This window comes from Undibacterium sp. Di27W, from assembly GCF_049340345.1.
Taxonomy (GTDB): Bacteria; Pseudomonadota; Gammaproteobacteria; order Burkholderiales; family Burkholderiaceae_D; genus Undibacterium.
Genome location: NZ_JBMPOS010000004.1, coordinates 280067 through 337737, shown reverse-complemented (window position 1 = coordinate 337737; position 57671 = coordinate 280067). Strand labels below are relative to the sequence as shown.

Here is a 57671-nt window from a genome sequence, read left to right as displayed (position 1 = left end):
CGTGAACATAAAAAGCGGAAAAAACAGGCTACTTAGCTTTTGATTAAGTAGCAAAGTTTATTACAGTTTTTTGCATTTACTTAAAAATAGCGTGTTTCTGTGGCTTTTCTGAACGTAGATCTCGCGTATGCTTTTCAGCAATACATTCAGCAATACATCCTGGCTTTTATATATCCTCAGGCTCCAGCCCTGGCAAGAAGCGTATCCCCGTCTTGTTGACCAATTCCTGATAGCTGATAGGTTTGCTGGCACCTGCCTCATTCGTGTTTTCCACCCAGTGTGCCCAGGCACGGCCACTATTGGGGTCGTATACCAGTTTGTACAGGTATTGAGGGACCCACACCTGATTATTCCCCACAGTCGCCGGGTGCTTGCCATACACCGGGCCGGTAATGACGTAGACATCCCCTGCTGCCCGCATGACATATTGCCTTGTGCTCTTTTCTATACTGGCCCAGAGTTTGCGGTTATTCGCAGGTGCCTGCGGCACCATATTGGCCAGCGAAAAACTTTGTGCCATGGCCGTGCTGTCTGCCATGTCGGCAGCAGGTGCCATATGGCCTCGGTCATAGCCTGAGCCTTTGTAATCATCCAGTTCGGCCCGTTCTGCCCGCGGCAAGCGGGCATCTGCATAGAACTGATTACTGCGTTCGTTCTCTCTGGCCTTTTGTATGATCTGGCGATTCAGTCTTTCGGCGACGTAGATGGGAGTATGGCTTTTGCCAGAATGCAGAACGGCAAAGGCTGAAAAACACAGGGCCCGTGGACGCATCTGACTTGCTTGGGCTAATGCTGGAATATGTCCCCTGGCAAAAAACTGCGGACAATCAGCAAATTCCCCCGTACTTGAGACCGAAGGTTTGAAAGAGGGAAGATGAAAGGGTAAATCAAAAGACGATAAATCTGTAAATGAAAGGCTGATGAGCGCGAAAAGTAGAAGAGGGCTGAGTTTGGTGAGTTTTTTAAGCATGAAAGTTAAGTTGATCCTGTTCAGGAGTGTCCTGAGGTGCGTGGGCGTTAGATCAACCCGCCCTGGGCGCATATGAGGCAAAATTCAGAAGGGCTGGATTCTATATGAATTTTGTCGAGGTATCTTGCTGGCAAACGTCTACAATGATTTTCTGATGTAAGCGCTTTGTAACAAATTGAGACTATTTTGACAATAAAATACTTGCTTATTTAGTTTGCGTGGCAGACTATGCGGCAGGTTAAAAAATGAAAAATTATCTTGATGTTGTCTCCTGCCATCCTGACTACTGCCAGAAACAAGCTGCTCAAGCTGGAAAAGCGCTGGGTATTGCCTGGTTTGCTATTGCTGGAAGCTATCCTGTATTGTCTCGATGAATTTACTGGCCCCTATAGTTTTTACGCCCCTTTCTATATCTTCCCTGTTGCCATCAGCGCAGCTTTGCTATCGCAACGCCTGACTATTTTTTTTGTTGTATTGTCCAGTTTGGCGCGGGCACAAGTATTCAGCCAGGTTTTTCAGGGGGGGAACTTGCTCATGCTGACATTTGATATTGCGCAGAGCATGTTGTTATATGGTTCTATTGCCATCCTGGTGATCGCGGTGAATACCATGTATTTACGCTTGCTCAGGTATGCCGAATACCTGCGTGCCAATATCCGGCAAATGCGCCAGCAAAGAAGATATAAGGCCAGCATACGGCGGGCCTTGCCAGATGATGCAGATGACATCGTGCGGCTTGCCGTGAATGGCGCCAGGAATGGCGATTTATCTGAAGATATCTCGAATGCGGTATTGCAACGTACCCTGGCGGTGGCGTTCAGGCAGGGCATAGTTGAGGGGCTGACAACCAGGCATATCTGGGCGGGTGGCCAGCAAAAAGTGCCAGTGGAATTCTGGGTTTCCATCATCAATGATCGCATGGCCGGGTTTTTCATGTTGTATGGTGTTGATGACCAGCAAGGTTCTGAGCGTGAATTACATGCCATGGTGGTGGCAGATGAATACCGTGGCCTGGGTATAGGTGCTGCCATGACAGATTTTTTTTGCATGCATTTTAAAAACCGTCGCCTGTTTGCTGCCTGCAAAAGCAATTCAAAAATGATGAAGATGCTGACGCGCCGTGGTTTCAGCCAGTTTTGTACGACAGAAAATGATTACATCATCATAGAGCGGCATAATTGATGGCAGTATTGTGAAGTCTAAGTTTTATGCACACTATCCCAGCTCAAACCAAACTTGTTGAGATATTTTTTCAACCTGTCCGCATCATTGGGATTGGCTTTATTGCTGCGTGAAACGGCAAACAGCTGGCGACCTGCTTCCGACATGTTTTTAGAGCGCAGGCATACCGCCAGCACAGCCTGTAATTGCACGGCATCGAATAAATCCAGTTGCGCGACTTGTTCCGCCTCCAGATGCTCATGCAAATCGACTTCATGTGCATCACTCCCACTCTCATGCGTATGTGACCATAAGCGCTGCAGGCGCTTGATTTCTTCGCTAGTATTTTGATCATTGATGCGCCCGGCATCCGCTAATGTGGCCATGCGTGTGATGGATGCAGATAAATCACGGAAATTGCCTGCCCACACTGCCTGGGCGGAGGTGGCGAATTCCATATAGCTGTCTTTCGCTTCTTTATTGAAGCGCACCATTTGCCCGTTCTCAGCACTGTATTGCGATAACAGGTAATCCATATTCGGTGCAATGTCTTCTACACGATCACTGAGGCCAGGCAATTCATACGACCATAGATTGATACGCGCATACAAATCTTCGCGAAAGCGGCCTGCCGCCACTTCCTTGCCCAGATCGCGGTTGGTACCCGCAACCAGCTGGAAATCACTTTGCACTTCATGGTCGCCACCCACCGGGAAAAAGCGTTTTTCTTCCACCGCCTTGAGTAGCATCGCTTGTTCATCCAGACCCAGCTCACCGATTTCATCGAGAAACAACAATCCCTTGTGCGCTGTCCTTAATAAGCCAGGGCGGTCAGACATGGCGCCGGTGAACGAACCCTTGATATGACCAAAAAGGGTAGAGCCCGCGCCATCACCGCGCAGAGTAGCGCAGTTGACTTCGACAAACTTGCCTTCCAGCCTGTGCCTGGCTTTTTTCAATTCAAAGATACGCCGCGCCAGGAAGGACTTGCCCGCACCGGTCGGCCCCATCAGCAAGATCGCTGCTTTGGACTTGATGGCAACACGTTCTATCTCATCGATCATGGTATTAAAGCGCGCATTGCGAGTAGCAATGCCAGACTTCAAAAAGGCCACGCCTTCTTCCTGCTCACGGCTAAAGCGCTGGGCGATCTGGTCATAGCGTGACAAATCCAGGTCGATGATGGTCATCTCGCCAAAATTGGCCTTGGTCTGGCGTCGCGGTGGCGAAGTTTGCAGGAGCTTGCCCGGCAGGTAATTGGCTTCCGTCATCAGGAACAGGCAAATTTGTGCGACGTGGGTGCCGGTGGTGATATGCACCCAGTATTCTTCTTTGTCGGTATCGAAGGGATAAGACCTGGCAAAGTCAAATAAACAGCCATACACCTCTTCAAAATCCCAGGGATCTTTTATTTCCAGTTGATGTGAACGTAATTTCGTTTCTGGTGAAGTATCAGCGATATCTCTCTCTAATTGCGAGAGCAAGAGCTCATGCTGGCCGCTGTACAGCAAATCAATTCGGTCTATGACGATATCTTCATGCTGGGTCAGCGCGACCGTAGGCCGCCATTTTTCCCAGCGCCCACTGCCACGGCCACTATCGAGTTGCGTACCTATAAAACCGATGACGACGTTTTTTTTCTTATTCATTTTGGATAAATATTTATCTATTTGGATAATTATATAGGAAATACGATCTATGGGCTGGTCTTGTGATTTTTCGCTCATTTCTTTATTTGTCTATTTAAATCAATAACTTAAGAAAATTTTTGACACCATGGCACAGACCTGGCACGGCCATTGCAATAGGTGGAGTGTAGGGCATGCAGGTAGGAAGGGAGTGCCACCACCGAAAACTATTGAAGACTGGGTGGTCTGGGTAAAACCAGATGTGATTTAAATACTGCCATGAGCAAGGTTACAAATACAGATTGCCGCTCCCCGTAGGGGTGTCAACTGCTACGAGTTTCCAATCAGGGCAGTGGCCGGAAGTAATGCTCTGGTTGTCACATTGTGCGGGTTCGAATCCCGTCGTGTCCACCAGATTAGAGAAGTCTGAAAGAGTTCTAATAAAAAGAAAAAAGGAAATGAAATGGTTAATACGCAATTGTTCCAGAGTTTAAAAAACTCACTGACAAACACATTTTTGCCAGTTACAGATACAAAAAATTTTTCCGGCGCTGCAGCCTATAAGTTCACTGCCGAACACAAGCTGGCGCAATATGCAGCCACTGGTTGTTTGAACGCGACTTACTACGCCAGCGCAGAGGCGCAACTGGCAACAGTGCTGGATTTGACTAAAGAGGTAACGCCACTGTTCGTTGCGCAAACCGCAATTTACTGCCGTGAGCGTGGTTATATGAAAGACATGCCAGCCTTGCTGGTGGCAGCACTGACCATGCGTAATGCAGTCGAGTTGCCGCGTACTTTCAAGCGAGTAATGAATAACGGCAAGATGTTGCGTAATTTTGTGCAGATCCTGCGCTCAGGTGCGATAGGTCGTAAGTCTCTGGGTAGCCGTCCTAAAAAACTGGTACAGGCATGGTTGAATACTGCCAGTGAAAAAGAATTGCTGGCAGCAGCGGTGGGTACCACGCCATCACTGGCAGACGTTGTGAAAATGGTGCATCCAAAACCTGTCGAAGCATGGCGTGAAGCCTTCTTCGCCTGGTTGATAGGCAAGCCATACAAGGCAGAAGCCTTGCCACCTATAGTGGCAGCGTTTGAAGCTTTCAAGAAAGACCGCAGCCTGGCTTTGCCAGATGTGCCTTTCCAGATGCTGACGGCGATGGACTTGACGACAGAAGACTGGGCGCAAATTGCCCGTCAGGCTGGCTGGCAAATGTTGCGTATGAACTTGAACACCTTTGGTCGTCATGGCGTATATGCCTTGCCGGGTATGGTGGACTTGATCGCCGCCAAATTGAGGAATGCAGAGGCAATTGCCAAAGCCAAGGTGTTTCCTTACCAGTTGATGGCGGCTTACAAGGCAGCCAATGAAGAAGTGCCATTGCCAATCAAGAATGCCCTGCAAGATGCGATGGAAATTGCCTTGAGCAATGTGCCAGAAATATTTGGCAAGGTCGTGGTGTGTGCTGACGTGTCTGGCTCCATGTCATCTGCAGTCACAGGTTACCGTGGCTCTGCAACGACAGCAGTACGTTGCATAGACATTGCTGCCCTGGTTGCTGCTGCCATGTTGCGCAAGAATCCATCAACTCTGGTTTTGCCGTTTGAAAACCAGGTCGTGAAATGTGATTTGAACCCACGTGACAGCGTGATGACCAATGCACAGAAGCTGGCAGCAATAGGTGGTGGTGGTACCAATTGCAGTGCCCCACTGGTGCAGTTGAACAAACAGAAAGCGCAAGCTGACCTGGTGATCTTTGTCTCTGACAATGAATCATGGATGGATGCAAGCCGTGGCCGTTCTACTGCCACCATGGCGGAATGGAATGTGTTTAAACAACGCAATCCACAAGCCAAACTGGTGTGCATAGACATTGCACCGTATGGCACGACACAGGCTGCAGAAAGAAATGATATTTTGAATGTAGGTGGTTTTTCTGATGCTGTATTTAAAATCATCGCTGCCTTTGCTGCAGGTCAGCTAAGTGCAGAGCACTGGGTAGGTGAAGTAAAGGCAATTGATATTTAGAGAACCGCTGGCGGGGCAAATGCAGTAGATGTGTAGTAAATGCTTCGCCAGTCCAGGTAGTAAAAGTTTTTGAAGTCTGCATGAATGCAAATGTGATTACACCTCCAAACTGTAAAATCACTTTTAATCCTTGTCATGCTGTGCTTCAAAGACCATGTGATGGTGGTCTTGAGTTTGAGATAATGTACGAATGCGCAGGCGATTACATCCAAAAAAAATCGCAAGCACTCCTTGTCGTACAGTATTTCTCAATGTTGCAATCAGATGTCGCAGTACAGGTTTTGAATATGGCATGAATGCTGACGTGATTACATATGGGATGAATATCACGTTTTGATTCTTGTCATGTCGTATTCAATAAATATCATTGTTACAGTTTTCTTGAATACCTTATGAATGCTCATGTGACTACATTTGCAATGTTCACAGCAATTCTTGTCATGGGGTGGTTCGGAAAATGAATGTGTAAAAGTTTTGAATGAGCTAAGAATGCTGATGTGATTACATTTTGCGAAAATGAGACTGCACTTCAAATTTTTGTCCTGGCTTGTTCAATCAGGTTTTACCCGAATGCCATCAGGATTACATCGGTTAAATTGGTTCGACTCCAGTCTGGTCTACACCGTAAGGATAGATCAGCAAATCCTGGTAAAACTTGTCGGGGTTTTATTTTAAAAGTAGAGACGTGATGAAAAGTGGAAAACAAAGACGGGTAGAAATCATGGAAAAGCGGCGCGCCCGCATACCAGCGAAAGAAAGTTTTGATGTCTATGCCCTGCCAGTTCCAGCTGGAGCAGTTTTAGCTGATCAGGATGCATTAAGCCACAATAAGAATGCTATTTTTCTACCCTTGTTTTATGTGGACTATGCCTTTAACTGTCGTGATTGTGGAGCAGCGCAGATATGGACAGGCAAGCAACAGAAGTGGTGGCATGAAATTATGCAGGGAAACATTAATAGCGTGGCGATCAGGTGTCGTCCTTGCCGCAAGATAGAGCAACAAAGAAAGAAGCAAGCCAGAGAAACTCATTTGAGTGGTCTGGCAGCAAAGCAAAAACAATAGAGTTTCCAGGCGAATGCCAGTGAACATTCAACGGTCCTAAGGTGGTTAACAGATGCATGGAGATACATTCATGGTCTGGTGTAGCCTGGGTACTGACTCTGACAAGAGTCTCCCGGCCGTCCGTTTCACAAACCCTTGTCGCCGCACGTAATAAAAAATAATAGGAAATGAAAGAGTTTGTGCAGTAAGTAAAAGTTTAGGCGAATGCTGGTGAAATTACATCACTTTTAATGAGGCTGTCGCGGGTTCGAAGCCCGTCACGAAATCTCGGTTTCGTGTAGCTCAGTTGGTAGAGCACCTGTGGGTAACCACATATATTTCACCGAATATTGTCGCCACCCTGAATTTGAAAAAAAGAGAAAAATATGAAGCACGAAGATTATGATGTAATGCAGTACAAAGATGGCCGTCCTATCAAAATGTGGACCAAAGGTGTTCCTGTAGAGGAAGAAGCCAAGCAACAATTAGCGAATACCTCCCGTCTGCCTTTCATCTACAAACATATCGCTGTGATGCCAGATGTGCATCTGGGTAAAGGTTCTACCATAGGTAGCGTGATACCTACCCTGGGTGCGGTGATCCCGGCGGCGGTTGGTGTGGATATCGGTTGCGGGATGATGGCTGCCAAGACCACTTTGTTCGCTCATGATCTGCCAGATAACTTGGGCCCTTTGCGTACTGCGATAGAGAAAGCCATACCACATGGTATGTCGCCTAAGACCCGTAGCTTCAAAGGCCGTGATAAGGGTTCATGGGAGACACCACCAAGTGCCGTCGATAATGCCTGGGCGCAATTGAAAGATGGTTTCGATGAAATCTGTTTGAAAACCCCGCGTTTGAAAAACACCAATAACTATCGTCATTTGGGGACTTTGGGTACAGGTAACCACTTCGTTGAAGTATGCCTGGATGAAGCCAATGCCGTATGGTTCATGCTGCATTCCGGTTCACGTGGTGTAGGTAATGCGATAGGTAGCCATTTCATAGAACTGGCCAAGCAGGATATGCGTACGCATTTCATTAATCTGCCAGATCAGGACTTGTCTTACCTGCCAGAAGGAACCGAGCATTACAAAGACTATATCGAGGCGGTAGGTTGGGCGCAGAAATTTGCCCGCTTGAACCGTGAAGTGATGATGCAGAACTTGATTGCAGCTGTGCGTACCGTGATCAGTAAACCGTTCGAGACCCATGTCGAGGCGGTAAACTGCCACCATAATTATGTACAGAAAGAGCATCACTTCGGTAAAGATGTATTGGTAACCCGTAAAGGTGCGGTATCTGCGCGCGCCGGTGAATTGGGGATTATCCCTGGTTCCATGGGAGCGAAAAGCTTCATCGTGCGTGGTAAAGGAAATGAAGAAAGCTTCCATAGCTGCAGCCACGGCGCAGGCCGTACTATGAGCCGTACCGCAGCCAAGAAGCTGTACACCGTCGCCGATCAAATCGCCGCAACCGAAGGTGTGGAATGCCGTAAAGATGCCGATGTGATTGATGAAATCCCTATGGCATATAAAGACATCGACGCTGTGATGCTGGCTCAAAGTGCTTTAGTAGATGTGGTGCACGTATTGAAGCAGGTGGTTTGCGTTAAGGGTTGATTTACGTAAGACCATTAACCACAGAGACACAGAGACACAGAGGAAAAGCAAGAGAAACCTCTTTTTCATAAAATTTGAGTTAGTCAATTTCATAGAGATTTTCTCTTGTCTTTCTCTGTGGTGTAGCAGGGAATTCGTGCAGCATGCTGCACGCCTGCGCAACGAAGACTGCTTGCAAGCAGTCTTTCTTTCCTCTGTGCCTCTGTGTTGAGAGGTCTTGAACTTGCTTTTGATTTAAATTGAAAATAAAAATAATGAATAAGAAAATGATAGAGCTGGATGGTTCTTTGGGTGAGGGTGGTGGGCAGATATTGCGTACGTCTTTGAGCCTGTCCATGATTACTGGTCAGCCGTTTCGCATCATCAATATCCGTGCTGGCCGCGCTAAACCTGGTTTGTTGCGTCAGCATCTGGTTGCAGTGCAATCGGCTGCGGCTGTCAGCGGTGCGCAGGTAACTGGTGCAGAGCTGGGTTCGACTACGCTGGAATTTATTCCATCGGGTATCTATGGTGGCACTTACCAGTTCGCCATAGGTAGCGCCGGTAGTTGCACCCTGGTGTTGCAAACACTGATACCGGCTTTGCTATATGCCGACAAACCATCGACCATCAAGATCACTGGCGGCACGCACAATGACATGGCACCGCCTGCACAATTCTTGCAAAAGGCCTATGGCCGGGTATTGCAGCAGATGGGTGCAGATGTCAGCTTTGAATTAAAGCGCTATGGCTTCGTGCCTGCTGGTGGTGGCGAAATCATCGCCCAGGTACAGCCATGCAAGCAGTTGAAGAAAATCGATTTGCTGGAACGTGGTGAAAGACTCAAAGGCTACGCCGAAAGCTTTGTCGCCGGTGTACCTGTCGATGTCGCCAAACGTGAACTTGAATGCGTAGGCGCGGGCATGGGCTGGACTGCAGATCAATTGCTGGTACGCGGCCTCAGCAATGACCAGGGACCGGGCAATGTGCTACTGATTACGCTGGAGCATGAGCAGGTCACCGAAGTGTTTTGTGGTTTTGGTGAAAAGGCTGTCAAGGCAGAAAATGTCGCCAAACGTACTGTGCAGGAATTGCGTGAATACGTCGCATCTGGTGCAGCATTGGGCGAACATCTCGCAGACCAGGCCATGTTGCCATTTGCCCTGGCGGGTGGTGGCAGCTTTACCTCCAGCGTGGTATCGCAACATGCAAAGACCAATGCAGACGTGATTGCCAGATTCTTGCCTGTCAGTACAGAATTCAAGTCACAGGATAAACGCTTTATCTGCACGATGAAGCACAACTGAAAAGGAGAGCAAGATGAAACTTGCAGAAGCCTTGTTATTGCGAGGCGATTTACAGAAAAAATTGGCATCCACGCGTGAGCGCATAGTGCGCAACGGCCTGGTACAGGAAGGCAATACGCCGCAGGAAGATCCTGAATCTCTATTGCTGGAAGCCTATGCCATGACCACAGAACTGGAAAAACTGGTGCTGGCGATTAATGCGGCGAACATGACAAATAAACTGCCAGATGGCCGCAGCCTGACAGCCGCCATCGCTGAGCGCGATAGTTTGATACAACGCCATGCCTTGCTGCAGGCAGCCATAGGATCGACACATAAAGAACCTGATCGCTATAGCGCACGTGAAATTAAATGGGTGTCTGTATTTGACGTGAAAAAATTGCAGAAGCAGTCTGAAGACCTGGCCAGGCATTTGCGTGAACTGAATGCAAAAATCCAGGAAAGCAACTGGCAAGTAGTGTTGTAAATGAGCTTGTAAAGTTTTTGGAACATAGGGCGAGCGTGGAACCCCGGCCCGATGACAGGGGGTGGAAAATATACTGGGATCGCTCACGGAGCGCGATGGGCAGCGCCAACAAATGACAACTCAGCCCATCACATCGCACTGTTGAAATTGCATACTGCAAACTTGACTACCACACGCTGACTATGTTCCAACCCGTTTAAAAAAATCCACTTAGTAATTCTTTTTGTACCAAGTGGGTGTTGCGAAATTAAGATAAGCAAGTATCGCCATCATAGGGAATACGGAAGCAGAGGAACAATGCGACCTATTTTGAGCGAACGTGCAAGGAACATGTGTAGGGTGCGCCATGCGCACCACCTTTTTTAATTAATCACTCGCAGTAGCGTATACGTAGGTCAAGTGATGGTGCGCATGGCGCACCCTACCAAACGCAAGCCGCATCTCATCTTTCTATCATTTTAAGTGGCAACAGCTTCTAGATGATTTTGTGAGTTTCTTCGATAAAAATAATTTTTGTTGACACAGTAATTTATTCTCGTGCAGAATCTAGTCTCTTCGATATGCAGCAATATAAAATATTCGCCGTAATTCGATTTTTCAGATTTTTCATTAACACCCAATTCAAGAAAGGAACGGCCATGCCACGGAATACGGCTAATAACAATCAGAACAATATTTAGCCCCGTGCACGACGCTCGGGGTTAAGGCAAATCGCCAACCCGAGCCGGTCGTTTTTTTGAAAACCCCGGTGAGGAAACTCGTCGGGGTTTTTTACTTTTCAAACCGCTGATTTTTTGTTGGAACGCTAGAAGCTGCATGGCCTTGCGCCATGCAGGCAGGGACGGTGTTCGCCAAAAAAATGCACAGCGCTATTGAAGAAGAAAGCAGCCAGATATTTCTCATGCAAGCAGCAGGATTTGCTGCAACGGCAGAAATGACTCGCTGAAAAAACACCGGCATGACAAGAAGGAAAATTGTATGCCTATAGCTAAGAGTTTGCACAAGGCCAAAGTGCCTGTGCATATATTTACCGATGATGTTGATCACACTGCGATACAGCAGTTGCTCAATATTGCCAGTTTAAACATCGTCCATCCTCACGTGGCCGCCATGCCTGATGTGCATGCGGGTGTGGGTGCCACGGTAGGCAGTGTGATACCTACCCGCGCAGCCATCATCCCGGGTGCTGTGGGTGTGGACATAGGTTGTGGCATGAATGCCGTGCGCACGACTTTGACGGCCAGCCAGTTGCCGGATAATTTGGCGAAGCTGCGCAGTGCTCTGGAAGCCGAGATACCTGTCGGTTTTCGCCAGCATGCCTGGAACCGTATGCGCGGGTCTGCGCTGGTCAGGGTCGGCAAGCCCTTGAATGACAGGCTGGACAAGATCGTTGCCAAGCATAAAAGCATCATGCGCATGCTGCCAAAGTTTTACCAGACCTGGATATGCCAGTTGGGTACCCTTGGTGGTGGTAATCATTTCATTGAAGTATGTATCGATGAAGAACAACGCGTCTGGATCATGCTGCATTCTGGTTCACGTGGTGTGGGCAGTGTCATAGGCAAGCATTTTATCTGGGCCGCTCGGAAAGAAATGTGGCGACATCAGATACATTTGCCGGACAAGGACTTGTCTTATTTCACAGAAGGCTCGGAATTGTTTGATGACTATGTCGAAGCAGTGCAGTGGGCGCAGGATTATGCCTTGGCTAACCGTAGTGAAATGATGCGCAGGGCACTGGCCGTGCTGGAAAAAGAAGTCACCAGCTTCAGGCTGGATGGCGAAGCCATTAATTGCCATCACAATTATGTGTCGCAAGAAACGCATAATAATGAAAACCTCTTCATTACCCGCAAGGGCGCAATTTCTGCCCGCATGGGTGAGATGGGGATTATTCCTGGCAGCATGGGGGCGCGTAGTTATATCGTCAGGGGCAAGGGTAATCCTGAATCATTCTGTTCCTGTTCACATGGGGCAGGGCGCAGGATGAGCCGGGGTGAGGCTAGGGAGACATACGATGCTGATGATCTGGCAGCCCAGACTCAGGGTATAGAATGTCGCAAGGATAAGGGCGTCGTGGATGAAATTCCGGCTGCGTATAAGGATATCGATGCAGTCATGGCGCATCAGCATGATCTGGTTGAAGTTGTACATACCTTGCGCCAGGTTGTTTGCGTGAAAGGATAAGAGATGAAGCTCACAATCAAATTGCCCAAGCCACGCAATCCACTGGCGGTAGTGGCAAAGCAACGCAATGCCGGTGTCCATGGCGCACTCAATCCCAAGCGCACTGAACGCCGACAAGAGAAGCAGCGCTTGCAACAACTTAAAGGCGGGCGGCTGAAGGATGACGAGTAAGTAAGCAGCTGGTTTTAACCAGGGCGCTCATTTGGCAACAAATGGGCGCTTTTTTATTTGCCAGGCTTGAAATGCTTTGCTGCAAGCCGCGGAGGCTGGATAGAATTGCTGCATTAAAATAAAAGCTGCGCCTGGTCGCAGACGGGGATACACCATGATGCGGCAAAACCGGCTACAAGCCATAGATCTCTTGCGCGGTCTGGTCATCGTGCTGATGGCACTGGATCATACCCGCGATTTTTTTGCGGTGACCCCGTTCGATCCTCTGGATTTGCAGCAAGGTTCGCCAGGCTGGTTCTGGACGCGCTGGATTACCCATTTATGCGCGCCCATCTTCGTGACCCTGGCCGGCATGTCAGCTTTCTTGCGGTCGCAGCAGCGTGATAAAAAAGATATGACGCGCTATCTGCTGAGCCGGGGTGCTTTGCTGGTTTTGCTGGAATGCACCTGGGTCAGCTTCAGCTGGCAATTTGGCTTCAATGTGTTCATCCTGCAGGTGATCTGGGCCATAGGCATGGCGATGATGGCGCTGGGTTTGCTGATCTGGTTGCCGCGCTGGGCCATTGCTCTGATTGCTGCGGCATTGATATTGCCGCATAACCTGCTCGATGGCATGCATGCCAAAGGCAGCCACGTTTTGTTCATGGCTTGGCATCAGGGTGGCTTTTATCCCCTGACTGATAAACTGGGCATCGTCTTTGCCTACCCACTCATGCCCTGGATAGGTTTGATGGCGGCTGGTTATGCGCTGGGACCGGTAATGTTGTGGGACGCTGACAAGCGCCAGCGTTTCCTGTTCTCCGCAGCGGCTATCCTGCTTGTGAGTTTTGTGATTTTGCGCAGTGGCAATTATTATGGTGACCCTGATTTTTGGGCTGCGCAGGGCAAGGGCTGGTTCTATGATTTCATGTCTTTCATGAAGGTACATAAATACCCACCTTCTCTGCTGTACCTGTGCATCACTCTCAGTATAGGCCTGGGCACGCTGGCCTTGATGGATAAGTATGTGCAAAAACCTTTACCGCTGCTGATGCTGTTTGGCAAGACACCCATGTTCTTTTATCTGGTGCACATTGCGCTGATCCATGCGCTGGGCTGGATTTATATGCAACTACGTTATGGGCAGATCGTTGATTTCCGCAAGCCTGAGGCGACGCCGGCGTATGAAGCTTCGCTCCTGGTTTGTTATCTGGCCTGGTTGTTTGCCTTGGCTGTGATGTGGGGATTGACGAAGTTATGGCTGGCGCGTAGGGCTGCAGGCCGCTTGCAGGTGACCGCTTAGCTTCGCCTGATTTCGCCGCTATCCCCACAGGGAATAGCGGCGTTTTCTTAACTGATTGCTTACTTACCCGAATCCTGCGCTGCCTTGCGCAGGGTTTCCAGTGTTGCGCCTGGCGTGATCAGATTGCCGTCATAACGCAGTTCTATCAATGCTGGCAGATTGTGCTGGCGGCTATGCTCCAGCGCACGTTCCAGGGCGGGGGCAAATTCTGCTGTGGTGTTGACGACTTCTCCACTGCCACCAAAGGCGCGGGCCAGGGCGGCAAAGTCAGGATTGTGCAATTCTGTGCCAGAGACCCGTGCCGGGAATTCTTTTTCCTGGTGCATGCGTATGGTGCCATACATGCCGTTATTGAAGACGATGATGACCACGCCAGCCTTGTATTGCACGGCAGTTGCCAGTTCCTGGCCATTCATCAGGTATTCGCCATCGCCAGCAAAGGTGATGACGGTACGTTGCGGGTCTATGATCTTGGCGGCAACGCCAGAGGGTACGCTATAGCCCATGGCACCAGAAGTTGGGGCCAGTTGCGTGCGCATGCCACCGTAAGGGAAGTAGCGGTGCGCCCAGGTGGCGTAATTGCCTGCACCATTGGTGATGATGGTGTCTTTTGGGGCCAGACGTTTAATGTCCTGCACCACTTGCCACAAATTCAATGGAGCGTTTTCCTTGGCGAAAATCGCAGGCTCGGTTTGCCATGCCAGCAAATCAGCGCGTGCTTCGCTGACGCTTGTCTTCCACTTGGTGGCAGCATCCAGGCCTGCCATTTCTGCCAGGGCTTCAGCAATTTCTTTCATGCCGCTGTTGATCATCAGGTCAGCCTGGTAGACACGGCCCAGTTCCAGCGCGTCGCTGTGGATATGTACCAGCTTTTGTTTAGGCACTGGGGCTTCCAGCACGCTATAGCCGCTCGTTGTCATTTCACCCAGGCGCGGGCCTATGGCGATGATGAGGTCGGCATCTTTCAGTCTTTGTGCCAGCTTGGGGTTGATGCCTATGCCTACATCGCCTATATAATTGGGATGGGCATTGTCCATCAAATCCTGGAAGCGGAAGGCGCAAGCCACGGGCAGGTGGTTGCTGGTGGCAAATTCACTGATGTGCTGGCAGGCTGCCTGGTCCCAGCCGCTGCCACCGAGTAAAAGCACAGGGCGCTGTGACACGGTCAGCATATTGCGCAGTTGCGCCAGTTGCTGTGGCGAGGCAGATGCCTGCACTGGCGTGTAATGACGGGTATCGGCTACTTCAGCCACCTGGGCCAGCATGTCTTCTGGCAATGCCAGCACGACAGGGCCGGGGCGGCCACTGGTGGCGACCTGGAAGGCGCGGGCGATATATTCAGGCACGCGGTCAGCGCGGTCTATCTGGGCTACCCATTTCGCCATCTGGCCAAACATGCGGCGGTAATCTATTTCCTGGAAAGCTTCACGCTCGACAAAATCATTGCCGACCTGGCCTATGAACAAAATCATTGGTGTTGAATCTTGGTAAGCCGTATGCACACCGATAGAGGCGTTGGTCGCACCCGGCCCGCGGGTGACAAAACAAATGCCGGGCTTGCCTGTCATCTTGCCATAGGCGTCAGCCATGAAGGCAGCGCCGCCTTCCTGGCGGTTGATGATGAAGCGTATCGGGCTGTCATGCAGGGCATCCAGCACTGGCAAATAACTCTCGCCAGGTACACCAAAGATGGTATCGACACCGTGGACTTGCAGGGCATCCACAATCAACTGGCCGCCAGAACGTGATTTCAGCATGATAGACAATGTAAAAAAAGTAAAAGCAGTACGCTACCAGAAAGCCTGCTTAATTTGCATCGTATTTGAGGCTTGTGCACGGAATTATCATTGAATAGGTTAGATTAACTAACCCTGAATGAGGTAGAATAGCGCCCGAAGCAGGCCAGACAATCGCTGGTTGCCTTGAGTAATCAAGGTGACGGGAGGAAGGTCCGGACTCCATAGAGCAGGGTGACGGCTAACGGCCGTACGTTGAAAGCCAGGGCGCAAGCTTTGGTATAAGACGAGGAATAGGGCCACAGAGACGAGCGTATTAAGTTACGGTGAAACGCGGTAACCTCCACCCGGAGCAATTTCAAATAGGCACGCGTTGATGTTGCTCGCGGAGCGTGCGGGTAGAAAGCTTGAGCGGCGGAGCAATCCGTCGCCTAGAGGAATGATTGTCATAGCAGACGGCAGCAATGTCTTATGCCGTAACAAAATCCGGCCTATCGGCCTGCTTCAATTTATTATTTATCTGGTATTTTCCCTTGGGAAAGTCCCTCATCATTCCCCAACAAGCCGCAGTCTGCCCCAGATTGTCGCCATCAAGCATCATTCCTTGCAAGCAAGCCCTTGTTCTGAAAATACCAGTGGTACACTGGCGCAATAAATCTCATAAGTTCTCATCGACGCTGTATCTACAATATTGCAAACGCATGGAGACTGGCGGTCTGAAAAAAGAGCGGGACGTGCCTCTGATGGCACTCGCATTTTGCATCTGCCTGATTGCTGCCGCGATCATAGGGCAGAGCTGGTGGTCTATAGCCCAAGATAAGACGCTGACCATCAATGCCGCACAAGAGCATAACTTCCTGGCGGTGCGCATACTCGAAGAACATGTCAGCGAAGTCATGCGTGGCACTTTGCAATTGATGAATGTGACTGGCGAAGAAGTGCTTTCCGGCAGCAAACTGACCCCCGCTGAAGAAAAACAATTGCAACAAATCCTCGCCATGCAAAGGCAGGATTCTGAATTTGTGTATGCACTGAGCTTGTTCAATCTTAAAGGGGAGCAACTCGCCAGCAGCCAGTCCAGGGTGCTGGCATCTGAACAAAAACAGGATCAGCAACACCTGAAATTCCTGCTTGATAGGCCTGAAGACAGCAAAGTTGCGCTGGGCCAGGCTTATCAATTGAGTCAGACCGGGCAGTGGATACTCCCCATTACCAGGAATTTCTTTGATAAAGATGGCAAGCGGGCTGGCCTGATACAGGCAGATATACAGCTGCGCTATCTATATGATTTCTATGAGCGTATTGCGCTCGGCAGCGGTGCCAGTATCGCCTTGTACGATGAGACCGGCAAAAAATTGGCTGGTGCTCAGGCAGGCCCTGCCCAGAAAGAGCGTGAATATGCCCGTGCGGTTGTCGATAGCATCATGCGCAATAAGTGGGAAGAAGGTGCCTTGCGTGATGAAGATGCCGACGGCCGGGGCTGGTTGATCAGTTATCGCCGCATCAGTGATTTTCCGCTCACTCTGGTGTATGCCAGGGAAACATCGGTGATATTGTCAGACTGGAATGCCAGGGTTGCCCAAAAAATCATGGTAACGGCAGTGACGGCAGGCTTTATCTTCATCCTGGCATTATTGCTGCTCTGGCAAATTCGCCATTTGCGCGATTCAAAAAATAGGCTGGAAGCCAGTGAAAGCCGTTACCGGCTTTTATATCAGGGCGCGCAAGATGCCATCCTGCTCATTAGTCGTGACTATATCTATGTCGATTGCAACCCGGCAGCTATCGCATTTTTTGGTGTAAAGACGCAGGAAGAAGTCATAGGTCGCAAGGTCGGCAGCTTTTCTCCCAGTATCCAGACGGTGGCAGGTTATACCACCCAGGACAAGGACGTTCTGGTCGCCACGCTGATAGATCAGGCTTTCAAGGGCAAGGCGCAGCGTTTTGAGTGGGTCACCATGCGTAATGACCAGATACAGCATAGTGAAATCTCCCTGAGCCGGGTTGAGGTCGATGGTGAAATGCTCTTGTTTTGCGTAGAAAGAGACATCAATGCCCGTAAATACAGTGAACTGCTGATTGCCGGACAAAATCGCCTGTTGAAGCTGATAGGTGGTGATGATGAATTATCTACAATACTGGAAGCCGTCAGCAAATTTGTAGAAAACCTTTGCCCTCACTGGCGCTGTGGCCTGCAGCTACTGGCGGACGACAAGCGCAGCTTCGCCCAGGCGACCGGCGGCCATTTTCCTGAGGTCTTGCTGGCACAGATACCGGGTATGGCGGTGACGCATGGTAGTGGTATCTGGTCTGAGGCCGTACTTACCATGCAGCAAGTCTGGCTCAATGAATTCTTGCGGGCTCCTACCATGCAATTCGTGAATGGGGTAGAGACACTGACGGAATTTTCTTCTTGTGCTGCCTGGCCCATTGTCGGCAAGAATGGTCAATTACTGGGCAGTTTCAGCCTGTTCTCTTACAGCCGTGAGCCACTCAGTGAAAAAGACCTGGGCTTGATCCGCATCACTGTGGATATTGCCGGTATTGCTATCGAGGGCCGTCGTTCTGAAAAGAAAATCATGCGACTTGCCCATTACGATGAGCTGACGGGTTTGCCTAACCGCTTTTTGTATAATCAGCATCTGGCCCGCTCACTCGCCATTGCCGAGCGCAATCGCAGCCAGCTGGCGGTGCTTTTTCTTGATCTCGATCGCTTCAAGAATATTAATGATACTTTTGGTCATGATGAAGGTGATCATGTCTTGCGCACGGTGGCGGGCAGTTTCCGTCATTGCCTGCGAGAGTCTGACATTATCGCCAGGATAGGCGGGGATGAATTCATACTTTTGATCGATCAATTCAGTGAAACACGCGATCTGGGTGACGTGGCAGACAAGCTCTTGCATGCTGCTGCCCAACCTTTTGAAATAGATGGCCAGGAATGCCAGCTCAGCGCCAGCATAGGCATTGCCACTTTCCCCACAGATGGCCGCGATGCCCAGACGCTGTTAAAAAATGCTGACATTGCCATGTACAAGGCAAAAAACAAGGGCAAGGATAATTACCAGTTCTACGCTTCGGAAATGAATACCCATACCGTGGAAAGACTGGCCTTTGAAGCCAGGCTGCGCCGCGCGCTGGAAAGGCGTGAATTTGTCGTCCACTATCAGCCCAAGCTGGATGTGGTGACTGAACGCATTGTCGGTGCCGAGGCCCTGGTGCGCTGGAACCATCCTGAGCGTGGCTTGCTCTCCCCGGTAGAGTTCATCAGCCTGGCCGAAGAAGCCGGGCTGATCGCCCGGCTGGGCATGCTGGTGCTCGATATTGCCTGTCGTGACATCCTGAGTTTTCGCAATGTCGATAAGAGCTTTGGGCGGGTGGCCATCAACTTGTCTGGTGCTCAGTTCAATGATGCGCATATGCTGGAAGAAGTCAAAAGCGTGGTCGATTTCTGGCGCGTGCCTGCCAATTCCATAGAGTTCGAAATCACCGAGAGCATGGTCATGCACAATCGTGAGCAAGCCATTTTGCTCATGGATGGCTTGAAAGAGGCTGGCTTTACCCTGTCCATTGATGATTTTGGCACTGGTTACTCTTCCCTGGCCTACCTGAAGCGCTTCCCGGTCGACAGCGTCAAGGTGGATCGCTCTTTCATCAAGGACATACCGGAAGACCCAAATGACACCGCCATCGTACTGGCGATAGTTGCCATGGCGCACACCCTGGGAATCAAGGTGATTGCAGAGGGCGTTGATTCGGCCATACAGCTGGAAACCCTGCGCGACTGCAAGTGTGATGAATTCCAGGGGTTTTACTTCAGCAAGGCGGTCGCTGATAAAGAATTTTTGCAATTATTGCAGCGACAAAACCGGGCTTCTTGACATCTTCATATCCAAAAGTGCTGCGGCGCAAAAAATGTGCTGAAAAACTGTCCGTCCAGCCTGAATTTCAGCGATAATCTGCCCCCTTGTTCATCCCCCTCGGCAAATCAAAGTGGTCTAATTGTTACTTCGGCGGCTAAAAAGCGGCGAACTCCTCTTTCCTGCAGGCATTTCTCCTAAGTTTCCCATCCCAAAACGCAACATCATGGATAAACACATGGTTATATGTAAGGCGCTACTTTCACTGTATGGCGTAAGTGCCTAATTTATCAGGATAAATTAGCTGAGGTTGCCTTGTGGCTACCTCAACATATTGCGCTAAGTCATTGACTTCATTAGAAATTTTCCAAATTTACTGAGCAAATACGCTTGACCACACTCAAGTCATCCTCTAAAGTGGGCAATAGTGTGAAAAAGTGTAATTTTGTGGAACAAAATACCTATTTTCGCTTACATTCCATGCTTGGCCAGACATACAGATTTTCAGGAAGAAGGTAGATAGCGTGTTTCAGGGGGCGTCCTCACTCAATCTCGATGCAAAAGGCAGGATGTCCATCCCTGCCCGGCACCGTGACGCGCTCAATGTACAGTGCGAAGGCCGGATTACCCTGACCCGTCACCCCGACGGTTGTCTCTTGCTTTTTCCACGTCCTACCTGGGAATCCCATCGTGAACAAATCGCCGCCTGGCCTATACAGGCGCGTGACTGGAAACGTATTTTTCTTGGTAATGCCTTTGATGTCGACATGGACAGCGCAGGCCGCATCCTGGTCGCGCCTGAATTGCGCAGCGCAGTAGGCATGCAGCGCGATGTCATGCTGCTGGGCATGGGCAGCCATTTTGAGATTTGGGATGCTGCCAAGCTGGCAGAAAACGAAGCGAAGGCCATTGCTGGCGGCGCTCCTGATGTATTAAACAATTTTTCTTTCTGATCGCGGGCAATGAGTATTCAGCAAGCGGCAGATTTTACGCACCAGACTGTGCTGTTGCATGAGGCTGTAGACGCCCTCGGCATCACAGATCAGCGTGCCAGCGGGATTTATGTAGACGGCACTTTTGGCCGTGGTGGGCATAGTCGCCTGATTTTGTCGCAACTGGGCAGCAATGGTCGCCTGATTGCCTTTGACAAAGATACCCAGGCGATTGCCAGCGCAGCAGAAATTCTGGACCCGCGTTTCCATATCGTACATGACAGTTTTGCAGCCATAGCTGATGCCTTGCCTGAACTTGGCGTCAGCAAGGTTGATGGCATCCTGATGGACTTGGGCATCTCATCGCCGCAAGTGGATGATGCCAGCCGTGGCTTCAGTTTCAGGTCAGATGGTCCGCTGGATATGCGTATGGATACCACGCGTGGCATTTCCGCAGCCGAATGGCTGGAGTCTGCCGAAGAGCAACAAATTACGGAGGTTATAAAAAATTATGGGGAAGAACGGTTTGCTTTTCAGATTGCAAAGGCGATTGTTGCTCGCAGGAAGACAGACGCCATTCGTGGAACACGACAGCTCGCAGAAATCGTCGCACACGCCGTCAAAACTCGCGAGAAGGGTAAAGACCCGGCAACTCGCACCTTTCAGGCTATACGGATTTTCATCAATAAGGAGCTTGAAGATCTCGAAATAGGTCTGGCTGCTGCCTACGATGCCCTGGCACCGTATGGTCGCATGTCAGTGATCAGTTTTCATTCGCTGGAAGACCGTATCGTCAAGCAGTTTTTTGCTTCCAAGGTCAAGGTGGAGCAACCTGATCGTCGTTTGCCCATACGTCATATCGATTTGCCAAAACCGCAAATGCGCTTGCTGAACCGCATCAAGCCTTCCGATGCCGAAGTCAGTGCCAATCCGCGTTCGCGGTCAGCAATTTTGCGGGTGGCAGAGCGTTTGCCTGAGGAGGGTGCATGAGTACCCGTCTCAATATTTTCCTGGCAACGGCGCTGATCGCCTGTGCCTTGTCATTGATTAATTCTCAGTACCAGGCCCGTCGCCTGTTTATCGAGCTGGAGCGTGAGCAAAGTTTAAGCAAGCAATATGAGCTGCAATGGACACAACTGAAACTCGATCAATCCACTTTTGGCAAGCATGCGCGCATAGAAGCAAGTGCCGCACGTGACTTGAACATGGTGGTCGTCACACCTGATCGTACCCAGTACCTGAAAGCGGTGGAGACAAAATGAGCAGATCAGCCAGTACATCCCGTACCGCCGCTGCACGCGGCGTCGCCTTTTCTTCCAGCCCCGTGCTGGATGTGAAGCTGCCTGCCTGGCGTTCACGTTTTGTGCTGTTTTTGTTATTTGCCGCCTTTATTGCCCTGATTGCCAAAGCACTTTACTTGCAGGGGTTTAGTACGGGGTTCCTGATAAAGCAAGGCGAGAACCGCTATGCCCGCACTCTAGAATTGCCAGCGACACGCGGCAAGATCACTGACCGTAATGGTCAGGTGCTGGCTTCCTCCGTACCAGTAAAAGCCATCTGGGCTATTCCTGATGACGTGCTGGAAGCGTCAAAAGAAAAAATACAGCAACTGGCAAAATTGCTGGATATGACGGATGCAGAATTGCGCAAGAAGCTCGATTCTGACCGTCAGTTTGTGTATTTGAAGCGCCAGGTTGAGCCTGAAGTATCTGACAAGATACTGGCGCTTAACATCGCTGGTATAGAAACCCGTAAAGAATATAAGCGCTTTTATCCAGAAGGCGAAGTCATGGCCCATGTGGTCGGCTTCACCAATGTAGAAGACATAGGACAAGAAGGCATAGAGCTGGCATCGGAAAAAAACCTGGCGGGTAAGACCGGGAGTCGCCGTGTCATCAAAGACCGGCTGGGCCATATCGTTGAAGATATACAAGCCGTGCGCGAACCGCATGATGGCAAGGATCTGACGCTGTCGATAGATAGCAAGATTCAATACATCGCTTTTACGCACCTGAAAGAAGCACTGGAAAAACACAAGGCCAAGGCCGGTGGCGCGGTAGTGCTGGATGTGCAAACCGGTGAAGTGCTGGCGCTGGTGAATTTGCCTACTTACAACCCAAATGACAGGTCCGTGCTGACCGGTGCGCAATTGCGTAACCGTGTCATGACCGATACTTTTGAGCCAGGCTCCACCATGAAACCAGTGACCGTTGCCCTGGCACTGGAAACTGGCCGCGTCACGCCGGATACTGTCTTCCAGACTGCCCCTGGCGTCATGGCCATAGGCCCGGCCTTGATCCATGATGCGCATAAACAAGGTTCTCTGACGGTCGCGCAAGTCATACAAAAATCATCGAACATAGGTACGGTGAAAATGGCCTTGCAGATGCGTCCGCAAGAGATGTGGGAAATGTTTACTACCCTGGGTTTTGGTCAGCAACCTAAATTTGGTTTCCCTGGCGCGGTGGCCGGGCGTCTACGTAATTACAAGAACTGGCGTCCTATCGAACAGGCCACCATGAGCTATGGCCATGGTATCTCGGTATCGCTGATACAGATGGCTCGCGCCTATATGATTTTTGCCCGGAACGGCGACATGATACCGCTGACTTTCCAAAAATCAGCGGAAATGCCACAAGGTTCACGTGTGATTTCTGAAAAGACTTCGAAACAAGTGCGCATGATGCTGGAAACCGTGACAGAACCAGGTGGCACTGCGCCTCAGGCGCGTATCGCTGGTTACCGTGTCGCCGGCAAAACCGGTACTGCCCACAAGCTTGAGGGCGGTCGTTACGTGAACAAATACTTGCTGGACTTTGTTGGTTTCGCCCCTGCTTCAAATCCGCGTGTGATAGTCGCGGTGATGGTGGATGAACCAACGGTCGGGGGGCACTTTGCAGGTCCCGTAGCAGCACCAGTGTTTGCAGCAATTATGGCGAATGTCCTGCGCTCACTCAATGTGCAGCCGGACTCATCCGTCACCAGCATTATTCCTGACGAAGGTGTACAGGAAAGCATGTAATGACACAGAAAAATACAATGATAATAGCAATACTGGACTGGCTGAAGCAGCATGCGCCGAATGCGCAATTGCGTTCAGATTCCCGCTCCATACAAACAGGCGATGTCTTCTTTGCCTTGCGCACCCATATTACTGATGGTCGTACCCACATCGCCCATGCAATTGCCAATGGTGCAGTTGCGGTCGTGTATGAAGCTGATAATTTTGTCTGGGATGACGCACTCAATATCCTGCATCTGCCGGTCGATAATCTGCAAGACATAGTTGGTCATGTTGCCCATGCGTGGTATGGCGAGCCAGATAAAGGCTGGTTCAATGTGGCCGTTACTGGCACCAATGGCAAGACTTCCTGCTCGCAATGGATAGCCAGGGCCTTGTCACTGAGCGGTACACCTGCTGCCGTCATCGGCACGCTGGGCATAGGTCAATATCGCAATGGCATACTCGGACAACTGGCAGAGACTGGTTACACCACGCCTGACGCCATAGGCTTGCAGCAAAAGCTGGCAGACTTGCAGCGCGATGGCGCACAGGCGCTGGCGATAGAAGCTTCTTCCATAGGCCTGCATCAGGGGCGCTTGAACGGCCTGCATTTTGATGTGGCAGTGCTGACCAATCTGACGCGTGATCATCTTGATTATCATGGCGACATGCAGAGCTATGCCGCCGCAAAAACGAAGCTGTTTGACTGGCAGGGTCTGGGAACGGCTGTTATCAATCTGGATGATGCCTATGGCCTGGACTTGATTAAGCATTTGCAAGCCAGTCAGCCAGCTACAAAATTACTGGGCTATAGCCTGGAAAAAGAACTGGTGGCAGGCATAGATGCACTGATTGCCAGCAATCTGAAAACCAGCTATGCAGGCACCAGCTTCCACCTTGAGTCTCCATTTGGCGCGGCACAGGTCAAGACCCAGCTCATAGGCAAATTCAATGTCAGCAATATCCTGGCGGTACTCGCCGTGTTGCTGAGCAAGGGCATCGCCCTGAATAAAGCAGTGGGCATCTTAGAAAAACTGACACCGGTCCCTGGTCGCATGCAATTACTGGGCACTGCCGGTCATGTCATGGTCGTCATTGATTATGCGCACACGCCAGATGCACTGGAAAAAACCTTGGAAGCCTTGCAACAAGTTGCACAGGAAAGAGCCGGGGCTTTGTGGTGCGTATTCGGTTGCGGCGGTGACCGCGATCCGGGCAAACGTCCGCAAATGGGCAAGATAGCCGAGCTGGCGCAACATGTGGTCGTCACAAGTGATAATCCGCGCAGTGAAAATCCTTCGCAAATCATAGAAGACATCCTCAAAGGCATGACGACAGCGCCGCAAGTCATCGAAGACCGCGCCAATGCCATCCTGTATGCGATCAAGCATGCTGATCATCATGATGTGGTTTTGCTGGCGGGTAAAGGTCACGAAACTTATCAGGATATCCATGGCAAAAAATGGCCATTTTCTGATGAAGAACATGCCGCACTCTCGCTCGCTACCGTGGCAACCAGCGGTAATATGAAGAGGAGTAGCTGATGGAATTTACTCTTCAGGAATTGCAGGCCGCCTTGCCTGCGGCGAAGCTGACTGGCGATGCTGGTGTCATCACACGCATCACTGGCCTGACTACTGATAGCCGCAAAGTTGGCGCTGGCGATTTGTTCGTCGCCTTGCGCGGTGAAAATTTTGATGCCCATGATTTTCTGCCGCAAGTAGCAGTTGCCGGTGCAGCAGCGGTCATCGCTGAACGCCTGCCAACAGAGTTCAGCCTGCCAGCCTTGCAGGTAGCAGACAGCAAACTGGCACTGGCACAGGTTGGCCGTTTCTGGCGTCAACAATTTGATCTGCCTGTAATTGGTGTCACCGGCAGCAATGGCAAGACCACCGTCAAGGAAATGATTTCTTCGATATTGGCAGCAGCCTTTGGTGCAGATGGCCGACTGGCGACAGCAGGCAATTTGAATAATGAAATTGGCGTACCCCTGACCATCATGCAATTGCATGCAGGGCATAAGGCCGCTGTCATAGAAATGGGCATGAACCATCCTGGCGAAATCGCCTTGCTGGCATCTGCCGCCATGCCTACCGTGGCATTGGTCAACAATGCCCAGCGCGAACACCAGGAATTCATGCAAAGCGTGGAAGCCGTGGCGCGCGAAAATGGTGTGGCGATACAGTGCCTGCCAGATAATGGCGTGGCTGTATTTCCTGCCAATGATACTTACACGAGCTTATGGCAATCCTTTGCGTCTGAACGCGGCCAGCGTAAAACTCTGACTTTTGGCCTGACTTTTGGTCTAACTACGGATGCCGATGTGCATGCGACTTACCTGCCCAGCGTGTTTGGCAGTGACCTGCAAATCAACCTGGCTGGCCAGGTCTTATCAGTACGCCTGAATGCCGCAGGCCAGCACAATGTCTTGAATGCGCTTGCCGCTGCAGCCTGCTGCCATGCGACCGGCGTCAGCAAAGAGGCCATCGTAGCTGGTCTGGAAAATTTTGCGCCCGTCAATGGTCGTCTGCAACGCAAGCAAGCACATAGTGGCGCGACGGTGATTGATGATAGCTATAACGCCAACCCTGATTCAGTACGTGCTGCGATAGATGTGCTGGCACAAATCGGTGGTGATACTGCGCTGGTACTCGGCGATATGGGTGAGGTTGGTGAAAACGGTGCGCAATTCCATCATGAAATTGGTGAGTATGCGCAGCAGCGTGGCATCAAAAAACTGTTCTTGCTGGGTGGACTTGTGGCCCATGCAGCACAGGGCTATGGCGCGGGCGCGCAGCATTTCGCCAGCGTGGAAAACCTGTGCCAGAACCTCGACGCGCAAACCGCGGCTGACACGATAGTACTGGTCAAAGGCTCACGCTTCATGAAAATGGAAAGAGTCGTTGCCCACCTGCTGGCAACGGACGATACAAATATAAATGCATCACAACAAAAAATAATAGGGAATCATTAGTATGTTGCTCTGGTTGGCTGAATTGTTAAAGCAGGATATAGGCTGGCTGCGCGTCTTTGGGTTTATTACCTTCCGCGCAGTGTTTGCCACGATGACGGCCATCTCCATCGGTATTTTTGCTGGCCCAGCGGTGATCCGCATGTTGACACGCCTGAAAGTTGGACAGGCTGTGCGCAGCTATGGTATGGAAACACATCTGGTTAAATCCGGCACACCGACCATGGGTGGCGTGCTGGTCTTGATATCTATAGGCATTTCCACTTTGTTGTGGGGTGATCTGAGTAATCGTTTCATCTGGGTCGTGATGATAGTCACCCTGGGCTTTGGTGCAGTGGGCTGGGTCGATGATTATCGCAAGGTGGTTTATAAAGATCCTGAAGGCATGCGTTCCAGGGAGAAATATTTCTGGCAATCCCTGATCGGTCTGATCGCTGCTTTTTACCTGGCATTTTCAGTCTCTGCGCCCAGCAATTCAAAAGTGCTGGAATTATTTATTGCCTGGGTACAGTCTGGTTTCAATCTGGATTTGCCACCCAAGGCAGATTTAATCGTGCCTTTCTTTAAAACCGTCAGCTATCCCCTCGGTGTCTGGGGTTTTATTGCGTTAACCTACTGCGTCATCGTTGGTACCAGCAATGCGGTGAATTTTACTGATGGTCTGGATGGCCTGGCCATCATGCCTACCATCATGGTCGGTTCTGCTCTTGGCCTGTTCGCTTACCTGACGGGTAACGTCGGTTATGCCAAATATCTGTTGATACCGCATATACCTGGCGCTGGTGAGTTGTTGATTTTCTGTGGTGCGATGGCGGGTGCTGGCCTGGCTTTTCTCTGGTTCAATGCTCATCCTGCGCAAGTCTTTATGGGCGACGTCGGTGCGCTGGCACTGGGTGGTGCGCTGGGTACGGTGGCTGTCATCGTCAGGCAAGAGATTGTGCTGTTCATCATGGGTGGGATTTTTGTGGCAGAGACTGTGTCTGTCATGCTGCAAGTCAGTTACTTCAAGTACACCAAGAGAAAATATGGCGAAGGTCGTCGCCTGTTATTGATGGCACCTTTGCATCATCACTTCGAGAAAAAAGGCTGGAAAGAAACCCAGGTTGTCGTGCGTTTCTGGATCATTACCATGTTGCTGGTGCTGATAGGTTTGTCTTCACTGAAGTTGCGTTAAATAAGTTACGTTAAAAAGATAGATATAAAGTTTATGGATTTTTCAGGTAAACATGTACTGGTTTTCGGCCTGGGTGAAACCGGGCTGGCGATGGCGCAATGGCTGCTGCGCGCCGGTGCACGCCTGCGTGTTGCCGATACTCGTGAAGCACCGGACAGATTGCCGCAATTGCAGGCTTTGTCAGATCAGGTGGAATTTATTGGCGGTGCTTTCACCCCAGCTTTGCTGGACGATGTCGAGTTGATGGCAGTCAGCCCAGGTTTGTCACCTCTGCGTGAATTGCAGGAACTGTTACCAGTAGCTGCTGAAAAAAATATCCCGGTCTGGGGCGAGATAGAGTTGTTTGCACAGGCACTGCAGGCATTGAAAACCGAGCGCGAATACCAGCCCAAAGTCATCGCCATCACTGGCACGAACGGCAAAACCACCGTCACCAGCCTGGTTGGTTTGCTGATAGAGCGTGCAGGTTTGACGGTCAAGGTTGCAGGCAATATCAGTCCGGCTGTGCTTGATGTTTTGCGTGAGTGCCTGGAGCAAGATAGCCTGCCGCAAGTCTGGGTACTGGAGTTATCGAGCTTTCAGTTGCATACCACGCATAGCCTTCAGGCCGATGTGGCAACGGTATTGAATATCACCCAGGATCATCTCGACTGGCATGGTAGCCTGCAAGCTTACTGCGCTGACAAGGCAAAGATTTTTGGCGAACAGACCTTGCAAGTCCTGAACCGTGATGATGCGCTCGTCATGTCCATGGCAAAGCCGCTTGGCAATGCTGTCAGCTTTGGTGTCGATGCACCCAAACATCTGGCTGATCTGGGTTTGCTGAACGAACATGGCATGGGTTGGCTGGTCGTGGCAAATCCGGCAGAAGATGCACCAGTTGTCACCAATAGCCGCCGCAAGAAAAAAGAAGTAGAGGAAATGCCGGTCATCATCAGCCGTCTGATGCCTACCGATGCCCTGCAGATCCGTGGCCAGCATAATGCCGCAAATGCCCTGGCTGCCCTGGCTTTGTGCCGTGGCATAGGTTTGTCATTCGCACCTTTGCTGCATGGCTTGCGTGATTACAAAGGCGAACCGCACAGGGTAGAGCAGGTAGCTAATATCGCTGGTGTTGATTATATCGACGACAGCAAGGGCACCAATGTCGGTGCCACAGTCGCTGCTTTGAAGGGATTGGGTCAACAGTCTGATGCCCTGCACAAACGGATTATTTTGATTGCTGGCGGTGAAGGCAAAGGTCAGGATTTTTCTCCCCTGGCTGATCCTGTAGAGCGTTATACCAAGGCAGTCATCCTGATAGGCAAAGCCAGAGAAGAATTGCAACAGGCGTTGGCAATAGCCAGTGTGCCCTTGCACGATGTCGCAACGCTGGAAATGGCCGTACAGGCTGCTGCTGAAATGGCGGCAGATGGCGATATTGTTTTGCTCTCACCAGCTTGCGCCAGCCTCGACATGTTCCGCAATTATGCCCATCGCGCTGAAGTGTTTGTCGATGCCGTGCGTGAAATCGCACTGACACGCGGGGAGGTTTGCTGATGCGTCAAATCCTGCTTCCACTGCAAAGGTGGTCACCGTTTGGTGCCCCCCCGGTGGATACCAATCTGGTCAGCCGGTCCAAGATGATGGACTATGACCAGCCTTTGGTGTGGGTGACGATTATTCTGATGTTGTTTGGCATGGTCATGGTGTATTCGGCTTCCATCTCTTTGCCGGATTCACCCAAGTATGCCAATTACAAGAATTCGCATTTCCTGGTGCGTCAGGCCATGTTTGTGGTGATCTCCCTGATTGCTGGTGCGCTGGTGTTTCGCATACCTCTTGCCGTTTGGCAGAAATATGCGCCGTATCTATTTGTTGCGACCCTGGTCTTGCTGGCAGCCGTGTTGATCCCTGGTCTGGGCAAAGGCGTCAATGGCGCCAAACGCTGGTTGTCTTTCAAGGTCTTGAATTTGCAGCCATCAGAATTGATGAAATTGTTCATGGTCTTGTATGCCGCTGACTATACCGTGCGCAAACAGGAATACATGCACAAACTGACCAAGGGTTTCGTGCCCATGCTGGCGGCAGTGGCTGTGGTGGGTTTGCTGCTCTTGCTGGAACCTGACCTGGGCGCTTTCGGTGTCATCGTTTGTATCGCCATGGGTATTTTGTTTTTGGGTGGCATTAACGGCGTCTGGTTTGGCGGTATCGCGGCCACCCTGGTGGGAATTTTTACTTCGGTGATTTTGCTGTCACCGTGGAGGCGTGAGCGCATTTTTGCCTACCTCAGCCCGTTTGAAGAAGACCATGCTTTAGGCAAGGCTTACCAGCTCACTCACTCCTTGATTGCTTTTGGCAGGGGTGAATTATTTGGTGTGGGCCTGGGTGCCAGCGTACAAAAACTGCATTATTTGCCAGAAGCACACACAGATTTTTTGCTGGCTGTCATCGGAGAAGAGCTGGGCTTCGTTGGTGTCATGGCGGTGGTGCTTTTATTTTACTGGTTGCTGAAACGCGCTTTTGAAATTGGCAGGCAAGCAATAGCCCTGGATCAAACCTTTGCCGGTTTACTGGCCAAGGGTATAGGTATCTGGATAGGTGTGCAGGCGTTTATTAATATGGGGGTTAACCTGGGCTTATTGCCTACCAAGGGTTTGACCCTGCCTTTGATGAGTTATGGTGGTTCTGGCGTCATGATTAATTGTGTGGGTTTGGCGATTTTGTTGCGTGTCGATTATGAAAACCGCGTATTGATGCGTGGAGGCCGCGCATGAGCCAAACGATAAAAAAAATGCCCAAGAAATTGCTGATCATGGCAGCGGGTACGGGCGGACATATCTTCCCTGGCCTGGCGATAGCCGACATCATGCGCGAACGCGGCTGGCAAGTCAGCTGGCTGGGTACGCAGACAGGCATGGAAGGGCAGATCGTTCCCAAGCACAATATCGCCATGGACAATATTGATTTCTCTGGCTTGCGTGGCAAGGGTTTGTCGCATACGGTCAGTGGTGCTTTCAAACTGGTCAAGAGTTTTTTTAGTTGCTTCAGCATTATTGGTCGCCGTCAGCCAGACGTGGTACTGGGCATGGGCGGTTATGTGACCGTGCCTGGCGGCATCATGGCTGCCTTGCGCGGCAAGCCAGTCGTGCTGATGAATGCTGATGCTGCCTTGTTGTTGTCGAACAAGGCTTTGCGCCCTTTCGCCAGTAAATTATTGTTTGGCCTGCCATCGGCGACGGTGACTGCCGATAAAAAAACAGAAGTAATCGGCAACCCCATACGCAAAGAAATTTGCGAATTACCCGCGCCAGCGACACGCTATGCAGCGCGCACCGGCCCTTTGCGCATACTGGTGGTCGGCGGCAGCCTGGGAGCTAAAGTATTGAATGAGGTAGTACCGCAAGCGGTGGCATTGTTGCCAGAAGCCCAGCGTCCTGTCATTACGCATCAGTCTGGCAAGCAACATATAGAAGCCCTGCGCCAGAGTTATGTGCAGGCAGGTGTACAGGCCGAGGTGCTGGATTTTATTGACGACATGCCGCGCCGCTATGCCGAAGCTGATCTGGTGATTTGTCGTGCTGGTGCGATTACAGTGTCTGAACTGACTGCGGCTGGTGTGGCCAGCATACTCGTACCTTTCATGGCATCGAGTACTTCACACCAAAAAGAAAACGCCATCTGGATGGCAGGGCAAAAAGCTGCCGTCCATATGCCACAAATTGAATTAAGTCCAGCATCGCTGGCAGAGAAATTAAAAGCACTGGACAGAGCACAATGTCTGGCGATGGCTGAAACAGCCTACGCCCTGGGGCAGCGCGAAGCCAGTGCCAACATCGCCCATATTCTGGAAGCATTAGCATGAAACACAAAGTCAAACACATCCATTTTGTAGGCATAGGCGGCTCGGGCATGAGTGGTATCGCCGAAGTCTTGTTGAACCTTGGTTACACCATTTCAGGTTCTGATCTCGGCAGCAATGCCGCTTCAAAACGTCTGGCGCAACTGGGTGCCAATGTCATGCAGGGCCATGCGGCTGATAATATCGCTGGTGCGGATGCCGTCGTGACGTCGACCGCAGTCAAGGGTGATAACCCGGAAGTCATCGCCGCCCGTGCCAAACACATCCCCATCGTGCCACGTGCCATGATGCTGGCAGAACTCATGCGCCTGAAAAGCGGTATCGCGATTGCCGGTACCCATGGTAAAACGACGACCACCAGTCTGGTTGCCAGTGTATTGGCGCAAGGCGGCCTGGACCCGACTTTCGTCATCGGTGGTTTGCTCAATAGTGCCGGTGCCAATGCCAAACTGGGTAGTGGCGATTTCATCGTGGCAGAAGCGGATGAATCAGATGCTTCCTTCCTCAATCTCTTGCCAGTGATTGAAGTCATTACCAATATCGATGCCGACCATATGGAAACCTATGGCCATGACTTCGCCCGCCTGAAACAGGCTTTCATAGAATTTACCCAGCGCCTGCCATTCTATGGTGTGGCAGTCTTGTGCCTGGATGATGCGAATGTGCGTGAAATCATGCCTTTCGTCTCCAAGCCCATCGTCACCTATGGTTTCCATGCAGATGCTGATGTACGGGCAGTCGATGCCACAGCCGCCAATGGCAAGATGCATTTCACAGTCGTGCAAGATGGCTATGAGAATATGCAGGTTAGCCTGAACCAGCCTGGCATGCACAATGTACAAAACGCCTGCGCCGCGATTGCGATTGCGCGTGAAGTCGGTGTCAGCGATGAGGCAACCCAAAAAGCGCTGAGTGAATTCAATGGCGTAGGCCGTCGCTTTACCCGTTATGGCGAAATTGCCCTGGCAAATGGCGGCACGTTTGCCCTGGTGGATGACTATGGTCATCACCCTGTGGAAATGGCGGCGACTCTGGCAGCAGCACGTGGTGCTTATCCAGGTCGCAGGCTGGTGCTGGCTTTCCAGCCGCACCGCTATACCCGCACCCGCGACCTGTTTGAAGATTTCGTGCGCGTGATTTCGGATGCGGATGCGGTAGTACTGGCAGAAGTCTATGCTGCAGGTGAGGCGCCGATACTGGCGGCAGATGGCCGTTCTCTGTCCCGCGCCTTGCGCGTCATGGGCAAGGTAGAACCGGTATTTGTAGAAGATATTTTGGAAATGCCGGACAGCATAGTGCGGATATTGAAAGACGGCGATGTCGTCATCGTCATGGGCGCAGGTTCCATCAATGCTGTGCCAGCAAAACTGGCACAGTCAGTGTAAATGTAGAAAACAAGTGATCAGATCATCATGAGCGAATTGAATTTGAAATCTCTGGGCAAAGTAGGCGTGCTGTTTGGCGGGCGTTCGGCTGAACGTGAAGTTTCCCTGATGTCCGGTACTGGCGTACTGCAAGCCTTGAAAAGCAAAGGCATCGATGCCCATGGCTTTGACACGGCAGAACGCAGCATCGCCGAACTGGCAGCAGAAAAATTTGATCGCGTCTTCATCGCTCTGCATGGTCGTTATGGTGAAGACGGCAGCCTGCAAGGCGTGCTGGAGCAATTGAATATTCCTTACACAGGCAGCGGCGTGATGGCATCGGCGATTGCCATGGACAAGATTTTTACCAAACGCATCTGGCAAACCTATGGCCTGAGCACACCAGCTTATGCGGTACTGACAGGGCAGACTGAATTGCGCCGAGTACCGGATACGCTGGGTTTACCGCTTATCATCAAGCCGCCACATGAGGGTTCTACAATAGGCATTACCAAGGTCGTCGGTTATTCAGACATGCAGGAAGCCTATGCCCTGGCGGCCCAGTTTGATGAGGTCGTGCTGGCAGAAGAATTTGTTGAAGGCCGTGAACTGACAGTGGCGATTCTGGGCAAAGGTGAGCAGGCCTATGCCTTGCCGATTATCGAAATCGTCGCACCCGATGGTAATTATGATTACCAGAACAAGTATTTTACTGACGACACGCAATACATTTGCCCGGCAGTACTGGAACAGGATTTGACTGACAGCATACGCAAAATGGCCGTTGATGCCTATCGTGCACTCGATTGCGAAGGCTGGGCCAGGGTCGATGTCTTGTTGCGCAAGTCGGATAACAAACCGTTTTTAATTGAAATTAATACTTCGCCAGGCATGACCGGACATTCTCTGGTGCCTATGGCAGCCAAGGCAGTCGGTATTAGTTATGAAGATTTATGTGTAGAAATTTTGAAGACGGCAAGTTTGAAAATTAAATCTGAACAAAAAAAGTAAACGAGTAAGAGTAAAAAATGTGGCATGACAGCAAGCTGATGAACAATACCGCGAATGCCCTGTTTGGGCTGGTGTTGTTCATTCTGGTGTTGTCCGGGGTGTGGTGGGTAATACAAAGGCCGTTGTTTACCCTGAAAGTAATACGGGTCGAAGCCAGCAATGCAACAAATGCTGCAGGCTTGCAGCATGTCAACCCGTTGACAATCAGGAACACGGCATTACCCAAGATCAGGGGTAATTTTTTTACCGCAAATCTGGATAGTGTACGGGCCGCGTTTGAGACTGTACCCTGGGTGCGCAAGGCCAGTGTGCAAAGAGAATGGCCCAATAAGCTCATCGTCACCCTGGAAGAACATGTGGCCCTGGGAACCTGGGGTGAAGACGGACAATTAATTTCTGCCAAGGGCGATGTGTTTACCGCCAACCTGGCAGAGGCTGAAGATGATGCAGACCTGGTAGCCCTGAGCGGACCAGAAGGTAGTGAAAAAGAAGTATTGGCGCAGTATCTGGAATTTAAAAACTGGTTTGCCAGGATTAACCTGGCACCGGATTCGGTGAATTATTCCAGCCGCTATGCATGGAGTCTGAAGTTGAATAATGGCATGGAAGTGCAATTGGGCAGGGTGCAGGATGCAACAACGCTCAAGGGCAGGGTGGAAAAACTGATGACGGTTTACCCGCAACTGCTGGCCAGTTTGCAAGACAGTATTGAAAGTGTGGACATGCGTTATCCGAATGGCCTGGCGCTCAAATCGAGTCACAGTAACATCGGATCAAAAAAGCAAACAAAAGCAAGTGGAAAGACATGACAAAAGACGCTAAAAATCTGATCGTTGGTCTCGATATCGGCACCTCAAAAATTGTGGCGGTCGTGGCAGAAGTCATGCCTGATGGCAGACATGAAGTCATCGGCCTGGGGCAGCATGAATCCAAGGGCCTGAAAAAAGGTGTCGTCGTGAATATCGAGGCGACCGTCGAATCCATACAACGCGCTTTGGAAGAAGCCGAGTTGATGGCTGACTGCAAGATACGCAATGTGTATACCGGTATCGCTGGCAGCCATATCCGCAGCTTTAATTCCAGCGGCATGGTGGCGATCAAGGATAAAGAAGTCACCGCAGCTGACGTTTCGCGCGTGATAGAAACTGCCAAGGCCGTCAATATCCCGACTGACCAGCAATTGCTGCATACCTTGCCGCAAGAATTTATCGTCGATAGCCAGGACGACGTGCGCGAGCCTATAGGCATGAGCGGCATACGCCTGGAAGTCAAAGTACATATCGTCACCGGTGCAGTGTCTGCTGTGCAGAACATCGTCAAGTGTGTGCGCCGTTGTGGCCTGGAAGTATCTGACCTCATTTTGCAACCGATGGCCTCGGCAGAAGCAGTGCTGACCAAGGATGAAAAAGAGCTGGGCGTGGTGCTCATTGATATCGGTGGCGGCACGACAGACGTGGCGGTATTTAGCGAAGGTGCAATACGCCATACTGCCGTGATACCGATAGCCGGTGACCAGATCACCAATGACATCGCCATGGCCTTGCGCACGCCGACCTCGGAAGCAGAAGAAATCAAGGTACGTTTTGGTGTCGCCAAGCAGGTATTGGCTGACCCTTCCGACACGCTGGAAGTGCCTGGCCTGGGTGACCGTGGCCCGCGTTCTTTATCGCGCCAGGCTTTGGCGGCAGTGATAGAGCCGCGTGTAGAAGAATTGTTTGCCCTTGTGCACCAGGTGGTGCGCGAATCCGGTTATGAAGATGTGCTCTCATCTGGCATCGTTTTGACAGGCGGTTCTGCTGCCATGCCGGGCATGGTCGAGATGGCAGAAGACATCTTTTTAAAGCCGACCAGATTAGGCATGCCGGCTTACAGCGGGCAGCTGGCAGATGTTGTGCGCAGCCTGCGTTATGCCACAGTTTTGGGGTTGTTGTTGGAAGCGAAGAAGCAGTATTTGCGCGGTCATCTGGTCACTCGGCAAGAAGGTTCAGCCAAAGCGGTCTGGCAACGCATGAAAGAGTGGTTTTTAGGGAATTTTTAGCTTGTATTTTGTATCTAATTTAGTGTAGTCATTTTATAATAGTTCGATATACAGTTATTAGTCGCTAGTCGTCACATCCCGGTGATGCCTAGCGACTGATAACTGCCTACCTGGAGGAGTCATGATGGAGTTCGATATGGTTGATAACGCCACACAAGGCACCGTAATCAAGGTTGTCGGCGTAGGTGGCGCAGGCGGCAATGCGGTTCAGCACATGATCAACAAAGGCGTGTCCGGCGTTGAGTTCATAGCAGCAAACACAGATGCGCAAGCACTGTTGCAGTCTAAAGCAAATAATGTGATACAGATCGGCGAGACTGGTCTGGGCGCTGGCATGAAACCGGAAGTCGGCCGCAAGCTGGCTGAGGATTCCCGTGCCCGCATAGAAGATGCATTGCGCGGCGCGCACATGGTATTTATCGCTGCCGGTATGGGTGGTGGTACAGGTACTGGTGCTGCTCCGGTAGTTGCGCAAGTCGCCAAAGAATTGGGTGCACTGACCGTGGCGGTGGTTTCCAAACCATTTTCCTACGAAGGTCAGAAATGCATGGACATCGCCGACGAAGGTCTGGAAGCCTTGTCTCAGCATGTCGATTCACTCATCATCATTCTCAACGAAAAACTCGAAGAGATTTATGAAGACGACAGCATGATCGAATGGCTGCAGCATGCAGATGATGTCTTGAACAATGCCGTTGCCGGTATTGCCGAGATCATCAATGTGCCTGGCCATATCAACGTCGACTTCAATGACGTGAAAACCATCATGGGCGAACAAGGCAAGGCCATGATGGGTACGGCAACTGCTTCCGGCGTTGACCGCGCACGCATCGCTGCTGAACAGGCAGTTGCATCACCTCTGCTGGACGGCATCGATTTGTCCGGCGCCCGTGGTGTGTTGGTGAATGTCACAGCCAGCCGTGGTCTCAAAGGTAAAGAGATCAAGGAAGTCATGTCTACCGTACGCGCTTTCGCTGCACCGGATGCATCGATCGCACAAGGTATCGCTTACGACGACAACATGGGTGACGATATCCGTGTGACGGTAGTCGCAACTGGCCTTGGTCGTGGCAAGAAAAATATACAGCTGGTGCAAACACCGATGCTGCGTACCGGTACGCACAATGAAACCGTGATGGCCAGCCCTGTCATGACATCTGCCACCATCAGCACCGGTTCTGTAACAGGTTCCGCAGGCTTTGATGGCTTGAGCAAACCTGCAGTATGGCGCCGTGAATCTGCGTCAGAAACAGTACGTGCCCTGGAAAAAAATGGCATGGAAACTTACGATATCCCAGCTTTCCTGCGCAAACAGGCTGACTGATTTATCTGGTTTTCTGCAAAACGCCAGCCTCGAAAGAGGCTGGCGTTTTTTATTTGGCGATCGAAATGGTGGACCAAAAAACTCACCACAGAGACACAGAGGCACAGAGAAAGGCAAGAGAAATGCGGTGTTTGGTTAGGTATCAGACGTATAGCAAAGATTCTATTTTGGGTGAAAACAATACTTTGAAAAACCATTGGTTCAGCGTGGCGGGACATCAAACACTTATTCCGATTGTTTTTCCTCTTGCTCTTCTCTGTGTCTCTGTGCCTCTGTGTTGAGAGGTCTTCCTTTTAACTTCTGCAAGAAAATTCTAGCTCAGGCATACTTGCGTCCTTCACTGTCGGTGTTGATATGGCTCAAACTTCCTGCGTTTTATGCAGGCGGTAGCATGCAGCAAGGCAATGAATATCCGAATACTTATCTAGGGAGCATAAAATGACAATCAAGATTGGCGATACCCTGCCTGAAGGCAGCCTGGCAGAATTTATTGAAGTGGAATCAGAAGGATGTTCACTCGGACCAAATACTTTCAAAGTCGCAGACCTGACCAAAGGTAAAACCATTGCGATTTTTGGCTTGCCTGGCGCGTACACGCCAACTTGCTCAGCCAAGCATGTGCCTGGCTATGTTGCACTGGCAGCAGATTTGAAAGCCAAGGGCGTTGATGAAATCTGGTGTATCTCCGTCAATGACGCATTCGTCATGGGCGCATGGGGCCGCGATCAAAAATCTACAGGCATCATCCGCATGATGGCTGATGGTAATGCTGATTTCAGCAAGGCTTTGGGCCTCAGTGATGACTTTAGTAAATATGGCATGGGCACACGTTCCCAGCGTTATTCCTTGTTGGCTGTTGACGGTGTCGTCAAGCAATTGAATATCGAAGAAGGTGGCAAGTTTGAAGTGTCGAACGCAGAAACACTGTTGGCCCAATTGGGTTAATCAGGTTTTCTGATCCGCAAAACGGCGCGCAGTTTGTGTACTGAGCGCCGTTTTTTTGTCGGAAATATGTTTAATCCAATGATTTGCTCATGATGTGTGACTGCACGCCATAACCCTGAGCCGCATAAAAATCCCTGGCATTGTGGTTGAAGTCAAATACTTCCAGCCTGATTTCTACTGCATCATGTTCGCGCGCCCAGCTCGTCGCGCCTTCCATCAATAATTTTCCTATTCCTCGTTTCTGATGCGTAGCAGAAACCACGATCGTGCCTATGCGGCAGACGCGACGCCGGTATAAAAACGGGATAGTGGTATTTTCATGCCAGCTCATGGTGATGAAACCCAGGACTTGCTCGCCATTGCAGGCCAGCAAGGCGCATCCGGCAGGGTTTTCAAAAGTGCTGTGCCAGAATTGGCGGTCCAGTTCGCGCTTCGGTTGTTGTACAAAAATATTGGGAGCAGCTGCATGATGCTGGGCATTGATTTGCTCACTGAGATCGCACATCGCGTCCAGATCAGTTGGCTTTGCATGGCGAATTTGAATTGTTGTTTTTGTATGCATTTTAAAATGTGAAACTGCTAATTTTCCTTGTCTATGCATGGGAAATTGACTGAAACGCTATAATAGCGCGATGTTAAAGCAAAGAACTATCAAACAAGTCGTGAAAACCGTTGGCGTCGGCCTGCATTCGGGCACCAAGGTTGAACTCGTCATGCGCCCGGCACCGGTCGACACCGGTATTATCTTCACACGTACTGACCTGACACCGCCGGTGGTTTTGCCTGCCCAGGCCCTGGGCGTGGGTGATACGCGCATGGCGTCGACCTTGTCGAATGAACATGGCAAGGTATCAACTGTAGAGCATTTACTGTCTGCCTGCGCAGGTCTGGGTATCGATAATCTGTATATCGATGTCAGCGCAGAAGAAATCCCCATCATGGACGGCTCTGCTTCTTCTTTTGTGTATTTGTTGCAACAGGCAGGCATGCAGGAGCAAAACGCTGCCAAGAAATTTATCCGCGTATTAAAACCAGTAGAAATTCGCGAAGGTACAGGCAAGTCCGAGAAATGGGCCAGGCTGGAACCTTACAATGGTTTCAAGCTGCATTTCTTTATTGAATTCAATCACCCGGCAGTCGATGGTACGGTGCAAACAGCAGAGGTTGATTTTGCCAGCGCCACCTTTGTGCAGGATGTCGCCAGGGCGCGCACTTTTGGTTTCATGCAGGATGTGGAAATGCTCAGGGGCATAGGTCTGGCACGTGGCGGTTCCATGGAAAACGCGATCGTCATGGATGAATACCGTATCCTGAATTCAGATGGCCTGCGCTTTGATGATGAATTTGTCCGTCACAAAATCCTGGATGCAATTGGTGATTTGTATTTGATCGGCCATCCCTTCCTCGCCAGTTATACTGCACACAAGTCTGGTCATGGCTTGAATAATCAGTTGCTGCGCGCTTTGTTGGCCCAGCCAGATTCTTATGAGATCGTCAGTTTCGATGATCTGGAGATGGCACCACCGACTTATGCCACGCAAGTGGATAGAGAGTGGGCACTCGCTTAAGCTGCAGGTTGAAGTCTTGAGAGATTAGCTGCCAGAGCGGTGGCGCTGTATCAAACGGCTCAGTGCTGCGCGCAGATCAGCATTTTGTGGTGTGTCTTCCAGCGCATGTTCCAATTGCCCAAAAGCCTGCAGGGCCTTGCCTGAAAATGCTATTTGCTTAACGGCAACAGGTTTCTCTACGACACGCCTGACTTGTACTTTGATGCGGATTGCGTTAATCTGCCATCCCCGTTCTTGCAAAAATGCTTGCAGTTTCGGACATTGCTGTTTCAATTTGGTCGCCAGTGCGGCGTTCGGCGCAGAGAGCGTCAACTGCCCCTCCGTTACTTGCATGACCTCACAAGAGGCAAATATAGGCGGCAGTATCAGTCCACAGTCTTTTTGCAGCTTCAGATTGCGCTGCACTGTGGGTAGCAGCTGCGAGATTCTCTCGTTACTGCGTAAAAAGTCACCGGCTTCGCTGGCACCAGGCACTTTGCGACCGCGTTTAATGTTAATCGGATAGGTAGGGCGTGAGAATGTTGACATGCGCAATACCTTACCACAAACAGGACAGGCCAGCTCTCACAAGGAGCTATAGGTCATCCATCGATTTCAGAGGAGCATATTGATGCAAATCATTTTGATGCACTCCCGCTTTACCCAGGCCAAGTCAGTGACTTTGTCTTCCCGTCATGTCATTCTTGCTTCATTTGCATTTCTGCTTGTCATCACTTTTTGTGCCGCCCTGATGGCTGCCCTGACTCTCAAGCTGGCCAGTGCCGACTTGCCGGTCTTGCGTGACCTGGTGCCAGTGGCTGCTGCTAGTGCTGGTGATACTGGTAATAAAGACAAGTTTATGAAAGAAAACCTGGCTGCCATGGCTGCCAAGCTGGGTGAAATGCAGGCACAACTGATACGCCTGGATGCACTTGGCGAACGAGTGCAGGGCCTGGCAGGCGTCAAGCCGGAAGAATTCAATTTCAAGGAAATGCCTGGTCGCGGTGGCCCTGAGGTCTCTACCCAACCCGCCAAGGAATTAAACCTGGCCGAGTTCCAAGCTGCACTGGCTGCCATGTCTGAGGATATAGAGCACAGATCAGATTATATGAACGTGGTGGAAACCAAGCTTATGGGCTTCAAGGTGCAATCCAAGCTTTTGCCTACCATACAGCCGGTGAATGTTGCCTATAATGCATCTGGTTTTGGCTGGAGGCTGGACCCTTTTTCTGGCCGCAGTGCTTTTCATGAAGGCATCGATTTTTCCAGTCCCAGCGGTACGCCCATCGTCGCGGCTGCTGGTGGGGTGGTGGTGGCGGCAGAATATCATCCGCAATTTGGCAATATGGTGGAAATTGATCATGGTGGCGAAATCATGACCCGTTATGCCCACTCATCCAAAATCTACGTCAAGCTGGGCGATATCGTGAAGCGCGGCCAGCATATTGCCGACATAGGTTCTACAGGCCGTTCCACAGGTGCGCATTTGCACTTTGAAGTGCATGTCAAAGGCGTGCCACAAAATCCCCATAAATTCTTATCGGCAGGTGCTAATCAAGCCAATCTTGCTGCTTTGAACCAGAAATAAAGCTGCATGCAAAACGGCCACGGCCGTTTTATCACATGAATGATACGCCCGAGGCCCGGCCATATTTGTGTCCGGGCTATTGAGTTTGGTGATACTGCCACCAACTGCAAGCCCATGTCTGGGAATTGTTTATCATTTGCATCCCTTCTTGTGACCAAAAAACCGCCAGATTTTATCTGTTATTGCTTTATTGACAGGCAAAATTGTGCAAGTACTGGTTAATTGGGTGTCACATGGTAAAATCACAGGTTATCCTAATGTTGCCGTCAAATTAAGCATTATTTGTGGCAATTTTTTTAAGAATTTAACTTTCCGTTCATAGCATGTCATTCCTGACCAAGATATTCGGCAGCCGTAATCAGCGGCTTTTGAAGCAATACCAAAAGACTGTGCGTGAGATCAACGCATTGGAACCCAAGCTGGAAGCTTTGTCGGACGAGGCTTTGCAAGCCAAGACTGCTGAGTTCAAAGCACGTGTTGCGAACGGAGAGACACTTGATGCCATCCTCCCGGAAGCCTTCGCTGTTTGCCGTGAGGCCAGCAAACGTGTCCTGAAAATGCGTCACTTTGACGTACAGATGATAGGCGGCATGGTTTTGCATTACGGCAAAATCGCTGAAATGGGTACGGGCGAGGGTAAAACCCTGATGGCGACCCTGCCAATTTACCTGAATGCCTTGTCAGGCAAGGGCGTGCACGTTGTTACCGTCAATGATTATCTGGCGCAACGCGATGCTGAATGGATGGGTCAATTGTATGGCTGGCTGGGTCTGAGCACGGGTATCAACCTGTCGCAACTCGATCACGATGCCAAGCAGGCTGCCTATGGCTCGGACATCACTTACGGCACAAATAACGAATATGGTTTCGATTATCTGCGCGATAACATGGTCTATGAAGCCAAAGACCGTGTACAGCGCAGCCTGAATTTCGCTGTCGTCGATGAAGTTGACTCTATTCTTATCGATGAAGCCCGTACGCCGCTGATCATTTCTGGCCAGGCTGAAAATCATACTGAGCTGTATTACAAAATCAATGAAGTACCCAAACTGCTGACGCTGCAGATTGGTGAAGAAACACCGGATGGCAAAGGCAAGATAGAAGTGCCTGGTGATTACACCAAGGATGAAAAAGCCCATCAGGTCTTGTTGACAGAAGCCGGTCATGACAAGGCAGAGAGTATCCTCACGCAAATGGGTTTGCTACCAGAAGGTGCTTCCCTGTATGACGCAGCCAATATCACCCTGATCCATCATTTGTATGCGGCCCTGCGCGCGCATGCCCTGTATTTCAAGGATCAGCACTATGTAGTGCAAAATGATGAAATCGTCATCGTTGATGAATTCACTGGCCGTATGATGACAGGCCGTCGCTGGTCTGACGGTCTGCACCAGGCTGTTGAAGCCAAAGAAGGTGTGCGCATCCAGAATGAAAACCAGACTCTGGCATCGATCACGTTCCAGAATTATTTCCGTATGTATGCCAAGCTCTCAGGCATGACAGGTACGGCAGATACTGAAGCTTATGAATTCCAGGAAATCTACGGCCTCGAAACCGTGGTCATTCCACCCAACCGTCCTTCCCAACGTAAGGACAAGCAAGATCAGGTCTATAAGTCTGCGCAAGAAAAATACAATGCCATGCTCATCGACATCAAGGATTGCTATGAGCGTGGCCAGCCTGTGCTGGTGGGTACGACCTCGATTGAAAATTCTGAGCTCCTGTCCGACATTCTGACCAAGGCAGATTTACCGCACAATGTTTTGAATGCCAAACAGCATGCCCGTGAAGCGGAAATCATTGCCCAGGCTGGTCGTCCAAAAGCCATCACCATTGCTACCAATATGGCAGGTCGTGGTACGGATATCGTGCTGGGTGGTAATGTCGCCAAACAAGTGCAATTGATAGAAGCCAATGCTGCCTTGTCTGATGCAGACAAGCAGACGCAATCACAAAAACTGCGTGATGAATGGCAGTCCTTGCATGAAATCGTCGTGAATGCCGGTGGTTTGCATATCGTCGGTACTGAGCGTCATGAATCCCGCCGCGTGGATAATCAATTGCGTGGTCGCTCTGGTCGTCAGGGTGATCCGGGTTCTTCCCGTTTCTATTTGTCACTCGACGATACCCTGTTGCGCATTTTTGCCGGTGACCGCGTCCGTGCCATCATGGACAGGCTAAAAATGCCGGAAGGCGAACCTATCGAAGCAGGTATCGTTTCCCGTTCCATAGAATCGGCACAACGCAAGGTTGAGGCACGTAACTTTGATATCCGCAAGCAATTGCTGGAATACGATGACGTTGCCAATGACCAGCGTAAAGTCATCTACCAGCAACGTAATGAATTGCTGGAAGCACAGGACATGGCAGAACTGATTTCTTCCCTGCGTCATGGCATGTTTGAAGACATCGTGCGTGAATATGTACCGGCAGAATCAGTCGAAGAGCAGTGGAATATTCCGGCTCTGGAAGCTGCCTTGCGTGATGAATGGGCACTGGATTTGCCACTGGCGCAAATGCTCAAAGACGATAGCAATATCACGGACGAAGACATTCTTGAACGCGTGCAAAAAGCCGCCAATGAAGTGTATGACGCCAAGATTGCTATCGTTGGTAAAGAATCTTTTGCCGGTTTCGAACGCAATGTCATGCTGCAAAGCATAGATACGCACTGGCGTGAACATCTGGCTGCGCTGGATCATCTGCGTCAGGGTATACATCTACGCGGTTATGCACAGAAAAATCCTAAGCAGGAATACAAGCGCGAAGCTTTTGAATTGTTTGGCCAGATGCTGGAAGCCATCAAGAATGAAGTGGTCAGGACCGTGGTTACTGTGCGCATACAATCCCGTGAAGAGATTGATGCGGCAGAAGAAAGACTGGCACAGTCACAGATCGAGAACGTGCATTACCAGCACGCTGATTTTGATGCCGATGCAACGCCGGAAGAAATGCTGGCACCTGATCCAGGCTTTGCTACCGATCAGCCAGAAATCAGTTATGCCCTGAAGGTAGGTCGTAATGACCCTTGCCCTTGCGGCAGCGGCAAGAAGTTCAAGCAATGCCACGGCAAACTGGCTTGATCATCTGAAGTAGCAAAAATGAAAGGCGACCATTTGGTCGCCTTTTTTATTTCTTCGCCCGCTATCCATTTTGGGATTCCCGATCTCCTGGCTTGACGCAAGTATGGCGCGAGGTTAAAGTGAACGGGCGTGCTTTATTTGGGCATTCATTCTATATTCTGGAATCTCACACTGTGCTGACCAGACCTGAGGGGACTTATGGACTTGAACTTTAACGATGCAGAGCTTGGTTTTCGTCAACTGGTCCGTCATTTCCTGCAAACTTCCTTACCCCAGGCCATCAGCCATAAAGTGCATCATGGCATAGCACTGGAAAAAAACGATTACCAGCAGTGGCAAAAGTTATTGCATGACCAGGGCTGGGGCGCATCTTCCTGGCCTGCAGCGCATGGTGGCACTGGCTGGACTGCTGTCCAGCGTTATATATTTGAAGAAGAATGCGCCGCTGCCGGTGCGCCGCGCCTGCCCCCTTTCGGCATCAAGATGGTGGCACCTGTCATCATGGAATTCGGTTCACCCGAGCAACAGCGGAGATTTCTGCCAAAGATACTAATGGCCGATGAATGGTGGTGTCAGGGATATTCGGAGCCGGGTTCTGGTTCTGACCTCGCTTCCGTCAAGACCACGGCTGAACGCAAGAGTGACAGCGAAGGTGAATACTATCTGGTGAACGGCCAAAAAACCTGGACTACGCTGGCGCAGTATGCCGACTGGATATTTTGCCTGGTACGTACAGACCGCGAAGCCAAGGCACAGCGTGGTATTTCATTCCTGCTCATCGACATGCAATCACCCGGTGTCACTGTCCGGCCCATCATCACCATGGATGGTGCGCATGAAGTCAATGAAGTCTGGTTTGATGATGTCAAAGTACCAGCCGCTAACCTGGTGGGCGAAGAAAACCGGGGCTGGACTTATGCCAAGTTCTTGCTGGGACATGAGCGTACCAATATCGCGGGCATAGGCATCGCCAAGCGTGAGCTGGCCAGGTTGAAGAGAGTGGCAGCGCGTGAATTCAAGAATGGCAAGCCACTCATGGAAGATGCCGCCTTTGCCATGCGCCTGGCACAGGTAGAAATAGACTTGATGGCGCTGGAAATAACCAATCTGCGCGTCTTGTCTGCAGAAGAGCAAAGCCACGCGCCGGGGCCGGAAGCATCGATACTGAAGATCAAGGGTACGGAAATACAACAGGCTATCACTGAATTGCTGATGCAGGCAGTAGGGGAACAGGCTTTGCCCCTGCGTGATCGTCAGGATACCAGCGAGCTGGCCAGTCCGCTCGCCATCAACTATCTGAACATGCGCAAGCTCTCCATCTATGGTGGTTCAAATGAAATACAAAAAAATATCATTGCCCAAATGATCATGGGTTTGTAAGGGCTAGGCCCGGCCTGCGTGAAATTTCCTCAGCGCAAACATGCTTCGCAGTGCAACAAAATGCCCTACAATGTCGGCTTGATTTCAACGCAAGGAAAAACCATGGCCGTTAATTCCCCCATCCCTGTGGCTGCAGATTTGAAACCGGTAGCCGGCATACGCCTCGGTTATGCCGAGGCTGGCATACGCAAGCCCAATCGCAAAGACGTACTGGTCATGGAACTGGCCCCTACGGCAACCGTCTCAGGGGTATTTACGACCAACCGCTTTTGCGCAGCACCCGTGCAAGTCTGCAAGGCCCACCTGGAAGGCTTGCACATGGCATCCAGCCCTATTCGGGCGCTGGTGGTGAATACTGGTAATGCCAATGCTGGTACTGGCGATGCTGGTCTGGCTGCTGCGAATGCAACTTGCGCTGCCCTGGCAGAATTGCTGGGTTGCGAAGCCTCTCAAATCCTGCCATTTTCTACTGGCGTGATCCTCGAACAATTACCAGTCGACAGGCTGGTAGCCGGTTTGCCAGCAGCCATAGCTAACCTGACGGACGATAACTGGTTCAATGCCGCTACCGCCATCATGACTACCGATACCCAGCCCAAGGCGGCCTCGGCGACGGTGGAAATCAACGGCAAAACCGTGACCATGACAGGCATCAGCAAAGGTGCTGGCATGATCAAGCCAAATATGGCGACCATGCTGGGCTATCTGGCGATAGATGCCAAGGTTGCGCAAAATGTGCTTGATCATATGGTCAAGCAGGCGGCTGACAAATCCTTTAACTGCATCACCATTGATGGTGATACTTCCACCAATGATTCCTTCATGCTCATCGCCACAGGCGCGGGTGAAGTTGAAGTCAATGATGTCGAGACACCTGAATATGTAGCACTGGCAGAAGCCGTGACTGCGCTGTCGCAAAAACTCGCCCACATGATTATCCGTGATGGCGAAGGCGCAACCAAGTTCATGACGATTGCAGTCGAAGAAGGCCGTGATGTAGAAGAGTGCCGCAAGATCGCTTATTCGATCGCCCATTCTCCATTGGTCAAAACCGCTTTCTTTGCTTCTGACCCTAACCTGGGCCGCATCCTGGCAGCCATAGGCTATGCCGGTGTGAATGACCTGGATGTGGGCAAGCTGAACTTGTACCTCGATGATGTCTGGGTCGCCAAGAATGGTGGCCGTAATCCTGAGTACCGTGAAGAAGATGGCCAGCGCATCATGAAGCAGAGTGAAATCACCATACGCGTCAAACTGGCGCGTGGCGATGCGGCAGCGACGGTCTGGACTTGCGACCTGTCGCATGACTATGTCTCCATCAACGCCGACTACCGCTCCTGATCTGGACAGACAATGACGCAGCTTGATCAATTTCTCTTGCGTGCCGAGCATTTGCTGAGCAGGCTGGAAAATATATTGCCAGCCAGCACACCAGCACCTGACTGGAACCTGGGCTTTGCCTATCGTTGGCGAGTGCGTGGTGGGCGTGGTGGTCAGGGTTATTTGCAAGTTGTGCGTCATGCCTCGACCATAGCGCTGGATGATTTGCGCAATGTCGCCGCACAAAAAGCCCAGATAGAACAAAATACCAGGCAATTCGTCCATGGCAAACCAGCCAATAATGTCTTGCTGACTGGTGCCCGTGGCACGGGTAAATCTTCCTTGATCAAGGCTTGTCTGAACCAGTTTTCTGACCAGGGCTTGCGCCTCATCGAAGTCGATAAAGCTGACCTGGCTGACTTGCCCGATATCGTCGACTTGATCGCAGAGCGCCCCGAGCGTTTCATTGTTTTTTGTGATGACCTGTCCTTTGAAGAAGGCGAGGCCGGTTACAAGGCCTTGAAGGTGGCGCTGGATGGCAGTATTTCTGCCCAGTCCGACAATGTGCTGATCTACGCTACATCTAACCGCCGCCATCTCTTGCCTGAGAAAATGTCAGACAATGCCAGCTATAAATATAGTGATGATGGCGACCTGCATCCCGGTGAAACGGTAGAAGAAAAAATCTCTTTGTCTGAGCGCTTTGGCCTCTGGGTTTCTTTCTATCCTTTCAAACAGGATGATTACCTCGACATCGTCGCCTACTGGCTGGGCAGCATGGCTTGTACTACTGCACAAATAGAAGAAGCACGTGGCGATGCCCTGCGCTGGGCTTTGCAGCGCGGTTCGCGTTCTGGCCGTGTGGCCTGGCAATTTGCCCGCGACTATGCTGGCAAGCTGGCGGAGTCCTGAGATGAGCGCAAAACCTGTGGATGTTGCCGTCGGCATCCTGATGAAAGCCAATGGCGATGTCTTGCTGGGGCAGCGTCCCGCTGGCAAACCGTATGAGGGTTATTGGGAATTCCCCGGTGGCAAGGTTGAGCCGGATGAATCCATACTCGATGCACTCAAGCGCGAATTTGTCGAAGAACTGGGTATTGAGGTGCTGACTGCTGAACCCTGGTGCGGCGTTGAGCATATCTATCCACATGCCCATGTCAGGCTGCATTTCTATATCAGTCGTGAATGGCAGGGCGAACCACAAAGTCTGGAAGGGCAAGCCTTTGCCTGGCAGGGCAGCGTGGAATTGACGCCGCTGCTGCCTGCCACCATACCCTTGCTGGAATGGCTGGACTTGCTGCGCAAGGACGAGGCTAGTCTGACGCTAGCTTGATATTTGCTGGTTATTTGCTGGCCATTTATCTGCATCCTCTCAGCCTCAAAATAGATCAGGGCCGACATTCGATGTCGGCGCTGACTCTTTTGGACTTACACTTTATTTCCCCACGTCTATACTTCATTTCATGCTGTTTTTGAATGATGTCATCAAACTGTCTTTTTATGACAAACAATCCGTAGTATCACTTATTGTCGGCGGCTATTTGGGCTGAGATTATCTGTGCTTTATTTTATTGTTGATGTGTATTGAAAACAATACAGTGTATTGAAATTCATACAGTGTGCAGTTTTTAGTACGCAATAGAGAGCAGGCTCTAGTTTGTAATGCGGAAGAAAATGCAAACTGTATTGAATTCAATACAGTAAATTTAAGAATTCCGACATAAATTCTATAAGTCCTTGAATTTCTTCAATAAAATTTTGTGGCACGACGATTGCATAACTAATCGCATTTCTTAAATGCGATGGAGTGGTGAGATATGAAGCAAGTTGCTGGAAGAGCAGGTGCAGTACTTCGTATTGACTTACAGGCAATACGTTATAACTATCGTCTGCTGCGCAGCTTACTGGGTGCTGCGAAATGTGGTGCTGCGGTCAAAGCGGATGCCTATGGGCTCGGAGCTGTGCCGGTGGTGCAAGCCTTATATGCCGAAGCTTGCCGGGATTTTTTTGTCGCGCATTTGCAAGAGGCAATCATCATCCGTGAACATTTGCCTGCAGATGCTGCCATCTATGTCATGCATGGCTCACCAGTTGGGCATGAGGCGGAATTATTGGAATATAACTGCACCCCAGTATTGAACAGCCTGCCACAAATGCTGGCCTGGCGTGCACTGGCGCAAAAAGAACAGCGCAGCCTGCCAGCCATCGTGCAAGTTGATACCGGCATGGCCAGAATGGGCTTGTCCGCAGCCGAGGTACAGCAATGGCAGGCCGATGCCAGCCTCAGCGATGGGATAGACCTGCAATACATCATGAGCCATCTGGTCAGTGCAGAAGACCAGGCCAACCCGGTCAATCAGCAACAGTTACTAGCCTTTAATGCCTTGCGCGCGCAAATCCCGGCTTGCCAGGGTTTGCCAGCCAGCCTGGCGAATTCTTCCGGCATCTTCCTGGGTAAAGACTTTCATTTCGACCTGGCTCGTCCTGGCGCTGCCTTGTATGGCGTGGCTCCTGTCGCCGGGCAGGCCAATCCCCTGCATGCGGTAGCTCATCTGCAAGGCCGCATCATACAAACCCGTGAAATCCCGGCGGACACGGGTGTCGGCTATGGATCAACCTGGCGCAGCAGCCAGACCACCCGTATAGCCACCGTTGGTGTTGGTTATGCTGATGGCTGGATGCGCAGCCTCAGTAATCGTGGCGTCGCCCATATTGCTGGCCAGGCTGTGCCCATGGTCGGTAATGTATCGATGGATACCATCACCCTGGATGTGACTGCGGTCGCCGCTGAACATCTGCAACCCGGCTCCATGGTGGATCTGATCTCCGCTAACAATACAGTAGATCAGGTGGCAGCACGTGCCAACACCATAGGCTATGAAATCCTGACCAGTCTGGGAGGCCGCTATGAGCGTACTTATAGCAATTAAACCTCATGCGTTCCTGACGCACAGTTAAAGATAACTGTAGTGCAGCAAAACAGCAGAACAACAGACAAGCAGATCAATCCAGCAATAAGCCAGCAATGAGCCGGGAGAAATAAAATGAAAATAGTTATATTGGGTGCAGGTGTTATCGGTACAGCGTCAGCCTATTATCTGGCCAAAGCAGGCCATGAAGTGACGGTCATAGAACGTCAGCCAGCCGCAGGACTGGAAACCAGTTTTGCCAATGCGGGTGAAGTTTCCCCTGGTTATTCTGCACCATGGGCTGGGCCAGGCGTACCTTTAAAGGCCATCAAATGGCTGATGATGCAGCATAGTCCCTTGGCGATACGCCCCAGCCTGGACCCAACCATGTGGCGCTGGGTCACGCAAATGCTGATGAACTGCACCAGCAAGCGCTATGAAATCAATAAAGGCCGTATGTTGCGCATGGCTGAATACAGCCGCGATGTCTTGCAACAACTGCGCAGCGATACCGGTATCAGCTATGACGAACGGACCCAGGGTACGTTGCAACTGTTCCGCAACCAGCAACAACTCGATGGTGCGGAGGCCGATATCGCCATCCTCAAGCGCTACGATGTGCCTTATGAAAAGCTGGACAAGGCGGCTTGCCTGAAAGTCGAACCGGCACTGGTCAATGTGCAGGATAAATTTGTCGGTGCCCTGCGTTTGCCAGGTGATGAAACTGGCGACTGCTTCAAGTTCACCCAGAGCCTGTCCAAATTCGCGCAAGAACTGGGTGTCCAGTTCAAATACGGCGTCACTATACAAAGACTGGTCAAGAGCGGCGATACCATCACTTCTGTCATCACCTCCGAAGGTGAGATCAAGGCAGACTGTTTCGTATTGGCACTTGGCAGTTACTCCCCGATTCTCTTGAAAGAATTGGGCATCAAAATTCCTGTTTACCCTATCAAGGGCTATTCAATCACCGTCCCCATCACCGACGCACAAAAAGCGCCGGAATCGACGGTCATGGATGAGACCTATAAAGTCGCCATTACTCGCCTGGGCGACCGCATACGTGTCGGCGGTACTGCCGAAATCACCGGCTATAACCTCGACCTGCGGGCAGACCGCCGCGCCACTCTGGAGCATTCAGTGACTGATTTGTTCCCTGGTGGTGGTGATGTCAGCAAAGCCGAATTCTGGACTGGCCTGCGTCCCATGACGCCGGACGGCACCCCTGTCATTGGCCCTACGCCTTACCGCAACCTGTACCTGAACACCGGTCATGGCACGCTGGGCTGGACCATGGCTTGCGGTTCTGGCCAGTTCATCGCTGACGTGGTTTCTGGCAAGCGCCCGGCTATTTCTACTGAAGGTTTATTCATGGACCGTTACGGCAGCGTCAACAGTCCAATTTTTATACACAAGGAGTTGGCATGAATGCAATTGAAGAGTTATTGTCATCAACCCAGGTTTTTTCAGATGCCAATCTGAATGCGCGGTTTTATACCGCCATAGAATTACTGGCGCAAATCATGATGGTGATGCCGCGTACAGCAAGCATCACTACACTGGCGCAGGCGACGGGCAAAACCCCGCGCCTGATACGTTCTATACTGGCGGTACTGAGCAAGGATGCCCTGGTCAGTCGTGACAGCAAAGAGAAAGATGCATGGCATTGCCGCGATTGTAATGGCATCATCACTCTGGCAGATGTCTACCGCAGTTTCGTCAATGCAGAAGAACGTGCTGCCGCCAAGGCCATCGAAAAAGCAGCAGAGGATGAAGAGGCAGAAGTACCACAGGAGAGACGTGCTGCTCGTACCTCCAGCCAGCAAAGCGTAGACCTGCTGATGATGCAAGTCAAAATGACGCTCAATCGTGCAGTCTTGCAGCAACTGGAACAATTTGATCTGGGCCGCTTGCGTGGGCTGGCATCGAATAGCGCTTTCCGTCGTCAGCATGCGCGTCCACGTGGCTATATCCCTGAGCCATATTAATCATCATCGTTTCATTACATTAGCAACGCATGCGCATCAATATCCAGTTCAAGGACAGAGTAGGTATTGCCCACGAAATACTGGCGGTATTGGCGCGTCGCGGGCTCAATGTGGTGGCGGTTGAAGTTGACCCACCCAATATCTATATCGACAGCCCTGAACTGCTGGAATTCATGCTGCCTTCCTTGCAGGCTGATTGCCAGTCTGTGCGTGGGGTAGGTGAAATAAAGGTGCTGGATGTCTTGCCCGGCATACGCAGACGCCTCAATCTCGACACCATGATGGCCGTCATGGAAGACCCGGTACTGGCGATTGATGCCAGCGGGCATATCGTGATTGCCAATGTGGCGGCTGCCACAGCAACTCGCATGAGCGAATCCAGCCTCTGCCAGCGCAGCCTGAACCAGGTGCTCGATGATGCTGGCATCCAGGAAGAATTGATCAACTGCGGGTTCCGCCTGCCCAGCCGTGAAGTCAGCCTGAATGGTGAGCCGTATTTCATGGATGTGACGCCAGTATCCGAGCCGCAGGGCATTGCTCACGGTGTTTCCATTGCGCATGGCCGCTCGGTTGGTGCGGTACTGACCTTTCATGCGCCGACGCGCATAGGCGGGCGCCTGCATGCTTTGCAGCACTCGGAAGGCAGTGGCTTTCATTTCATCATTGGTGAATCAGAGCAGATACGCAGCCTGAAAACCAAGGCCGCGCGCGTGGCTGTGGTCGATGCGCCTTTGCTCATCACTGGCGAGACTGGCACCGGTAAAGAATTGCTGGCCCAGGCTTGCCACGGTGTCAGTGGCCGCAGCAGCGCCGCTTTCCTGGAACTGAATTGTGCAGCCTTGCCAGAAAGTCTGGCCGAGAGCGAGTTATTTGGCTATATGTCAGGCGCCTTCACTGGTGCTCAGCGTGGCGGCAAACCTGGCCTGTTTGAAATGGCGGATGGGGGCACGGTCTTTCTTGATGAGATAGGCGAGATGTCGCTCTACCTGCAAGCCAAGCTACTGCGTTTCCTGAATGATGGCAAGTTCCGCCGCATAGGCAGTGATAAAGAGGTCAAGGTGAATGTGCGCATCATCAGCGCCACCCACAGGAACTTGCGCAAGATGGTGCAGGAAGGCAGTTTCCGTGAAGACTTGTTTTATCGCCTGAATGTCTTGCATCTGGAAATGCCAGCCCTGCGCGAGCGCCCTGACGATATCCTGCCGCTGGCCAGGCATTTCATAGAACGTGCCTGCACCCAGGCGCAAAAACCGGTATGCCGTTTGAATTCATCGGCCTGTGCGGCTCTGGTGTCCAACCATTGGCCGGGCAATGTCAGGCAATTGCAGAATGTGGTGTTCCGCGCGATTACCATGTCAGACCAGCGCGTACTGGATGCTGCCGACCTGGACTGGGCCGAGGGCAGTATCACGGCAGAAGTGGTGAAGAGCGATACGACGGAGAGCTGGGAGTTGTCGGTGAATGCCTTTGAGCGCAGTTTACTGGAAAACCTGTATCCACAATATCCATCCAGCCGCAAGCTGGCGACACGACTGGCGACTTCGCATTCAATGATTGCCACCAAGCTGCGTAAATACGGGATCCCGCAAAAGCGTTAGATTTTTGCGTAAGTGGCTTAATAAGCGGCTTTTTAGTGGTTTATCAGCGGCACATTAGCGGCTCATTCAGCCAGTTCTTCCGGATCTTCAGGTAGATTGACTGCAGGTATCGTGTATTTTTCTTCAGCCCAGGCACCCAGGTCGATTTGCTTGCAGCGCTCAGAGCAAAAAGGGCGCCAGCGGTTTTCTTCTTTCCATTCCACCTTGGTTTTGCAGGTGGGACAATCAACAAAAGTAGCCATGTTCAGAAATTACAGAGAGTCAGGTCAAACGGGATATCGTTTTCATAGGCCTTGGGCTTCATGTCGCCATCCTGGGACATAAAACGTATCCACAACATATATTTATTCGCAGAGATTTCAGGGATGGCACCAAGTTCTTGCAGGACATTGACGCGCAACAGCTGATAAACTTTGCCTTGTAGCATCTGCTGGTAGCTGCCAGCCTGAGCGATAACTTTGGAAGTGGAGCCAGATTCGCGCAACAGACGCAAGACCACATTGATGGCATCAAACAGCGGGGCGATAGGGGCAAACCAGGCACTGATGTCGGCAAAGCGTTTTTCCGGGCTATTTTTTTGCCAGGCATGGTAGCTGGGCAAATCAAATTCGCAGGCACCGCCAGGGATGATGGTGCGACCACGTATGCTCATCAGCCATTCATTGTCGCGTACGTTCTGGCCTGTTTTGCCTGTGCTGGCTACCAGGGCGCTGCTGGCGCGGTCAACATCATCCAACACTTTGTCCAGCATTTCTGCCTGTACATTGGGATTGGATTTGAAACTGATGAGTGTGTGTCTTTGTCTTTCGAGTTCCTGCAAGAGATCGGATTTGAGGTCGGCGCGACCAGCGACTTCCAACATTTCAAAAATGGTGGCAAGGGCAACGTGATGCTGCATGGGGTCAGACTGATGCAAGAAAAACGTGAATTTTTCGTATAAGTCTTCCAGCCGCAATAACGTGCGAATACGCTCGTTAAAAGGGTATTCGTAAACAATCAAAATAGTTTCCCTGTCAAAATTTGGTGCTCATCAAAGCTGCACATGATTCTGAACCATACTGTGTGAAATTACAAACACCACGTGCAGATTTCCCTTATTTTTTTTGTAGGAAATTGTTGCTTTCGGCACGCAAATACCTACTGACTGGTATCCGCAAGCTGCACATACTGTTGATGCAGGCGTAAAACTTCTGCGCGTATATTTTTTAAATCACCATCATTGACGATGACATCGTCCGCTGCATTGAGCCTGTCCTGCCGCCTGGCCTGATTACGCATGATGGCTTGCACCTGCTCTCTGTTTAACTGATTGCGCGACATAACGCGGCTGATCTGGGTTTCCTCATCGCAATCGACTACCAGGATGCGATCTACACGGTTTCTCCAATTGCCGGATTCTACCAGCAGAGGCACAATAAAGATGCGGTAGTCACCACTGGTTATGGACGCCTGGCGCTCAGTTTCTGCGCGTATCAAGGGGTGCAGTATGGCTTCCAGTTTGTGCTTTTGCTCTGGGTTGGCAAACACCAACTGACGTATTGCAGCCCGGTCCATGGCACCATCTGCAGTAATAAATTCAGCGCCAAACTGATTGCGTATGGCAGGAATGGCCAAACCATCCGGTGTGGTCAGTTGATGGGCGATCAGATCGGTATCGATGAGTGCAGCACCCAGTTCACCAAACATATTGGCGATCGTGGTCTTGCCACTACCTATGCCGCCTGTCAGCCCTAATGAGAAATTGCCAGCCATTGATTGGTACTCAAATAGAAGTCAACAATATCCTTACCCCAAATCAGCGCGATCAAGCCAGCACCTGTCAAATAAGGGCCAAAAGACATTTCTGTACCCCAACCCGTTTCTTTGCCCCGGCCCATTCTCGAAAACACGATTTGTGTAATGCCTATGGCCGCTCCAGCACAGCAAGACAGCATAATAATGACAGGCAGCACCGTCCAGCCCATCCATGCCCCCAAAGCTGCCAGCAGCTTGAAGTCACCATAACCAAAGCCTTCTTTACCTGTCAATAGTTTGTAGGCCCAATAAATCGACCATAACGACAGATAACCGGCACAAGCTCCCAAAACAGCATCCTTGAGCGGGACAAAGCTGCCATTGAGGTTGACCAGTAAACCTATCCACAGCAAGCTCAGGGTGAGATCGTCGAGCAGTAATTTGTGATCAAAATCAATAAAGGTCATGGAGATCAGAAACCAGACGAATACCACGGCACCCATGCCAGCCACGCCACTGCCAAAATGCCAGATCATGGCGGCAGAGAGCAGGGCAGTCAGCGCTTCTATGAGAGGATAGCGTATGGAAATTTTTGCCTTGCAACCCGTACATTTCCCACCAATCACCAGATAGCTGATGATGGGGATGTTTTCCATGGCTGTAATCTGATGACCGCAATGCGGGCAGGCAGACCTGGGTAGCGTGAGGTTGAATTTATCCTGGTGAGGCAGTTTTTCCTGACGTTGTTCAGCAACAAAATTATCGACCTCACGTAAATAGATTTTGGGCAGACGATAAATCACGACATTCAGAAAGCTACCTATCAGCAGTCCCAATAGCCCGAAGGCTATTGTGGACCATCCATTATGAGGTGGTGCGAAAAGTAATACTTCCATTATCCCGCAACCGCACCCATTTTGAAGATAGGCAGGTACATGGCGACCACCAGGCCACCAATGATGACACCCAGAATCACCATGATGATAGGTTCCATCAAACTGGACATGGAGGCGACAGCTTCATCGACTTCTTCTTCATAAAAATCGGCAACCTTGCCCAGCATCTGGTCCAGTGCACCTGATTCTTCACCAATGGCCACCATTTGCGTGACCATGGGAGGGAATACATTGGCATTTTGCATGGCGACCGTCAAACTGGTACCCGTGCTGACTTCAGTTTGAATTTTGATCGTGGCATCCAGATAAACGGCATTACCAGCAGCGCCGCCGACCGAATCGAGAGACTCAACCAGGGGTACACCCGCAGAGAACATGGTGGCAAGTGTGCGTGTCCAGCGCGCGATAGTCGCTTTTCTGATGACTGGGCCAAAGATAGGTGCTTGCAGTAACAATCTATCCATGGTCTGCTGCATTTTAAGCGAGCGCTTCCAGGTCTGGAAAAAGAAATACAGGCTGCCAAATAAAATACCAAAGATCAAATACCAATACTGAACAAAAAAGTCAGAAATGCCCATGATGAACAAGGTAGGCGCAGGCAATTCTGCACCAAAACTGGCAAATGTCTGTTTGAAAGCGGGTACCACCCAGATCATGATAACGGCAGTTACCAGGAAGGCAATCGACAGAATGGCGATAGGGTAAGTCAATGCTGACTTGATCTTGGCCTTGATGGCCAGGGTTTTCTCTTTGTAGATAGCCAAACGGGTCAGCAAATCTTCCAAAATACCTGCCTGCTCACCCGCACCGACCAGATTGCAGAACAGCGGGTCAAAATACAGGGGGAATTTGCGGAAAGCGGCGTTCAAGCTTGTTCCAGTTTCCACATCACCGCGAATATCCTGCAAAAGTTTGGAAACCGATGGATTGCTATGTCCCTTGGAAACAATATCAAAGGATTGCAATAAAGGCACGCCGGCCTTCATCATGGTAGCCAGCTGGCGGGTAAACAGCGTGATGTCCTTGTCGGTAATTTTCTTACCGGAGGTATAATTTTTCTTTTTTAATTTGGTGACCAGGATACCTTGCCTGCGCAAGGTGGCGTTCACTATCGCTTCACCACCAGCGCGTGTTTCGCCCCTGACTTGCTTGCCATATTTGTCTTTGCCTTCCCAGGCATACAAATGCTCTTTGATTTGTGATGATTTTGCCGATTTTGCCGCGCTGGTTGCCATATCATTATTCTCTTATTATTCGTTGGTACATCCGAGGACTTCCTCGAGGCTGGTCAGTCCCTGTCTGACTTTCATTAATCCAGATTGTCGTAAATTTCTGATACCTTCTCTTTGTGCCTGCTCTTCCAGGTCCAGTGCACTGGCACTGGCCAGGATCAGACGTTCCAGGGCTTCAGATATGGGCATCAGTTGATAGATACCTACACGCCCTTTGTAGCCACCACCGTTGCAACGGTCACAGCCAACCGGGCCATAAGGCTTCCAGCTGCCATCCAGATCTTCATCCTTGAAGCCAGCTGCCAGCAAGACTTCATCCAGAACTTCCACAGGTTTTTTGCAGGTACACAAA

Annotated in this window: 48 protein-coding genes and 1 other RNA gene (1 of these 49 cut by a window edge); 38 read left to right on the top strand and 11 right to left on the bottom strand. The window is 50.8% G+C overall.

Going from position 1 to position 57671, the window contains the following annotated elements; genetic code table 11:
- Nucleotides 1-166: 166 nt before the first annotated feature.
- Nucleotides 167-970: a DNA/RNA non-specific endonuclease gene (locus ACO0LF_RS11125; RefSeq protein ID WP_423014150.1), complete on the bottom strand. Its 804-nt coding sequence runs from the start codon at nt 968-970 to the stop codon at nt 167-169.
- Nucleotides 971-1231: 261 nt separating this feature from the next.
- Between ACO0LF_RS11125 and ACO0LF_RS11120 the strand changes: the two genes are divergently transcribed.
- Nucleotides 1232-2152 (top strand): GNAT family N-acetyltransferase, encoded by a 921-nt coding sequence (locus tag ACO0LF_RS11120; protein WP_423014226.1) that lies wholly within the window; start codon nt 1232-1234, stop codon nt 2150-2152.
- A 17-nt stretch (nt 2153-2169) separates the two neighbouring features.
- Here ACO0LF_RS11120 and rtcR read toward each other — a convergent pair whose 3' ends face one another.
- Entirely contained in the window at nt 2170-3780 is a 1611-nt protein-coding gene (gene rtcR / locus ACO0LF_RS11115) for an RNA repair transcriptional activator RtcR (protein ID WP_423014149.1), read from the bottom strand.
- A gap of 442 nt (nt 3781-4222) precedes the next feature.
- On the opposite strand from rtcR, the gene ACO0LF_RS11110 reads away from it, so the two are divergent.
- The 8 genes from ACO0LF_RS11110 to ACO0LF_RS11075 all read left to right on the top strand — a co-directional run bounded on the left by ACO0LF_RS11110 (nt 4223) and on the right by ACO0LF_RS11075 (nt 13844).
- Nucleotides 4223-5788, top strand: a complete 1566-nt coding sequence (locus ACO0LF_RS11110; RefSeq protein ID WP_423014148.1) for a vWA domain-containing protein — start codon at nt 4223-4225, stop codon at nt 5786-5788.
- Nucleotides 5789-6443: 655 nt separating this feature from the next.
- The gene (locus ACO0LF_RS11105; RefSeq protein ID WP_423014147.1) at nt 6444-6851 is read left to right on the top strand and encodes a zinc-ribbon domain containing protein; all 408 of its coding nucleotides are present in this window, start codon (nt 6444-6446) and stop codon (nt 6849-6851) included.
- A 365-nt stretch (nt 6852-7216) separates the two neighbouring features.
- Entirely contained in the window at nt 7217-8452 is a 1236-nt protein-coding gene (locus tag ACO0LF_RS11100) for an RtcB family protein (protein WP_423014146.1), read from the top strand.
- A gap of 254 nt (nt 8453-8706) precedes the next feature.
- On the top strand, nt 8707-9738 hold the full coding sequence (gene rtcA, locus ACO0LF_RS11095) for an RNA 3'-terminal phosphate cyclase (protein WP_423014145.1): 1032 nt from the start codon (nt 8707-8709) through the stop codon (nt 9736-9738).
- A 13-nt stretch (nt 9739-9751) separates the two neighbouring features.
- Nucleotides 9752-10204, top strand: coding sequence for a DIP1984 family protein (locus tag ACO0LF_RS11090; RefSeq protein ID WP_423014144.1), 453 nt, complete (start codon nt 9752-9754; stop codon nt 10202-10204).
- A gap of 978 nt (nt 10205-11182) precedes the next feature.
- Nucleotides 11183-12391 carry an RtcB family protein gene (locus tag ACO0LF_RS11085; protein ID WP_423014143.1) on the top strand — a complete coding sequence of 403 codons (1209 nt, stop codon included), beginning with the start codon at nt 11183-11185 and terminating at the stop codon, nt 12389-12391.
- 3 nt (nt 12392-12394) lie between these two features.
- The gene (locus ACO0LF_RS11080) at nt 12395-12562 is read left to right on the top strand and encodes a hypothetical protein (RefSeq protein WP_423001879.1); all 168 of its coding nucleotides are present in this window, start codon (nt 12395-12397) and stop codon (nt 12560-12562) included.
- Nucleotides 12563-12716: 154 nt separating this feature from the next.
- The gene (locus ACO0LF_RS11075) at nt 12717-13844 is read left to right on the top strand and encodes a DUF1624 domain-containing protein (RefSeq protein ID WP_423014142.1); all 1128 of its coding nucleotides are present in this window, start codon (nt 12717-12719) and stop codon (nt 13842-13844) included.
- 59 nt (nt 13845-13903) lie between these two features.
- Here the strand turns inward: ACO0LF_RS11075 and ACO0LF_RS11070 are convergent, their stop codons facing one another.
- Nucleotides 13904-15601, bottom strand: coding sequence for a thiamine pyrophosphate-binding protein (locus tag ACO0LF_RS11070; RefSeq protein WP_423014141.1), 1698 nt, complete (start codon nt 15599-15601; stop codon nt 13904-13906).
- Between the two features lie 137 nt (nt 15602-15738).
- Here ACO0LF_RS11070 and rnpB point away from each other — a divergent pair.
- The 18 genes from rnpB (at nt 15739) to ACO0LF_RS10980 (ending at nt 38044) form a co-directional block, all read left to right on the top strand.
- Nucleotides 15739-16090, top strand: an RNA gene (rnpB, locus tag ACO0LF_RS11065) — RNase P RNA component class A.
- 191 nt (nt 16091-16281) lie between these two features.
- A complete protein-coding gene (locus ACO0LF_RS11060) occupies nt 16282-19461 on the top strand; it encodes an EAL domain-containing protein (RefSeq protein WP_423014140.1) in 3180 nt (1059 codons plus the stop codon).
- A gap of 503 nt (nt 19462-19964) precedes the next feature.
- Nucleotides 19965-20393, top strand: a complete 429-nt coding sequence (gene mraZ, locus ACO0LF_RS11055; protein WP_110255274.1) for a division/cell wall cluster transcriptional repressor MraZ — start codon at nt 19965-19967, stop codon at nt 20391-20393.
- A gap of 9 nt (nt 20394-20402) precedes the next feature.
- Nucleotides 20403-21362 carry a 16S rRNA (cytosine(1402)-N(4))-methyltransferase RsmH gene (gene rsmH / locus ACO0LF_RS11050; protein WP_423014139.1) on the top strand — a complete coding sequence of 320 codons (960 nt, stop codon included), beginning with the start codon at nt 20403-20405 and terminating at the stop codon, nt 21360-21362.
- Complete coding sequence (gene ftsL, locus ACO0LF_RS11045; RefSeq protein WP_423014138.1) at nt 21359-21634, top strand: cell division protein FtsL; 276 nt, start codon at nt 21359-21361, stop codon at nt 21632-21634. The genes rsmH and ftsL overlap by 4 nt, the downstream gene beginning before the upstream one ends.
- A complete protein-coding gene (locus ACO0LF_RS11040; protein ID WP_423014137.1) occupies nt 21631-23394 on the top strand; it encodes a peptidoglycan D,D-transpeptidase FtsI family protein in 1764 nt (587 codons plus the stop codon). The genes ftsL and ACO0LF_RS11040 overlap by 4 nt, the downstream gene beginning before the upstream one ends.
- A 17-nt stretch (nt 23395-23411) precedes the next feature.
- Nucleotides 23412-24920 carry a UDP-N-acetylmuramoyl-L-alanyl-D-glutamate--2,6-diaminopimelate ligase gene (locus tag ACO0LF_RS11035; protein ID WP_423014136.1) on the top strand — a complete coding sequence of 503 codons (1509 nt, stop codon included), beginning with the start codon at nt 23412-23414 and terminating at the stop codon, nt 24918-24920.
- On the top strand, nt 24920-26350 hold the full coding sequence (locus ACO0LF_RS11030; protein ID WP_423014135.1) for a UDP-N-acetylmuramoyl-tripeptide--D-alanyl-D-alanine ligase: 1431 nt from the start codon (nt 24920-24922) through the stop codon (nt 26348-26350). Before ACO0LF_RS11035 ends, ACO0LF_RS11030 begins: the two co-directional genes overlap by 1 nt.
- Nucleotide 26351: 1 nt before the next feature.
- Nucleotides 26352-27521: a phospho-N-acetylmuramoyl-pentapeptide-transferase gene (mraY, locus tag ACO0LF_RS11025; protein ID WP_423014134.1), complete on the top strand. Its 1170-nt coding sequence runs from the start codon at nt 26352-26354 to the stop codon at nt 27519-27521.
- 33 nt (nt 27522-27554) lie between these two features.
- Entirely contained in the window at nt 27555-29060 is a 1506-nt protein-coding gene (gene murD / locus ACO0LF_RS11020) for a UDP-N-acetylmuramoyl-L-alanine--D-glutamate ligase (RefSeq protein ID WP_423014133.1), read from the top strand.
- Complete coding sequence (gene ftsW / locus ACO0LF_RS11015) at nt 29060-30277, top strand: putative lipid II flippase FtsW (protein ID WP_423014132.1); 1218 nt, start codon at nt 29060-29062, stop codon at nt 30275-30277. The genes murD and ftsW overlap by 1 nt, the downstream gene beginning before the upstream one ends.
- A complete protein-coding gene (murG, locus tag ACO0LF_RS11010; RefSeq protein ID WP_423014131.1) occupies nt 30274-31365 on the top strand; it encodes an undecaprenyldiphospho-muramoylpentapeptide beta-N-acetylglucosaminyltransferase in 1092 nt (363 codons plus the stop codon). Before ftsW ends, murG begins: the two co-directional genes overlap by 4 nt.
- A complete protein-coding gene (gene murC, locus ACO0LF_RS11005; protein WP_423014130.1) occupies nt 31362-32747 on the top strand; it encodes a UDP-N-acetylmuramate--L-alanine ligase in 1386 nt (461 codons plus the stop codon). Before murG ends, murC begins: the two co-directional genes overlap by 4 nt.
- A gap of 27 nt (nt 32748-32774) precedes the next feature.
- Nucleotides 32775-33737: a D-alanine--D-alanine ligase gene (locus tag ACO0LF_RS11000; protein ID WP_423014129.1), complete on the top strand. Its 963-nt coding sequence runs from the start codon at nt 32775-32777 to the stop codon at nt 33735-33737.
- Between the two features lie 17 nt (nt 33738-33754).
- Nucleotides 33755-34546: a cell division protein FtsQ/DivIB gene (locus ACO0LF_RS10995; RefSeq protein ID WP_423014128.1), complete on the top strand. Its 792-nt coding sequence runs from the start codon at nt 33755-33757 to the stop codon at nt 34544-34546.
- Complete coding sequence (gene ftsA, locus ACO0LF_RS10990; RefSeq protein WP_110255262.1) at nt 34543-35775, top strand: cell division protein FtsA; 1233 nt, start codon at nt 34543-34545, stop codon at nt 35773-35775. The genes ACO0LF_RS10995 and ftsA overlap by 4 nt, the downstream gene beginning before the upstream one ends.
- A gap of 124 nt (nt 35776-35899) precedes the next feature.
- Nucleotides 35900-37099, top strand: a complete 1200-nt coding sequence (ftsZ, locus tag ACO0LF_RS10985; protein WP_422949570.1) for a cell division protein FtsZ — start codon at nt 35900-35902, stop codon at nt 37097-37099.
- A gap of 438 nt (nt 37100-37537) precedes the next feature.
- Entirely contained in the window at nt 37538-38044 is a 507-nt protein-coding gene (locus tag ACO0LF_RS10980; RefSeq protein WP_423014127.1) for a peroxiredoxin, read from the top strand.
- A gap of 70 nt (nt 38045-38114) precedes the next feature.
- Here the strand turns inward: ACO0LF_RS10980 and ACO0LF_RS10975 are convergent, their stop codons facing one another.
- On the bottom strand, nt 38115-38549 hold the full coding sequence (locus tag ACO0LF_RS10975) for a GNAT family N-acetyltransferase (RefSeq protein ID WP_423014126.1): 435 nt from the start codon (nt 38547-38549) through the stop codon (nt 38115-38117).
- A gap of 127 nt (nt 38550-38676) precedes the next feature.
- On the opposite strand from ACO0LF_RS10975, the gene lpxC reads away from it, so the two are divergent.
- Nucleotides 38677-39612 carry a UDP-3-O-acyl-N-acetylglucosamine deacetylase gene (lpxC, locus tag ACO0LF_RS10970; RefSeq protein ID WP_423014125.1) on the top strand — a complete coding sequence of 312 codons (936 nt, stop codon included), beginning with the start codon at nt 38677-38679 and terminating at the stop codon, nt 39610-39612.
- Nucleotides 39613-39636: 24 nt separating this feature from the next.
- On the opposite strand, the gene ACO0LF_RS10965 is transcribed toward lpxC, so the two are convergent.
- Nucleotides 39637-40140, bottom strand: a complete 504-nt coding sequence (locus ACO0LF_RS10965) for a DciA family protein (protein WP_423014124.1) — start codon at nt 40138-40140, stop codon at nt 39637-39639.
- Between the two features lie 82 nt (nt 40141-40222).
- Here ACO0LF_RS10965 and ACO0LF_RS10960 point away from each other — a divergent pair, with 82 nt between their 5' ends.
- From ACO0LF_RS10960 to ACO0LF_RS10915, 10 genes are all read left to right on the top strand, one after another.
- The gene (locus ACO0LF_RS10960; RefSeq protein ID WP_423014123.1) at nt 40223-41179 is read left to right on the top strand and encodes a M23 family metallopeptidase; all 957 of its coding nucleotides are present in this window, start codon (nt 40223-40225) and stop codon (nt 41177-41179) included.
- Nucleotides 41180-41502: 323 nt separating this feature from the next.
- On the top strand, nt 41503-44262 hold the full coding sequence (secA, locus tag ACO0LF_RS10955; RefSeq protein ID WP_423014122.1) for a preprotein translocase subunit SecA: 2760 nt from the start codon (nt 41503-41505) through the stop codon (nt 44260-44262).
- Between the two features lie 198 nt (nt 44263-44460).
- Nucleotides 44461-45642 carry an acyl-CoA dehydrogenase family protein gene (locus ACO0LF_RS10950; RefSeq protein WP_423014121.1) on the top strand — a complete coding sequence of 394 codons (1182 nt, stop codon included), beginning with the start codon at nt 44461-44463 and terminating at the stop codon, nt 45640-45642.
- Nucleotides 45643-45744: 102 nt separating this feature from the next.
- Nucleotides 45745-46983: a bifunctional glutamate N-acetyltransferase/amino-acid acetyltransferase ArgJ gene (gene argJ / locus ACO0LF_RS10945; protein WP_423014120.1), complete on the top strand. Its 1239-nt coding sequence runs from the start codon at nt 45745-45747 to the stop codon at nt 46981-46983.
- A gap of 12 nt (nt 46984-46995) precedes the next feature.
- Nucleotides 46996-47874 (top strand): ATP-binding protein, encoded by an 879-nt coding sequence (locus ACO0LF_RS10940; protein ID WP_423014119.1) that lies wholly within the window; start codon nt 46996-46998, stop codon nt 47872-47874.
- A gap of 1 nt (nt 47875) precedes the next feature.
- The gene (locus ACO0LF_RS10935) at nt 47876-48295 is read left to right on the top strand and encodes an NUDIX domain-containing protein (protein ID WP_423014118.1); all 420 of its coding nucleotides are present in this window, start codon (nt 47876-47878) and stop codon (nt 48293-48295) included.
- Nucleotides 48296-48779: 484 nt separating this feature from the next.
- On the top strand, nt 48780-49892 hold the full coding sequence (alr, locus tag ACO0LF_RS10930) for an alanine racemase (RefSeq protein ID WP_423014117.1): 1113 nt from the start codon (nt 48780-48782) through the stop codon (nt 49890-49892).
- A 114-nt stretch (nt 49893-50006) separates the two neighbouring features.
- A complete protein-coding gene (locus ACO0LF_RS10925) occupies nt 50007-51299 on the top strand; it encodes a D-amino acid dehydrogenase (RefSeq protein ID WP_423014116.1) in 1293 nt (430 codons plus the stop codon).
- Nucleotides 51296-51859, top strand: a complete 564-nt coding sequence (locus ACO0LF_RS10920) for a hypothetical protein (RefSeq protein WP_423014115.1) — start codon at nt 51296-51298, stop codon at nt 51857-51859. The genes ACO0LF_RS10925 and ACO0LF_RS10920 overlap by 4 nt, the downstream gene beginning before the upstream one ends.
- A gap of 29 nt (nt 51860-51888) precedes the next feature.
- Entirely contained in the window at nt 51889-53457 is a 1569-nt protein-coding gene (locus tag ACO0LF_RS10915; RefSeq protein WP_423014114.1) for a sigma-54-dependent transcriptional regulator, read from the top strand.
- Between the two features lie 62 nt (nt 53458-53519).
- Here ACO0LF_RS10915 and ACO0LF_RS10910 read toward each other — a convergent pair whose 3' ends face one another.
- The 6 genes from ACO0LF_RS10910 to pilB form a co-directional block, all read right to left on the bottom strand.
- The gene (locus ACO0LF_RS10910) at nt 53520-53699 is read right to left on the bottom strand and encodes a DNA gyrase inhibitor YacG (RefSeq protein WP_423001908.1); all 180 of its coding nucleotides are present in this window, start codon (nt 53697-53699) and stop codon (nt 53520-53522) included.
- A gap of 2 nt (nt 53700-53701) precedes the next feature.
- A complete protein-coding gene (zapD, locus tag ACO0LF_RS10905; protein ID WP_423014113.1) occupies nt 53702-54457 on the bottom strand; it encodes a cell division protein ZapD in 756 nt (251 codons plus the stop codon).
- A 137-nt stretch (nt 54458-54594) separates the two neighbouring features.
- The gene (gene coaE, locus ACO0LF_RS10900) at nt 54595-55209 is read right to left on the bottom strand and encodes a dephospho-CoA kinase (protein ID WP_423014112.1); all 615 of its coding nucleotides are present in this window, start codon (nt 55207-55209) and stop codon (nt 54595-54597) included.
- A complete protein-coding gene (locus ACO0LF_RS10895; protein ID WP_423014111.1) occupies nt 55188-56087 on the bottom strand; it encodes a prepilin peptidase in 900 nt (299 codons plus the stop codon). Before ACO0LF_RS10895 ends, coaE begins: the two co-directional genes overlap by 22 nt.
- A complete protein-coding gene (locus tag ACO0LF_RS10890; RefSeq protein ID WP_423014110.1) occupies nt 56087-57322 on the bottom strand; it encodes a type II secretion system F family protein in 1236 nt (411 codons plus the stop codon). Before ACO0LF_RS10890 ends, ACO0LF_RS10895 begins: the two co-directional genes overlap by 1 nt.
- A 15-nt stretch (nt 57323-57337) precedes the next feature.
- Nucleotides 57338-57671: the final stretch of a type IV-A pilus assembly ATPase PilB gene (pilB, locus tag ACO0LF_RS10885; RefSeq protein ID WP_423014109.1), read on the bottom strand. It continues 1397 nt past the right edge of the window; only the last 334 of its 1731 coding nucleotides appear in the window; the start codon falls outside the window, past its right edge; it ends in the stop codon at nt 57338-57340.

Bases quoted from the DNA above. Each gene is read 5' to 3' on its own strand.
- ACO0LF_RS11125 (WP_423014150.1), bottom strand. From the start codon at position 970: ATGCTTAAAAAACTCACCAAACTCAGCCCTCTTCTACTTTTCGCGCTC.
- ACO0LF_RS11120 (WP_423014226.1), top strand. From the start codon at position 1,232: ATGTTGTCTCCTGCCATCCTGACTACTGCCAGAAACAAGCTGCTCAAG.
- rtcR (WP_423014149.1), bottom strand. From the start codon at position 3,780: ATGAATAAGAAAAAAAACGTCGTCATCGGTTTTATAGGTACGCAACTC.
- ACO0LF_RS11110 (WP_423014148.1), top strand. From the start codon at position 4,223: ATGGTTAATACGCAATTGTTCCAGAGTTTAAAAAACTCACTGACAAAC.
- ACO0LF_RS11100 (WP_423014146.1), top strand. From the start codon at position 7,217: ATGAAGCACGAAGATTATGATGTAATGCAGTACAAAGATGGCCGTCCT.
- rtcA (WP_423014145.1), top strand. From the start codon at position 8,707: ATGAATAAGAAAATGATAGAGCTGGATGGTTCTTTGGGTGAGGGTGGT.
- ACO0LF_RS11090 (WP_423014144.1), top strand. From the start codon at position 9,752: ATGAAACTTGCAGAAGCCTTGTTATTGCGAGGCGATTTACAGAAAAAA.
- ACO0LF_RS11085 (WP_423014143.1), top strand. From the start codon at position 11,183: ATGCCTATAGCTAAGAGTTTGCACAAGGCCAAAGTGCCTGTGCATATA.
- ACO0LF_RS11080 (WP_423001879.1), top strand. From the start codon at position 12,395: ATGAAGCTCACAATCAAATTGCCCAAGCCACGCAATCCACTGGCGGTA.
- ACO0LF_RS11075 (WP_423014142.1), top strand. From the start codon at position 12,717: ATGATGCGGCAAAACCGGCTACAAGCCATAGATCTCTTGCGCGGTCTG.
- ACO0LF_RS11070 (WP_423014141.1), bottom strand. From the start codon at position 15,601: ATGCTGAAATCACGTTCTGGCGGCCAGTTGATTGTGGATGCCCTGCAA.
- ACO0LF_RS11060 (WP_423014140.1), top strand. From the start codon at position 16,282: ATGGAGACTGGCGGTCTGAAAAAAGAGCGGGACGTGCCTCTGATGGCA.
- rsmH (WP_423014139.1), top strand. From the start codon at position 20,403: ATGAGTATTCAGCAAGCGGCAGATTTTACGCACCAGACTGTGCTGTTG.
- ftsL (WP_423014138.1), top strand. From the start codon at position 21,359: ATGAGTACCCGTCTCAATATTTTCCTGGCAACGGCGCTGATCGCCTGT.
- ACO0LF_RS11040 (WP_423014137.1), top strand. From the start codon at position 21,631: ATGAGCAGATCAGCCAGTACATCCCGTACCGCCGCTGCACGCGGCGTC.
- ACO0LF_RS11035 (WP_423014136.1), top strand. From the start codon at position 23,412: ATGATAATAGCAATACTGGACTGGCTGAAGCAGCATGCGCCGAATGCG.
- ACO0LF_RS11030 (WP_423014135.1), top strand. From the start codon at position 24,920: ATGGAATTTACTCTTCAGGAATTGCAGGCCGCCTTGCCTGCGGCGAAG.
- mraY (WP_423014134.1), top strand. From the start codon at position 26,352: ATGTTGCTCTGGTTGGCTGAATTGTTAAAGCAGGATATAGGCTGGCTG.
- murD (WP_423014133.1), top strand. From the start codon at position 27,555: ATGGATTTTTCAGGTAAACATGTACTGGTTTTCGGCCTGGGTGAAACC.
- ftsW (WP_423014132.1), top strand. From the start codon at position 29,060: ATGCGTCAAATCCTGCTTCCACTGCAAAGGTGGTCACCGTTTGGTGCC.
- murG (WP_423014131.1), top strand. From the start codon at position 30,274: ATGAGCCAAACGATAAAAAAAATGCCCAAGAAATTGCTGATCATGGCA.
- murC (WP_423014130.1), top strand. From the start codon at position 31,362: ATGAAACACAAAGTCAAACACATCCATTTTGTAGGCATAGGCGGCTCG.
- ACO0LF_RS11000 (WP_423014129.1), top strand. From the start codon at position 32,775: ATGAGCGAATTGAATTTGAAATCTCTGGGCAAAGTAGGCGTGCTGTTT.
- ACO0LF_RS10995 (WP_423014128.1), top strand. From the start codon at position 33,755: ATGTGGCATGACAGCAAGCTGATGAACAATACCGCGAATGCCCTGTTT.
- ftsA (WP_110255262.1), top strand. From the start codon at position 34,543: ATGACAAAAGACGCTAAAAATCTGATCGTTGGTCTCGATATCGGCACC.
- ftsZ (WP_422949570.1), top strand. From the start codon at position 35,900: ATGGAGTTCGATATGGTTGATAACGCCACACAAGGCACCGTAATCAAG.
- ACO0LF_RS10980 (WP_423014127.1), top strand. From the start codon at position 37,538: ATGACAATCAAGATTGGCGATACCCTGCCTGAAGGCAGCCTGGCAGAA.
- ACO0LF_RS10975 (WP_423014126.1), bottom strand. From the start codon at position 38,549: ATGTGCGATCTCAGTGAGCAAATCAATGCCCAGCATCATGCAGCTGCT.
- lpxC (WP_423014125.1), top strand. From the start codon at position 38,677: ATGTTAAAGCAAAGAACTATCAAACAAGTCGTGAAAACCGTTGGCGTC.
- ACO0LF_RS10965 (WP_423014124.1), bottom strand. From the start codon at position 40,140: ATGTCAACATTCTCACGCCCTACCTATCCGATTAACATTAAACGCGGT.
- ACO0LF_RS10960 (WP_423014123.1), top strand. From the start codon at position 40,223: ATGCAAATCATTTTGATGCACTCCCGCTTTACCCAGGCCAAGTCAGTG.
- secA (WP_423014122.1), top strand. From the start codon at position 41,503: ATGTCATTCCTGACCAAGATATTCGGCAGCCGTAATCAGCGGCTTTTG.
- ACO0LF_RS10950 (WP_423014121.1), top strand. From the start codon at position 44,461: ATGGACTTGAACTTTAACGATGCAGAGCTTGGTTTTCGTCAACTGGTC.
- argJ (WP_423014120.1), top strand. From the start codon at position 45,745: ATGGCCGTTAATTCCCCCATCCCTGTGGCTGCAGATTTGAAACCGGTA.
- ACO0LF_RS10940 (WP_423014119.1), top strand. From the start codon at position 46,996: ATGACGCAGCTTGATCAATTTCTCTTGCGTGCCGAGCATTTGCTGAGC.
- ACO0LF_RS10935 (WP_423014118.1), top strand. From the start codon at position 47,876: ATGAGCGCAAAACCTGTGGATGTTGCCGTCGGCATCCTGATGAAAGCC.
- alr (WP_423014117.1), top strand. From the start codon at position 48,780: ATGAAGCAAGTTGCTGGAAGAGCAGGTGCAGTACTTCGTATTGACTTA.
- ACO0LF_RS10925 (WP_423014116.1), top strand. From the start codon at position 50,007: ATGAAAATAGTTATATTGGGTGCAGGTGTTATCGGTACAGCGTCAGCC.
- ACO0LF_RS10920 (WP_423014115.1), top strand. From the start codon at position 51,296: ATGAATGCAATTGAAGAGTTATTGTCATCAACCCAGGTTTTTTCAGAT.
- ACO0LF_RS10915 (WP_423014114.1), top strand. From the start codon at position 51,889: ATGCGCATCAATATCCAGTTCAAGGACAGAGTAGGTATTGCCCACGAA.
- ACO0LF_RS10910 (WP_423001908.1), bottom strand. From the start codon at position 53,699: ATGGCTACTTTTGTTGATTGTCCCACCTGCAAAACCAAGGTGGAATGG.
- coaE (WP_423014112.1), bottom strand. From the start codon at position 55,209: ATGGCTGGCAATTTCTCATTAGGGCTGACAGGCGGCATAGGTAGTGGC.
- ACO0LF_RS10895 (WP_423014111.1), bottom strand. From the start codon at position 56,087: ATGGAAGTATTACTTTTCGCACCACCTCATAATGGATGGTCCACAATA.
- ACO0LF_RS10890 (WP_423014110.1), bottom strand. From the start codon at position 57,322: ATGGCAACCAGCGCGGCAAAATCGGCAAAATCATCACAAATCAAAGAG.